The 55438-nt window shown below is 65.4% G+C and carries 60 protein-coding genes (2 of these 60 running past the window's edge); 48 read left to right on the plus strand and 12 right to left on the minus strand.

Annotated elements, in window-relative coordinates; translation table 11 throughout:
* A protein-coding gene (locus L5876_RS02270) for a S8 family serine peptidase (protein ID WP_236954462.1) crosses the window boundary here: on the minus strand, positions 1–496 show its 5' portion. The gene continues 3047 nt to the left of window position 1, outside the view; the window shows 496 of its 3543 coding nt (coding positions 1–496); the start codon lies at positions 494–496; the stop codon falls past the left edge of the window.
* Positions 497–716: 220 nt separating this feature from the next.
* Between L5876_RS02270 and L5876_RS14800 the strand changes: the two genes are divergently transcribed.
* The 3 genes from L5876_RS14800 (at position 717) to L5876_RS02285 (ending at position 4547) form a co-directional block, all read left to right on the plus strand.
* Positions 717–1787 (plus strand): AraC family transcriptional regulator, encoded by a 1071-nt coding sequence (locus L5876_RS14800; RefSeq protein WP_236954463.1) that lies wholly within the window; start codon positions 717–719, stop codon positions 1785–1787.
* Between the two features lie 82 nt (positions 1788–1869).
* Positions 1870–4005 (plus strand): hypothetical protein, encoded by a 2136-nt coding sequence (locus L5876_RS02280; protein ID WP_236954464.1) that lies wholly within the window; start codon positions 1870–1872, stop codon positions 4003–4005.
* Entirely contained in the window at positions 4002–4547 is a 546-nt protein-coding gene (locus L5876_RS02285) for a GNAT family N-acetyltransferase (protein ID WP_236954465.1), read from the plus strand. Before L5876_RS02280 ends, L5876_RS02285 begins: the two co-directional genes overlap by 4 nt.
* Here the strand turns inward: L5876_RS02285 and L5876_RS02290 are convergent.
* Positions 4523–5398 carry a bifunctional 2-polyprenyl-6-hydroxyphenol methylase/3-demethylubiquinol 3-O-methyltransferase UbiG gene (locus tag L5876_RS02290; protein ID WP_236954466.1) on the minus strand — a complete coding sequence of 292 codons (876 nt, stop codon included), beginning with the start codon at positions 5396–5398 and terminating at the stop codon, positions 4523–4525. The genes L5876_RS02285 and L5876_RS02290 overlap by 25 nt on opposite strands.
* A 152-nt stretch (positions 5399–5550) precedes the next feature.
* Here L5876_RS02290 and L5876_RS02295 point away from each other — a divergent pair, with 152 nt between their 5' ends.
* Together L5876_RS02295 and L5876_RS02300 are read left to right on the plus strand one after the other, a co-directional pair.
* Entirely contained in the window at positions 5551–6993 is a 1443-nt protein-coding gene (locus tag L5876_RS02295; protein ID WP_236954467.1) for an MBOAT family protein, read from the plus strand.
* 25 nt (positions 6994–7018) lie between these two features.
* A complete protein-coding gene (locus L5876_RS02300; protein WP_236954468.1) occupies positions 7019–8275 on the plus strand; it encodes a hypothetical protein in 1257 nt (418 codons plus the stop codon).
* 2 nt (positions 8276–8277) lie between these two features.
* Here L5876_RS02300 and L5876_RS02305 read toward each other — a convergent pair whose 3' ends face one another.
* Entirely contained in the window at positions 8278–9228 is a 951-nt protein-coding gene (locus L5876_RS02305; protein ID WP_236954469.1) for a LysR family transcriptional regulator, read from the minus strand.
* Between the two features lie 96 nt (positions 9229–9324).
* On the opposite strand from L5876_RS02305, the gene L5876_RS02310 reads away from it, so the two are divergent.
* Together L5876_RS02310 and L5876_RS02315 are read left to right on the plus strand one after the other, a co-directional pair.
* Positions 9325–9774, plus strand: a complete 450-nt coding sequence (locus tag L5876_RS02310) for a hypothetical protein (RefSeq protein ID WP_236954470.1) — start codon at positions 9325–9327, stop codon at positions 9772–9774.
* 147 nt (positions 9775–9921) lie between these two features.
* Entirely contained in the window at positions 9922–10899 is a 978-nt protein-coding gene (locus L5876_RS02315) for an NADPH:quinone oxidoreductase family protein (protein ID WP_236954471.1), read from the plus strand.
* Between the two features lie 188 nt (positions 10900–11087).
* Here the strand turns inward: L5876_RS02315 and L5876_RS02320 are convergent, their stop codons facing one another.
* Positions 11088–12419, minus strand: coding sequence for a hypothetical protein (locus tag L5876_RS02320; protein ID WP_236954472.1), 1332 nt, complete (start codon positions 12417–12419; stop codon positions 11088–11090).
* 158 nt (positions 12420–12577) lie between these two features.
* Between L5876_RS02320 and L5876_RS02325 the strand changes: the two genes are divergently transcribed.
* Positions 12578–12988: a DUF3574 domain-containing protein gene (locus tag L5876_RS02325; protein ID WP_236954473.1), complete on the plus strand. Its 411-nt coding sequence runs from the start codon at positions 12578–12580 to the stop codon at positions 12986–12988.
* 62 nt (positions 12989–13050) lie between these two features.
* Positions 13051–14136 carry an isoaspartyl peptidase/L-asparaginase family protein gene (locus L5876_RS02330; RefSeq protein ID WP_236954474.1) on the plus strand — a complete coding sequence of 362 codons (1086 nt, stop codon included), beginning with the start codon at positions 13051–13053 and terminating at the stop codon, positions 14134–14136.
* On the opposite strand, the gene L5876_RS02335 is transcribed toward L5876_RS02330, so the two are convergent.
* Positions 14137–14352, minus strand: coding sequence for a hypothetical protein (locus L5876_RS02335; protein ID WP_236954475.1), 216 nt, complete (start codon positions 14350–14352; stop codon positions 14137–14139).
* Between the two features lie 72 nt (positions 14353–14424).
* Between L5876_RS02335 and L5876_RS02340 the strand changes: the two genes are divergently transcribed.
* From L5876_RS02340 to L5876_RS02365, 6 genes are all read left to right on the plus strand, one after another.
* Complete coding sequence (locus L5876_RS02340; protein WP_236954476.1) at positions 14425–14838, plus strand: hypothetical protein; 414 nt, start codon at positions 14425–14427, stop codon at positions 14836–14838.
* A 48-nt stretch (positions 14839–14886) separates the two neighbouring features.
* Positions 14887–16035, plus strand: a complete 1149-nt coding sequence (locus L5876_RS02345) for a homogentisate 1,2-dioxygenase (RefSeq protein ID WP_236954477.1) — start codon at positions 14887–14889, stop codon at positions 16033–16035.
* A gap of 298 nt (positions 16036–16333) precedes the next feature.
* Entirely contained in the window at positions 16334–16966 is a 633-nt protein-coding gene (locus L5876_RS02350) for a carbonic anhydrase (protein ID WP_236954478.1), read from the plus strand.
* A 15-nt stretch (positions 16967–16981) separates the two neighbouring features.
* Positions 16982–17944, plus strand: a complete 963-nt coding sequence (locus L5876_RS02355) for a sodium-dependent bicarbonate transport family permease (protein WP_236954479.1) — start codon at positions 16982–16984, stop codon at positions 17942–17944.
* A gap of 9 nt (positions 17945–17953) precedes the next feature.
* On the plus strand, positions 17954–18289 hold the full coding sequence (locus L5876_RS02360; RefSeq protein WP_236954480.1) for a hypothetical protein: 336 nt from the start codon (positions 17954–17956) through the stop codon (positions 18287–18289).
* Positions 18290–18313: 24 nt separating this feature from the next.
* Positions 18314–19327, plus strand: coding sequence for a fumarylacetoacetate hydrolase family protein (locus L5876_RS02365; protein ID WP_236954481.1), 1014 nt, complete (start codon positions 18314–18316; stop codon positions 19325–19327).
* A gap of 364 nt (positions 19328–19691) precedes the next feature.
* On the opposite strand, the gene hspQ is transcribed toward L5876_RS02365, so the two are convergent.
* Positions 19692–20024: a heat shock protein HspQ gene (gene hspQ / locus L5876_RS02370; RefSeq protein WP_236954482.1), complete on the minus strand. Its 333-nt coding sequence runs from the start codon at positions 20022–20024 to the stop codon at positions 19692–19694.
* A gap of 161 nt (positions 20025–20185) precedes the next feature.
* Between hspQ and L5876_RS02375 the strand changes: the two genes are divergently transcribed.
* The 13 genes from L5876_RS02375 to L5876_RS02435 all read left to right on the plus strand — a co-directional run bounded on the left by L5876_RS02375 (position 20186) and on the right by L5876_RS02435 (position 35437).
* The gene (locus L5876_RS02375; protein WP_236954483.1) at positions 20186–21316 is read left to right on the plus strand and encodes a Ppx/GppA phosphatase family protein; all 1131 of its coding nucleotides are present in this window, start codon (positions 20186–20188) and stop codon (positions 21314–21316) included.
* Positions 21313–22071: an RlmE family RNA methyltransferase gene (locus L5876_RS02380; protein WP_236954484.1), complete on the plus strand. Its 759-nt coding sequence runs from the start codon at positions 21313–21315 to the stop codon at positions 22069–22071. The genes L5876_RS02375 and L5876_RS02380 overlap by 4 nt, the downstream gene beginning before the upstream one ends.
* 784 nt (positions 22072–22855) lie before the next feature.
* On the plus strand, positions 22856–23059 hold the full coding sequence (locus L5876_RS02385; RefSeq protein WP_236954485.1) for a hypothetical protein: 204 nt from the start codon (positions 22856–22858) through the stop codon (positions 23057–23059).
* Positions 23060–23130: 71 nt separating this feature from the next.
* Complete coding sequence (locus L5876_RS14805) at positions 23131–26295, plus strand: type ISP restriction/modification enzyme (protein ID WP_236954486.1); 3165 nt, start codon at positions 23131–23133, stop codon at positions 26293–26295.
* A 466-nt stretch (positions 26296–26761) separates the two neighbouring features.
* Positions 26762–27112, plus strand: a complete 351-nt coding sequence (locus L5876_RS02395; protein ID WP_236954487.1) for an endonuclease domain-containing protein — start codon at positions 26762–26764, stop codon at positions 27110–27112.
* Between the two features lie 554 nt (positions 27113–27666).
* Complete coding sequence (gene guaB / locus L5876_RS02400; protein ID WP_236954488.1) at positions 27667–29139, plus strand: IMP dehydrogenase; 1473 nt, start codon at positions 27667–27669, stop codon at positions 29137–29139.
* Positions 29139–29573, plus strand: a complete 435-nt coding sequence (locus tag L5876_RS02405; RefSeq protein WP_236954489.1) for an MAPEG family protein — start codon at positions 29139–29141, stop codon at positions 29571–29573. The genes guaB and L5876_RS02405 overlap by 1 nt, the downstream gene beginning before the upstream one ends.
* Before the next feature lie 112 nt (positions 29574–29685).
* Entirely contained in the window at positions 29686–30996 is a 1311-nt protein-coding gene (locus tag L5876_RS02410; RefSeq protein ID WP_236954490.1) for an RsmB/NOP family class I SAM-dependent RNA methyltransferase, read from the plus strand.
* A gap of 408 nt (positions 30997–31404) precedes the next feature.
* Entirely contained in the window at positions 31405–32979 is a 1575-nt protein-coding gene (guaA, locus tag L5876_RS02415) for a glutamine-hydrolyzing GMP synthase (protein ID WP_236954491.1), read from the plus strand.
* 14 nt (positions 32980–32993) lie between these two features.
* Entirely contained in the window at positions 32994–34400 is a 1407-nt protein-coding gene (locus L5876_RS02420; RefSeq protein ID WP_236954492.1) for a serine hydrolase, read from the plus strand.
* A gap of 202 nt (positions 34401–34602) precedes the next feature.
* Complete coding sequence (locus tag L5876_RS02425) at positions 34603–34812, plus strand: cold-shock protein (RefSeq protein ID WP_236954493.1); 210 nt, start codon at positions 34603–34605, stop codon at positions 34810–34812.
* A 105-nt stretch (positions 34813–34917) separates the two neighbouring features.
* Positions 34918–35163 (plus strand): hypothetical protein, encoded by a 246-nt coding sequence (locus L5876_RS02430; protein ID WP_236954494.1) that lies wholly within the window; start codon positions 34918–34920, stop codon positions 35161–35163.
* Positions 35164–35227: 64 nt separating this feature from the next.
* Positions 35228–35437 (plus strand): SlyX family protein, encoded by a 210-nt coding sequence (locus L5876_RS02435; protein ID WP_236954495.1) that lies wholly within the window; start codon positions 35228–35230, stop codon positions 35435–35437.
* A 10-nt stretch (positions 35438–35447) separates the two neighbouring features.
* On the opposite strand, the gene L5876_RS02440 is transcribed toward L5876_RS02435, so the two are convergent.
* A complete protein-coding gene (locus tag L5876_RS02440) occupies positions 35448–36389 on the minus strand; it encodes an alpha/beta fold hydrolase (protein WP_236954496.1) in 942 nt (313 codons plus the stop codon).
* Between the two features lie 157 nt (positions 36390–36546).
* On the opposite strand from L5876_RS02440, the gene L5876_RS02445 reads away from it, so the two are divergent.
* Positions 36547–36954 (plus strand): hypothetical protein, encoded by a 408-nt coding sequence (locus tag L5876_RS02445; protein ID WP_236954497.1) that lies wholly within the window; start codon positions 36547–36549, stop codon positions 36952–36954.
* On the opposite strand, the gene L5876_RS02450 is transcribed toward L5876_RS02445, so the two are convergent.
* Together L5876_RS02450 and L5876_RS02455 are read right to left on the minus strand one after the other, a co-directional pair.
* Complete coding sequence (locus tag L5876_RS02450) at positions 36932–37453, minus strand: TetR/AcrR family transcriptional regulator (RefSeq protein ID WP_236954498.1); 522 nt, start codon at positions 37451–37453, stop codon at positions 36932–36934. The genes L5876_RS02445 and L5876_RS02450 overlap by 23 nt on opposite strands.
* Before the next feature lie 73 nt (positions 37454–37526).
* Positions 37527–39044 carry a LytTR family DNA-binding domain-containing protein gene (locus L5876_RS02455; protein WP_236954499.1) on the minus strand — a complete coding sequence of 506 codons (1518 nt, stop codon included), beginning with the start codon at positions 39042–39044 and terminating at the stop codon, positions 37527–37529.
* 133 nt (positions 39045–39177) lie between these two features.
* Here L5876_RS02455 and L5876_RS02460 point away from each other — a divergent pair, with 133 nt between their 5' ends.
* The 6 genes from L5876_RS02460 (at position 39178) to L5876_RS02485 (ending at position 43162) form a co-directional block, all read left to right on the plus strand.
* The gene (locus L5876_RS02460; protein ID WP_236954500.1) at positions 39178–40614 is read left to right on the plus strand and encodes an alpha/beta fold hydrolase; all 1437 of its coding nucleotides are present in this window, start codon (positions 39178–39180) and stop codon (positions 40612–40614) included.
* Positions 40615–40681: 67 nt separating this feature from the next.
* Positions 40682–41314 carry a TetR/AcrR family transcriptional regulator gene (locus L5876_RS02465; protein ID WP_236954501.1) on the plus strand — a complete coding sequence of 211 codons (633 nt, stop codon included), beginning with the start codon at positions 40682–40684 and terminating at the stop codon, positions 41312–41314.
* 1 nt (position 41315) lies between these two features.
* Positions 41316–41759: an SRPBCC family protein gene (locus L5876_RS02470; protein WP_236954502.1), complete on the plus strand. Its 444-nt coding sequence runs from the start codon at positions 41316–41318 to the stop codon at positions 41757–41759.
* A 34-nt stretch (positions 41760–41793) separates the two neighbouring features.
* Complete coding sequence (locus L5876_RS02475) at positions 41794–42273, plus strand: VOC family protein (RefSeq protein WP_236954503.1); 480 nt, start codon at positions 41794–41796, stop codon at positions 42271–42273.
* A gap of 24 nt (positions 42274–42297) precedes the next feature.
* Positions 42298–42669 (plus strand): DUF1428 domain-containing protein, encoded by a 372-nt coding sequence (locus L5876_RS02480; RefSeq protein WP_236954504.1) that lies wholly within the window; start codon positions 42298–42300, stop codon positions 42667–42669.
* Between the two features lie 10 nt (positions 42670–42679).
* Positions 42680–43162 carry a VOC family protein gene (locus L5876_RS02485; RefSeq protein WP_236954505.1) on the plus strand — a complete coding sequence of 161 codons (483 nt, stop codon included), beginning with the start codon at positions 42680–42682 and terminating at the stop codon, positions 43160–43162.
* 6 nt (positions 43163–43168) lie between these two features.
* On the opposite strand, the gene L5876_RS02490 is transcribed toward L5876_RS02485, so the two are convergent.
* Positions 43169–44032, minus strand: a complete 864-nt coding sequence (locus L5876_RS02490) for a LysR substrate-binding domain-containing protein (protein WP_039710678.1) — start codon at positions 44030–44032, stop codon at positions 43169–43171.
* Between the two features lie 203 nt (positions 44033–44235).
* Here L5876_RS02490 and L5876_RS02495 point away from each other — a divergent pair, with 203 nt between their 5' ends.
* Positions 44236–45615 carry an NADP-dependent isocitrate dehydrogenase gene (locus L5876_RS02495; protein WP_370469057.1) on the plus strand — a complete coding sequence of 460 codons (1380 nt, stop codon included), beginning with the start codon at positions 44236–44238 and terminating at the stop codon, positions 45613–45615.
* Here L5876_RS02495 and L5876_RS02500 read toward each other — a convergent pair whose 3' ends face one another.
* On the minus strand, positions 45616–46269 hold the full coding sequence (locus L5876_RS02500; RefSeq protein WP_236954507.1) for a YceI family protein: 654 nt from the start codon (positions 46267–46269) through the stop codon (positions 45616–45618).
* A gap of 129 nt (positions 46270–46398) precedes the next feature.
* On the opposite strand from L5876_RS02500, the gene L5876_RS02505 reads away from it, so the two are divergent.
* From L5876_RS02505 to der, 12 genes are all read left to right on the plus strand, one after another.
* Positions 46399–47061, plus strand: coding sequence for a COG3650 family protein (locus L5876_RS02505; RefSeq protein WP_236954508.1), 663 nt, complete (start codon positions 46399–46401; stop codon positions 47059–47061).
* 101 nt (positions 47062–47162) lie between these two features.
* Positions 47163–47579 (plus strand): hypothetical protein, encoded by a 417-nt coding sequence (locus tag L5876_RS02510; protein WP_236954509.1) that lies wholly within the window; start codon positions 47163–47165, stop codon positions 47577–47579.
* Between the two features lie 2 nt (positions 47580–47581).
* Positions 47582–48118, plus strand: a complete 537-nt coding sequence (locus tag L5876_RS02515; protein ID WP_236954510.1) for an RNA polymerase sigma factor — start codon at positions 47582–47584, stop codon at positions 48116–48118.
* Positions 48108–48413, plus strand: a complete 306-nt coding sequence (locus L5876_RS02520; RefSeq protein WP_236954511.1) for a hypothetical protein — start codon at positions 48108–48110, stop codon at positions 48411–48413. The genes L5876_RS02515 and L5876_RS02520 overlap by 11 nt, the downstream gene beginning before the upstream one ends.
* Positions 48414–48458: 45 nt before the next feature.
* Positions 48459–49016, plus strand: coding sequence for an NnrU family protein (locus L5876_RS02525; protein ID WP_236954512.1), 558 nt, complete (start codon positions 48459–48461; stop codon positions 49014–49016).
* 89 nt (positions 49017–49105) lie between these two features.
* Positions 49106–49486 (plus strand): DUF6249 domain-containing protein, encoded by a 381-nt coding sequence (locus tag L5876_RS02530; RefSeq protein ID WP_236954513.1) that lies wholly within the window; start codon positions 49106–49108, stop codon positions 49484–49486.
* Between the two features lie 26 nt (positions 49487–49512).
* A complete protein-coding gene (locus L5876_RS02535; protein WP_039710652.1) occupies positions 49513–50055 on the plus strand; it encodes a sigma-70 family RNA polymerase sigma factor in 543 nt (180 codons plus the stop codon).
* Complete coding sequence (locus L5876_RS02540) at positions 50052–50393, plus strand: hypothetical protein (protein ID WP_236954514.1); 342 nt, start codon at positions 50052–50054, stop codon at positions 50391–50393. The genes L5876_RS02535 and L5876_RS02540 overlap by 4 nt, the downstream gene beginning before the upstream one ends.
* A gap of 97 nt (positions 50394–50490) precedes the next feature.
* Positions 50491–51318, plus strand: coding sequence for a 3-methyl-2-oxobutanoate hydroxymethyltransferase (gene panB, locus L5876_RS02545; protein WP_236954515.1), 828 nt, complete (start codon positions 50491–50493; stop codon positions 51316–51318).
* A 71-nt stretch (positions 51319–51389) separates the two neighbouring features.
* Positions 51390–52274, plus strand: coding sequence for a tetratricopeptide repeat protein (locus L5876_RS02550; RefSeq protein WP_236954516.1), 885 nt, complete (start codon positions 51390–51392; stop codon positions 52272–52274).
* Between the two features lie 5 nt (positions 52275–52279).
* A complete protein-coding gene (locus L5876_RS02555) occupies positions 52280–53626 on the plus strand; it encodes a PQQ-binding-like beta-propeller repeat protein (RefSeq protein ID WP_236954517.1) in 1347 nt (448 codons plus the stop codon).
* 15 nt (positions 53627–53641) lie between these two features.
* Positions 53642–54985 carry a ribosome biogenesis GTPase Der gene (gene der / locus L5876_RS02560; RefSeq protein ID WP_236954518.1) on the plus strand — a complete coding sequence of 448 codons (1344 nt, stop codon included), beginning with the start codon at positions 53642–53644 and terminating at the stop codon, positions 54983–54985.
* Positions 54986–55342: 357 nt separating this feature from the next.
* Here der and L5876_RS02565 read toward each other — a convergent pair whose 3' ends face one another.
* Positions 55343–55438, minus strand: the end of a protein-coding gene (locus L5876_RS02565) for an SDR family NAD(P)-dependent oxidoreductase (protein ID WP_236954519.1). 624 nt of this gene lie beyond the right edge of the window; the window shows 96 of its 720 coding nt (coding positions 625–720); the start codon falls outside the window, past its right edge; its stop codon occupies positions 55343–55345.

Below are 55438 nucleotides of genomic sequence, written 5' to 3' on the forward strand. Positions count from 1 at the left end.
TCAGGGGCAGCGAAGCGTCCATCATGGTCTCGGTGATGAGGTCCTCGACAATCCGTTCGACGCCGGGTGCACGGGCCATCGCCTCGATCTCGGCGCGATCCAGCGACATCGCGAGCGCCGGCGTATGGCGATAGGACTGGATCAGTCGTGGAGCGTTACGCAGTTCGCCTTCGGCACGATCCTCGGCCAGCGCCGCGATCGCCCGGTCCCGGCGCGATTCAAGACCCTCGAGCGACAGGCCGAGCGCCGCATTCACGGCGGCGTCCTGTGTGGCTCGGATCGCTGCGCTTCGTTCCGCGCGTGCGGACGCGGAAAGGGCTGCAGCCTCAACCGGAATTCCGGGGTCCGACATCATCACGATGACCCGGACGCGCGCACCGGATTCGAGCGCTGCGGCCTGTTCGTCGGACACTTGCACAGGCGCGTCGGCGACGGCGTGGCCTGAAGCAAACAGCAAAGCGGCCGAGACCAGCCCGGCAAACCTCGAAAACGACATGATCGACTCCCCCAGCGCGGACGTAGAGCGGGTAAAAATTTCCAAACCTGCCGTAGAATAGAAAATTCTTTCAGCAAATCAGAAGCTTGCCCGCAACTCCCCGATTGATTTCCGGGCCGGAGTGTAGGAATGCTACGCAAGGATGTGTTATTCAGCCCGTCTCACTTCGGCGGGCGTTCTTGCGCATCCGTCTCAATAATCGGCCGTCTACGGGGGGAGTGTGGCGGACAATTCCGAAAACGCGCGCGCACTCGCCGCGCCCGTCGATGTCGCGGTTTTCGACACGCGTATCGCTGCACCGGACGAGCAATTCGGTCTGTGGCGCGACAGTATCGGCGTGCTGTTCGACATCGATGCCGGACCGGATGCGGGCCGGACCGGCTACCGGGCGCGGCTGGACAGCGCGATGGCGGGCGAGGCGATGATCACGCGGGTGCAGGCGGGCGCCCAGGCCTTCTCACGCAGCACCCTGCGCAGCTACCGCGACGGCATTGAAGGCGTCATGTTTCAGGTCTTCACGCGAGGGAATGTCTCCCGGCGCGACGACGCCAGCACGATCGCAGCCGAGAATGCGTTGATCGGTTTCGATCTGACGCGCGACATGCAGACGGCAAATTCCGACTTCGATCTCGTGTCCGTGATCTTTCCTCGCGATGCGATCGAAAGCCGGCTGGGCAACCTGTCGGATCTGCATCTCGAGGCCGTGGCTTCAGATGGCGCGCTCGCTCAACTGACCGCCGGCTTCCTCGTCAGCCTGCAGCGGATGATCGGCAGAATGGATACCGGGGAAGCCGCAGCCGCCGTCGATGCGGCCGCGGACCTGATCGCGGAATGTTATCGCGGCCAGACGCGCCGCCTCGACACGTCGGAGAGTGTGCGGATCGCGGCCGTTACCCGCGCCAAGTCATTCATCCGCGAACGGATTCTTGCGGGTGAACCGGTCGAGGTTTCGACCGTCTCGCGCGCTCTCGACGTCTCGCGTGCCACACTCTATCGCGCCTTCGAGCCCATCGGCGGCGTCGCCGCCTTCATTCGCGCGGAACGATTGCGCGCCTGTCTCACCGACATTGCGCGCCTGGCGCGAGGCGAGATCGCGGTCACGCTGGGCGAGTTGGCCATGCGGCGCGGATTCGAATCCGACGCCCAGTTCAGCCGGGCCTTCAAGGCCGAGTTCGGCATGACGCCGTCCGAGGCGAGACGCGCGCTGGCGAAGGCCCCCGGATTCGCCGGCGAGATCGGCGAAGCAGACCGGCGCTACGAACTTTGGGTTCGGGCCGTCGGTGCTGCCTGAGACAGGCTTCCTGGACAGGCTCCGGCTTTCCAACCCGCCGCCAATCTCCTATGGCCTTTGAAGAGTGCGGGGGCAGGGCATTGTGAACGACACAGAACCGACAGGCGAGATCGAGGCGGGCATCGAGTCGGCTCCCGATCCGTGGGACACGGCGGATCTGCAGCAGTTTGTCGCCGGGCGCGATGAAGCGGCCATCACGGGCTGGATCGAACGCCGCATAACGGCGGGCGACTGGACCGGCGGATACCCGGCCGCGGCCGCGCTATTGTCCGGCCATCGCTACTACATCGACGCGTCGCGCCTTCTTCGCGGGGCGTTCGAGGCGGGCACAGATCCCTATGACGCGCCGCGCGCCCTGATCCCCTTCTGGTACGGCACCGGCGATGCCAGCCTCGTTGCCGTCGCCGCCACCGACATGACGCTGGCCCTCGACACGATCGACTTCGCCTTCCAGGGCGACGATTTCCACAAGGGCATGGTCCGCTCCGCGCTCGGCGGAATCAGGCTGCTGGCGAATATCGAGGCCGGCCGCTCCGGCCTTGATGACATTCCCGCCGAAGGCATTCACGGCATCGCGCTGGAGGCGCTGTGGAAGCGGATCTGGATGCAGCACGCCTCGCTGCAATTCACGTCCGCACAACGCCTCGCTCTTGCTTATGTCCGGCTCGTGAAACCGGGACCCGCCGACATCATGTCAATCGCCGCGACCTTCTTCGGCTGGCATGGCGGCGCCGCGGCCGGGCTCGACCTTCTCGAAACGATCGAGTTCGAGGGCAGCGCAGAGACCGACCGCCTCGTGCTTGCGCTTGCCATCGCGTTCGAAGCGGGGCTGACGGACCGCTATCGTGCCGCCCGGTCCGCCCTGCAGGACCATCTGGCGGACCCGGCACCCGGCGAAACTCCTCCCGAGGACAGAGCGGCGCGCGAAGCCGAGGCCGAGCGTGCGCAGGCGACGCTCGATCTCTACGCGATCCGCGATGCGCTCGACGCGGGTGATCGCGAGCGCGCGGCGGGCTTGCTCGCGGCGTCCCGGGCGCGCTTCCTCGATGCCCGTTGGTCGGGTGTGTTCGCGCTTCCGGATATCCTGCTCGGCGGACAGGCGGGCCTGAATGCGTCCGTAGAGTTGGCGCGCGACTATCTCGCCGCGGAGAACCCGCCACGCTCCCCGTTCGCGCCGCACATTCTCGCCGACATTTTCGCGAAAGACGGAGATTGGGAGACCGTCTACCGATTGTTCGAGGGCGACGCGGCGGGGATCCGCGCGGCCTATGCCGGGCTGACGCCCGGTCAGCCGGAATACGGCACCGCCGACCCGGCGAGCTGGCCGTCATCGGCCCTGGTGCTGAGCGGCTGGGGGCTGGGCGATGACATCTTCCGGCTCGGCCTGTTGCACCGCCATCTGGGCGCGGGTCATTACACCATGATGCTCGATACGCGCCTCGTTGAAATGGCCCGGCGCGCGCGGCCGGACTGGCACTTCCTCGCGCACACACGCGTCGCGGAAGTGGGGGCCACCGAATTCTGGAACCAGCGGCGCGGCGTGCCGGAGGCCATCGATCCCCTCCGCGTCCCGGCTTGCGCGCTCGACGCTGCCGACCGGCATGGCGCGGTGCTGGTCCAGGAAGACCTGCAAGCCATGCATGCCGCCCGGAAAGGCATTGCGTCGCACAAGTCCGCCACGCCCGTGCTCGAACCCGATCCGGCACGTCTTCGCGCGATGCAGGTCTGGTTGGCCCAGGCCGCTGGCGGCCGGCCATCCATCGGCCTGTGCTGGCGCTCGGGGCTGGCTGGTGCGGCCCGGTCCTCCTCTTTCTTCGGCAATGCCGAAATTGCGCGCCTGATCGGTTCGGCACCTGCGGCCTGGGTGCTGATGCAATATGACTGGGATGCAGGCGAGATCGCGGACATCGAAGCCCGGTCCGGCGTGAAATTCATCGTCCATCCGGACCTCGACTTGCGGGGTGACATCGAAGGCGTCGCGGCACTGGCGCGCGCCTGCGATCTCGTGATGAGCACCGGGGTGTCGACGCGCGAGATTTGCGCGGCTGCGGGCGCCAACGTCTACTCGATTTCCTTCGGCTGGCCCTGGGCGAATGCCTGGCGGCGCGATGACGGGATGCGGGATACGATCTTTCCGTCCATGATGCATTGCGATCCCGATGGCCGCGAAAGCGTGCTGGCGCAGGCCATCAACCGGGCGCGACTGGAGACAGAATGATGAAAGAGCGAGCCGAGATTGCCCTTCGCGAGCTGGAAGATGCCGACGTGACCGAACGCTATCTGGCATGGTTCCGCGATCCGGAGGTCACGAAGTTTCTCGAGTCGCGGGACCTGACGCGCGACGACGTGCTCCGCTTCATCAATGACAGCCGCGGCAAGCGCCGCTTCATCTGGGCGATCTGCGATGCGGACACCGGACTGCACATCGGTAACGTCAAGATCGACGTGAACTGGAAGCATTCGGCGGGCGAGTTGTCGCTCGTGATCGGTGACAAGGATTACTGGGGCCGGGGGGCGGCGACCCGGACGATGCAGCTGGCCACGGAAAAGGCTTTCACCGAACTGGGAATCCGCAAGATCCGGTCAGGCCTCTATGCCGACAATCACGGCTCGCGGAAAATGCTCGAACGGGCCGGATGGCGGCTTGATGCGCTTCAGCGCGACGAATTGCTGCGCGACCGGACACCGGTCGACCGCCTGATCATGTGCGCCTTCAATCCCGGCGAATGGCGGACTCAGCCGCCCGAAGGCCGGGCGTAGACGGTCAGCGCGCGGCCGATCCCGATTTCGGCGCAGGTCCGCCGGAAGGCGATCAGATCGTCGATCGAGCGTTCCATCAGCGCCAGTTCGAATTCGGTCCGAGCCCAATGCGCGCCGCGGCCCTTGGTCCGGTCCGTCATGTAGTTCGCGGCGTCATTGAGCAGGAACAGGTCGACCGGGAACTCGGTGAGGAATTCCGCGATCTCGAACCCGTGCGCCTCGACGACATGGCGCAGCGTTTGTGCGTTGAAATAATTGATGTGGTCGGGAACGCAGACGAAATACTCCGGATCGGCCCGGCCCGTCGCGATGATGTAGTCCTGCAGCCAGGACGTGTCGTTCGGCGTCGAAATCCGCACATAGCCGCCCGGCGCGACCACGCCGCGCAGCCGCGACAGCAAGGCGCACGGGTCGGGGACGTGCTCCAGTACGTGATTGCAGATCACCACGTCATAGCGGTTCGGCCCGTCAATCTCCGCGTCGAGCCAGGCAAAGGCATCGGTCGCGATCACCCTGCCGGCGATCTCGGGGTTGAACTCCTTCGCCGCGTCGGCGGTGAAGTCGACACCTTTGACCTCCCAGCCCTTGCGGTGGAAGTAGGCCAACGTGAAGCCTTCGCCGGCGCCGACCTCGAGCAGGGTGCGCGGCGTACTGCCGACCACGCGTTCGGTTTCGGTTGGCTGTATCAGCTTGTGCCGCAGATCGCGGTCCTCATAGGCATAGGCATAGTGTGAGGACGCGTCTTCCTTGGTGAAATACTTCTGGCTGTAATACTCGGCGAGTTCGGCTTCGCTCGGCACGTTGGCGAGCTGCCAGAATCCCATCTCGTGCTGTTTCAGACGCCCCAGCATGCCGCCCCCTGTTTCTGCCCGCGAACCTAGGCAGGGCCAGCATGCCGCACAAGCCGTCACCGCATCGCTGGCTTGCGGGGCAGGTGTGCCGCTGCTAGCCCTTCATCCGGGGACGGACTTGGCGGCAGCGCCATGCCGGGCGAGGGGCAGGCATGCTATTCAACTCCTTCGAGTTTCTGTTTCTTTTCCTGCCGGCGACCATCCTCGCCTACTACCTGCTGCGGCATTGGGTGGCGCATCACGCGGCCCTGATCGCGCTGACGCTGGCCTCGCTGATCTTCTATTCCTGGTGGGATATCCGCTATCTGCCGCTGCTGCTCGGCTCGGTGGTGGTGAACCATTTCCTCGGACTCGCCATCGGGCGCAACGCGCAGCCCTGGCTCGGGATCGGAATCATCCTCAATCTCGGTGCGCTCGGCCTGTTCAAATATGCCGACTTCTTCGTCGGCAATGTGAACGCCGTGGCCGGAACGGACATGCCGCTGCCCGGTCTCCCGCTGCCGCTGGCGATTTCCTTCTTCACCTTCCAGCAGATCAGCTTCCTCGTGGACGTGGCGCGCAAGCACACCCGGCCCGGCCCCTTCCTCAACCACACCCTCTTCGTGTCCTTCTTCCCGCAGCTGATTGCCGGCCCGATCGTCCGTCACGACCAGATCGCCGACCAGTATGCCGACAAGGACCGCAAGGACGACCTCGCCGAGAATATCGGTGTCGGCCTGTCCATCTTCGCGATGGGTCTCGCGAAGAAGGTGCTCATCGCGGACAATATCGAACCCTTCGCGGCCTCCGCCTTCGGTGCGGCCGCGCGCGGCGACGAACTGGGCATGCTCGAAGCGTGGTCAGGCGCACTGGCCTATTCGCTGCAGATCTTTTTCGACTTCTCGGGCTATTCCGACATGGCGATCGGGCTGGCACGGATGTTCGGCTACCGCCTGCCGGCGAACTTCAACGCGCCCTACCGGGCGACGTCCGTGGTCGATTTCTGGCGCCGCTGGCACATCACGCTGTCGCGTTTTCTGCGCGACTATCTCTACATCCCGCTGGGCGGGAACCGGAAAGGCCCGCAGCGCCGCGCGATCAACCTCATGCTGGTCATGCTGCTCGGCGGTCTCTGGCATGGCGCAGCCTGGACCTTCGTGGTCTGGGGCGGGCTGCATGGCCTCGGTCTCGCCTGGTGCCACATGATCAACCGCATCCGCCCGCAGGGCCTGTTCCCGAAGGCGAAATGGCTCGCCATTCTCTTCACCTTCCTCTTCGTGACCGTGGCCTGGGTCTTCTTCCGCGCAACCAGTTTCGACGCCGCATGGGAAATCCTCTCCGGCATGGCCGGGATGAACGGCATCGGCGCGGGGGTTGGCGACGAGCCCTGGATCGCCATCGTCATCGGTCTCGGCATCGTCTGGCTGATGCCCGACACGATGTCCTACTTCTCCAACTATCTCGACGAGCGCACGCTCGACGGGTCGGAAGGCAGCCTGCAGAAGGGCTGGCGCTGGAAGCCGGGCGTGTGGACCGCGGTTCTGATCGCCTCGATCCTCTTCCTCGCCATCGTTAATTCGTGGACCGCCGCGGAGTTCATCTATTACAACTTCTGACCGCTCCACGCCTCCGGGTAACCGGATGGGGCGCTATGCGCGCACGCTGCTGATCGCGTTTGCGGTCTGGCTCGTCGGCTTTGGCGGATTCACCTTCCTTGTTGACCCCTATGGCCTGATGCCGGGCGTGCAGATCCCCGGCGTCAACGAGCGCCGCACCCGCGCGCATGAGGATGGCTACCGCGTGCGTACCGGCCACCGCCTGCTGGATACGGAGGCCGGCACGATCATCATGGGTTCGTCGCGTGTCGCCGACGGCTATCCGCGCGACATCCCGGACTGGGAAGGCGGGTTCGAAAATCTGGGCATGGCCGGCACCACCGCGTTCGAACTGGCGCGTGCCTCGACACTCGCGGCCGGCAACCCGGACATTCGCTGCGTCATCATCGGCATGGATTTGCGTGAATTCGGCACTGAGCCGAACGCCCACGCGACCTATTGGCTGACGCCGCTGGCCGGCGGGCCGCGCCTGTTCGCGGACATCCGCATGCTGCTCTCGCCGAGCGCCTTTGCCCGGGCGATGCAGACCCTGACCGACAACATCACCGGCGGGTCCGACACGCGCTGGGAACACGCCTATGACGAGGACATTCTGCGAGAGCGCTTCGAGGAGGAAATCTCCAAACGCTATCGCGGATACTCGACCTATTCCTACGATCCGGAACGCATGCGCTTTCTGTTCCGCGGTGTCGATGCGCTTCTCGCCGAGGGCAAGCAGGTCGTCTTCATCATCCACCCCGTTCATGTCTGGCAGGAAGAGGCGGGCTATCGCGCCGGCGTGAATGACGAGGAATACGCGCTGCGCCGCGATGCCGGCCGGCATCTCGCGGCGCGGCCTCAGATCGAGGCGGAACGTCCCTGTTTCGAAGGTCCGGCGCTTCAGGTCTGGGATTTCGGCGGCTATCAGCCGGTCTCGCTGACCGCGCCGCCGGACTGGGACGGGGAGGGGCCGAACCCCTGGTATTACGTGCCTGCGCACTATCGCCCGGCGCTCGGGCAGGCCGTGCTCGACCGCCTGCGGGGCCGCGACCGCGAGCCCCCCGTCAGCGCCGACATGTTCGGCTATCGGCTGACGCCTGAAACGCTGGATGACGTGCTGGCGGCTCGCGAAGCCCGGCGCGAGGCCTGGCTCGCCTCGGGCGATGAGTGGATGGAGTACGTCTCGGGCGAATTCGACGCACTCGACGAGAATCCGCCGCCGCCCGAACGCGATGCCCGGCACTATCTCAACCGCGACAACTGGAACCAGCTCGAGCGCGATGTGCGCCGCCACGGCGGCTAGGCTCAGGCGACGACCGTTTCGCGTTGCCGCATCGGCAGGTTTTCCAGCACGCAGCTCGCGCCGCCATGCTCGAAATAGCCGCGGTCCATCTCCACCATGGTGACGAGGTGGTCATACGCTGCGCGAATCCGCGCGCTGCGGCGTACGTCCTCGTGCACGACCAGCCACAGATCGAGCTCCGTGTCCCAGTCGGGCAGGACGCGTTCGATACCCGGCCGGGCACGGGCCATGCGGTGCGTCGCGACGCCGATGCCATAGCCCGCGGCAATGCCGGCGATGACGGCATTCGGGCTGTTGGCTTCCAGCGCCACCCGGTCGGGCGTGATCGGCAGGTCGCCGATCGTCTCCGGCCAGGCGAAGGGGGCGGTGATGTTCCACATCACGGCCGCATGCCCGGCCAGGTCTTCGGGGCGCTTCGGACGGCCATGGATGTCGAGATATCTCCGCTCGGCATAGAAGCCGGCCTTCACCGTCGCCACGCGGCGCCCGATCAGGCTCTGCTGGTTGCCGGGTCCGCCCCATCTGAGCGCAATGTCGGCCTGCCGCTGGGCGAGGTTGGCCGAAGCGTTGTCGATATTGATCACGACCTGGATATTCGGATGGTCATCCGAAAAGGGCTTCAGCGCCTTCGGCAGCCAGTCGGCCCCGGCGCCTTCCGAGGCCGTCACGACGATCGGGCCGGACAGGGAATTGTCCTGGCTGATCGCGGCGCGGGCGATGGCCGCCGCCTCGTCCTGCATTCGCCGTGCGTGTTCCAGCACGACGAGGCCGAAGGCCGTCGGGTGGAGATTGCCGTCCTCGCGCTCGAAGATCGCCGCGCCGAGCCGGGATTCCAGCGCCTGGATCCTTCGGCCGACCGTGGGCTGGCTGATGCCGAGCACGCGTGCGGCCTGTGTGTAACTGCCGGCTTCGGCAATACCGATCACGACAGGAAGGTCTGACCATTCAATCATACGTTTTTGTATGAATATGGTGCGGAACTGTCAATTCCATTCAACGATGAACCACCCAAGATGTGAGGCTCGGTTGGAACCAATGGAGGACCTCCCATGTCCCGCATCTTCTCGATTTCCGCTCTCGCCGCGCTGGCGCTCGCCGGCACCGCATCGGCACAGGACGCCGCTCCGCAATTCGCGCTTCAGACCACGACCGACGGCGTGATCGCCCTGTCGGCCCGCGCCTTTGCCGAGGGTGATTATGACCGCGCCGCCGAACTGGCGAACCAGATGGCGTCGCGCCCGATCTCTCCGTCGCGCCGCTCGGCCGCCTACGCCAATCTGTGCGCTGCGCAGTCCATGCTGGGCAATCACGATGCTGCCATCGCAGCCTGCGAAGCCGCCAATGGCTACCGCGTCAGCTGGGAAGCCCAGACCAATTACGGCGCCGCCCTCTACAATGCCGGCCGTCCGGCCGACGCCGCCGCGGCCTTCGCCTATGCCGGTCAGATCGCGCCGAACGAGGGCGTCGTTCAGGCCAATCTCGCGCTGACCGCTCGATAAGCTCCCGGTCCCGGCGGGCCGTTTCAAGCGGTTTCCCGATGGGGCTACAACTGAAGGGCCGGAGTGGTAGCGCTCCGGCCCTTTTCTTTTGCCTGCCTGCCCCGCTATCGTCATACCCGACATTCGAAGCACTCAAGGGATTCACCGATGAAAGCCGTCCTCTGCCGCGACTTCGCGCCTTACTCCGGTCTCAAGGTCGAGGAGGTCGACGATCCCGTCGCAGGCGAGGGCATGGTCATCGTCGACGTGAAGGCGGCCGGGGTGAATTTCCCGGACATCCTCCTGGTCGAGGGCAAATACCAGATGAAGCCGCCGCTGCCCTTCATTCCGGGCGGCGAATGCGCCGGCGTGATCTCCGAGGTCGGTCCGGGCGTCAAAGGCTTCAAGCCGGGTGACCGCGTGATCGCCGCGACCATGCTGAATGCCTTCGCCGAAAAGGCGGCGGCGCATGTCTCCGCCATCGCTCCGATGCCCGCCTCGATGCCGTTCGAGGAAGGCGCGGCGCTGATCACCACTTATGCGACCACCATCCACGCCCTGAAACAGCGCGGCGAGCTGAAGGCCGGGGAAACCCTGCTCGTGCTCGGCGCGGGCGGCGGTGTCGGCACGGCCGCCGTGCAGCTGGGCAAGGCGATGGGCGCGACCGTGATTGCCGCTGCGCGCGGCGCGGAAAAGCTGGCCGCCGCGAAGGAAGCCGGCGCGGACATGACGATCGACTATGACGCCGAAGACCTGAAGGCCCGCTGCAAGGAGCTGACGGACGGCAAGGGGATCGACGTCGTCTATGACGCCGTTGGCGGGGCGTATTCCGAACCGGCCATGCGCGCCATGGGCTGGGGCGGACGTTTCCTGGTGATCGGCTTTGCCGCCGGCGACATCCCGAAAATGCCGCTCAATCTCGCGCTTCTGAACAGCCGCGACATTCGCGGCGTCTTCTGGGGCGCATGGGCGGCGCGCGACCCCAAGGGCAACGGCGCCAACATGGCCGAGCTTTTCGCGCTCTACGAGCAGGGCAAGATCAAGCCGATGGTCTCGCACACATTCACGCTGGAAGACGTCACCAAGGCGTTCGACGCGCTGATGAACCGCGAGGTGCGCGGCAAGGCCGTTCTGGTGACGGGGTAATCAGTAAGACGCTCCCCGGTTTCGCGAAGCGAAGACCGAGCGGTGATTCCCCTCGCCCCCTTTAGGGGGAGAGGGTGGCGCGCAGCGCCGGGTGAGGGGGAAAGCCGCTTCCCGCGCTTACGGAGCAGAGCCCCTCAACCGCCCATCGGGCACCTTCTCCCCTTCAGAAAGGGGAGAAGGGAATACGCCTACATCCCCGCGTCGCTCTTGAACCGGTTGCGGTACAAGAGGATTTCACGCTTGTCGCGGCGGATCTGATCCTCGATCCCCTTGTCGATCCCGGACGTGTGGAAGCGCAGCCATTCGCCCGAATAGAATCGGCCTTCAACGAGGCCGGCCGGGTCGGCGAAGACCGGGAAAATCAGCAGCCAGGCCACCACGCCGAACCATGTCCCGACGCCTGCGGCGAGCCACAGGAAATCGGCGGCGGACAGGCCGGCGAACAGCCAGGACAGGATCAGGATCGCACCGCCGATTGCCGCGAGCAGGGCGAAGCTGCCCCATTTGTAGAGGTCGGAGTTCCGCCGGATCTGGAACAGGATATTCCGGATGCCGTGCTCGTTGAGGAAGGTCCGCCAGATCATCCAGTGAAAGCACAGCGTCCAGCTGACCGCGGCAGTGATCGTCTCCGCCTCGTTCGTCCGGTCCTTCTCCGCATTCTGGGCTTCCTTCAACGCTTCGGCGCGGATCGTGTTGATCCGGTTCAGCCGCGTTTCGATATAGCCGTTGAAATTCATCGTGTTTCGGATTTGCTGGTTCTTGTAGCTGACGAAGTAGGAAAACACCGTCACCGCAAACCCCGCTGCGAGTATCGCCAGCGAGGCGAGGATCAGCGGATCGTCGATCAGGCTGGATAGCGCGATGGCCTCCGCTCCGGTCGCCTCCACCGCGTTCGCGGTGCGGATATAGACGAAGAGCAGCGGCAGGAAGCTGAGCGTCAGGAAGAGCGGGATGACCCGCAGGAACATCACCGACGTGTTGTGATTGGTGGTGCGGCGCATTCGCGTCAGCGTGCCGACGAAATAGCGGTCCTCGGCGGCGATCTGCTTTTCCGTGTTCGACTTCGGTGTCGCGTCGGAGGCCACGCCCGGCGTCCGCTCGTTATTGCCGTAGATGCCTTCGATATATTCCGCCTCGCTCTCCTCGTAGAAGACCGAATTCTGATTGGTCAGATTGATCGGGAAGGCGAAGAAGCGGCGCGCCTTGTCGGCGTAGAGCTTCGCCACGTTCAGATCGACATCGCGCGGTTTCAGCGACAAGATTCGCGGTCGCGGGAAGGCCTTGAAGAACAGCGTGCGTTCGTCGTCGGAATGCTTGCCGGCGGCAATTTCGGCGAAGGCACCGGTTTCGTCGGTGATCAGTTCGGCGGTCTCGGCGTCGTCTTCGGGGAGCGTGTCGGGATCGACATGCGGATCGGAGCCCGCCGCCGCCCGCGCTGCCGCGGCGCTCGAGACGCGCTTGCCCCCGGTCGCCGCGCTGCGGCCGCCTCGTCCGATCATCCGCATCAAGCCCTTGAACACGCTTGTCTCCTCCCGATTTGATGAAGGTTAACACGCGAACAAGGCAGGACACAGGCGGAACCCGCATCACGCGAATTCCCTGAAGCATCTGTGCCCGTCTTGCACTGCGGTGCCGATGGGTGAAGATCGCTTCTGTTGTCGAGGGGGGAGGCAGCCGGATGATCGAAATCGGTTTGAGTGCAATGATGTTGCTGACGGCATCGGACCCGTCTGTGATTCCCGTATTGACCTGCCCTGAAGGCTTCGACACGGCCACACGTGCCGAAATGTACGTTGGCCGGGCTTCGGGAACGACCCAGACCGGCGAACCGGCATGGGACGTTTTTGTTCGCGATGAGGTTCGGGCCCGGTTTGGCGAGGGCTTCACAATTCTCGACAGCGATGGCGGCTGGCTGGACCAGGACGGCCGCGAACTTCGCGAGCGAGCCAAGGTCATCATCAGGGTCTATCCCGGCGGCATGACCGCAGAGGATCTCGAACGGTTTGACGAACTGGCGAGCGTCTATCGGGAGCGCTTCCGGCAGGAGAGCGTCATGACCTTGCTGCAACCGGTCTGTGTCCGATTCTGACTTCGGCTTGCGCCACCGGCTGGCTTGATCGCAATGTGCACGCAACAAAGGGGAGAAACCTGATGCGGATATTCGCGCTCGCGCTCGCGCTTGCACTCGGACTGTCGGTTCCGGCGGTGGCTCAGGCCCAGAATGACGATCGCCCGGACTGGGCCATCGTCATCCATGGAGGGGCCGGGGTAATCGAACGCGAATCGATGACGCCGGAGACCGAGGCGGCCTACCGCGCCGCGATGGAGGCCGCCGTGACGCGCGGGCGCGACGTTCTGGAAGCGGGAGGGTCTTCGCTCGATGCCGTCGAGGCCGTGATCCAGGGCCTGGAAGACGATGCCATGTTCAATTCCGGACGCGGCGCGGTCTTCACCGCCGCCGGGCGTAACGAGCTCGATGCCTCGATCATGGACGGCGCGACGATGAATGCCGGCGCGGTCGCGGGCGTCACCAACGTCCGCCACCCGATCTCGCTCGCCCGTGCGGTGATGGAAAACTCCCTTCACGTCATGTTGCAGGGCGAGGGGGCGGAAACCTTCGCCGAGGAACAGGGGCTGGAACTCGTCGAGCCGGCATATTTCTTCACCGAACGCCGCTGGCAGGCGCTGGAGCGCGCGCTCGAAGGTCTCGGCCTGCCGATCCCGGATCGCCCCCAGGGCGCGCCGGAACCCGAAGAGGTCGACCACACCCTGCTGGAACGCGACGCGCTCGAACACCGTTTCGGCACGGTTGGCGTGGTGGCGATGGACGTGAACGGCCACATCGCGGCCGGAACCTCCACCGGCGGGACGACCGCCAAACGCTGGGGCCGGGTCGGCGATTCCCCGGTGATCGGCGCGGGCACCTATGCCGATGCGCGCTGCGGCGTCTCCGCAACCGGCACGGGCGAATACTTCATCCGCTTGTCGGTCGCCGCCCGCATCTGCATGGAAGTGGAGATGGGGGATCGCGGCGCTGAAGAGATTGAAAACGCGGGACAGGCCGCCGCCGATCTCGTCATCCACGGCGCGCTGACCGATATGGGCGGCGATGGCGGGGTGATCGTGCTGACCAGCGATGGCCGGCCGGGCTGGAGCTTCAACACGGCGGGCATGTACCGCGCCAGCCAGGTCGCGGGAGAAGACCCGGTCATCGCGATCTACGGGGACGAAGGCTGATCAGCGCTTGGCGATCCGGCTGCCGGTGCTGAAGGCGGCACCCATGACGAGTGCGAAGATCAGCCCCCACAGCAAGCTGCCGAAGAGCAGCCAGCCGATCACGAAACCGGTTACGAGTCCGCTTGCATCGAGCGGCGTGAATTCCAGTCCGCTTTTCAGATTGTCCGGGTTTTCGTCTGTCATGCGGGTCGTCCAGCGTGTGTCGATTGCGAACATGATCGCGTGTCTCATGCCGTCCCGGCAGAGGAATAGTAATGCGCGGTTTCCCTCCCGTGAAGCTGTCCCGGAATGACCTTCCATCGACATTCGCCCGTCACGGCCGGCGCGCTCTATTTCGCGCTCGTCTTCGCGGCGGGCTTCGTATTGGGCGCGATCCGGACTCTGTTGCTGGCTCCGCGCATCGGCGACCTTGCCGCTGTTGCAATCGAACTTCCCGTCATGCTGGCTGTAGCATGGATCGCCTGTGGTACGGTGCTGCGTTGGGTTAAGCCGGGGCAGGGGATTGCGGCGCGCGCCGTCATGGGGGTCAGCGCCTTTGCCCTGCTGATGGCGGCCGAACTGGCCCTGTCGCTTGCTCTCGGCACTCCCTCGATCGCCGCATGGTTCTCGGGCCTGACGTCCGCCGCAGGATTGCTCGGCCTCGCCGGTCAGGTCGCCTTCGCCATCTTCCCGATGATCCGGCAGCGTCCCGCTTCCAATTAGTTACAAATGTAACTATATTCGCCGGCAATCAGCCGAAGGAGTCGCGTCATGGGCAATCGCAAGTGGATTTCCGCCTCCCGGATCGAGGGCAATGCCTCGCGTCAGGCGCATGCCGACATGCCGGAAGGCACCTATGAGCGCGAGATGTCGAAGGAGGGCTTTTTCGGCCCGGCCGCCTTCCTGCACCACAAGAATCCGCCGACCGGCTGGGTCGATTTCGATGGCCCGCTGAAGCCGCGCGCCTTCGACCTGACGAAGCTGAACGCCGCCGAGACCAGCCCGTGGGCTTCGCACCCGGTGCTCTACAACAAGGCGACGGATGTCCGCTTCTGGAAGCTGGCCGAGCCGATGACGGCGCTCGCCCGCAACGGCGATGGCGACCAGCTGCTCTTCATCCATGCCGGCCGCGCCGATCTTTACTGCGACTTCGGTCATCTCGCGGTGGAGCCGGGCGACTATGTCTACCTGCCGCGCGGCACGATGTGGCGCTTTGTGCCGTCAGAGCCGCTCGCCGTCCTGATGATCGAGGCGACGAACACCCACTACACCCTGCCGGACAAGGGTCTGGTCGGACCGCACGCCATCTTCGACCCGGCCATGCTCGATGCGCCGGAGATGGATGAGGCCTTCCGCGCCCAGCAGTCTGACCAGAACCACGAATGGACGGTGGAAGTGAAAAAGCGCCGCGAGATCAGCCGCATCCGCTATCCCTTCAACCCGCTCGATGCGGTGGGCTGGCATGGCGAGCTGTCGCCGGTGCGCCTCAATGTGCGCCATATCCGCCCGCTGATGAGCCACCGCTATCACCTGCCGCCGAGCGCGCACACGACCTTCCTGTCGGACCGCTTCGTCGTTTGCACCTTTGCGCCGCGCCCGTTCGAGACCGATCCCGGCGCGCTGAAAGTGCCCTTCTTCCATAACAATGACGACTACGACGAAGTGTTGTTCTACCACGCCGGCGACTTCTTCAGCCGCGACAATATCGATGCCGGGATGATGACCTTCCACCCGTCGGGCTTCACCCACGGGCCGCACCCCAAGGCGCTGAAGAACATGCTGAAACAGTCCAAGGAAGCGACCGACGAATACGCCGTGATGATCGACACCCGCGACCCGCTCGACGTGGGCGAGGGCGCCGCGGCGGTCGAGAACCACGACTACGTCAATTCCTGGAAACCGAAGGCCGCGGCGGAGTAGACCGGGCAAGCTTTCTGCTTGTGCGACCCGGTTTTGGCTTCGCCAAGCCGCGGGACGTTAGAAATCTGAGCGCTTCGCAGAATCCATTCCGACGCTTCCCGGAACCGGCGCAGCCGGTATCCGGGATCCAGCTTTCATGGCTTCCGGCCCCGGTCTTCGCCTGCGGCGAAACCGGGGAGCGGCGGTGAGGGGTACAGACCGGGGGGCCGAATGCTGAAATCGCTTCACGGCGTTGAAACCCGCTTCTACCCGGCGTATCCCATCGCGCAATAGAACCGTCAGACGAGGTCCCCCGCCCGTGATTCCCGAGAAGCTCGAATCCGGTTTCCGCCGTTTCCGCGAGGAGCTCTATCCGCGTCACCGGCGCACCTACGAGCAGCTGGCCGACAAGGGCCAGCGTCCGCACACGCTGGTCATCGGGTGCAGCGACAGCCGGGTCGATCCCGCCGCGATCTTCGATGCCGGTCCGGGTGAGCTTTTCGTTGTGCGCAATGTCGCCAACCTGGTCCCGCCCTTCGAGACCGATGGCGGGTTTCACGGCGTCTCCGCGGCGGTCGAGTTCGCGGTGACGGCGCTCGAAGTCGCCAACATCCTCGTCATGGGCCACCGCCAGTGCGGCGGCGTCCATGCCTGCGCCGCCGGCGCCCCGAAGGATGGCAGCCTCTTCGTCGGCCACTGGGTCAGCGCGCTGGATCCGGCCCTCGCTGAAAGCCGCGCCGAACTGGGCACGCATGCCCCGGTCGAGGCGATCGCCGACGACCTCGAATTGCGCGCCATCCGCCATTCCATCGAGCGTCTGAGGACCTACCCCTTCGTCGCGGAGGCGGTTGCCGACGGCCGGTTGAGGCTGCACGGCGCGCGCTTCGGCGTGGCCGATGGCCGCCTCGAATGGATGGAAGACGACGGGTCGTTCAGCGTTTTCGAGGACTAGGGAAAGGGCGTCAGCGTGGATGTGTTCGACCTCGCGGCGGCCAATCTGATCTCGCCGCCCATCCTGTTCTTCCTGCTCGGCCTCATGGCGGCGCTCGTCCGCTCTGACCTCGCCATACCCGAGGCCGTCGCCAAGGGCATCTCGATCTATCTGGTCATGGCGATCGGCTTCAAGGGCGGGGCGGAAATGGCCGCCAGCCCGCTTGTCGCGGCCGCGCTGGCCATCGTTGCCGGTATCGTTCTGTCCGCCGCCTTGCCCTTCATCAGCTTCGGCGCGCTGCGCGCCACCAGCCGCCTGCCGCGCGTCGATGCCGCGGCGATTGCCGCGCATTACGGCTCGATCTCGATCGTCACCTTCATTGCCGCGTCCGATGCCGGCATGGCGATGGGACTGGCGGCGGCCGGTTTCATGGTCGCGGTCGCCGCGGCGATGGAAGCCCCGGCGATCTTCTCCGGCCTGGCGCTCGCCGGCCGGCGCGAAGGCGAGGGCGGCGGCACCATGATCCGCGAGATTGCCTTCAACGGCTCCATCGTCCTTCTCATCGGCGCCTTCGCCATCGGCTGGGCGACGGGCGAGCGCGGCATGGCGATGGTCCAGCCCTTCTTCGGCGACATCTTCCGCGGCGTGCTGTGCCTCTTCCTGCTCGACATGGGGCTGGTTGCCGGCCGCGGCCTCCGCCGCAGTGCCGGCAAGCTCGACTGGCGCGTCCTCGTGCACGGCCTCTACATGCCGTTGATTGGCGCCGCCCTCGGGCTCGGCCTCGCGGCCCTGATCGGCCTTGAACCCGGCAGCGCGGCGCTCCTGATGACGCTCGCGGCCAGCGCCTCCTACATCGCCGTGCCTGCCGCCATGCGTCTGGCCCTGCCGGAAGCCGATCCGTCGGTCTCGCTCACCCTGTCGCTGGGGATCACCTTCCCCTTCAATCTTGTCTTCGGCATCCCGATCTATTTCGCAGCGGCGCAGTGGGCGCTCGGCTAGGAGGCCGCCATGCAGACCACGCTCAAGAAACGCCTGGAAATCGTGATCGAGGCTCCCGTCATCGACCGGCTCCGCCGCGTGCTCGATGACAAGGGGGTCAGCGGCTATACCATCATCCCCGCCGTCGCGGGGCGCGGCCGGCATGGCCGCTGGAACCGCGAGGGCGAGATCAGCGATACCGGGCGCATGATGGTGCTGTTCGCCATCATCGACCCGTCCGAACTCGACGACATGCTCGCCGCCGTCTATGCCGTCCTTTCACGCCAGATCGGTATCGTCTCGGTCAGCGACGTCCAGGTCGTCCGCGACGATCATTTCCGCCGCACAAGCCGTGCGGACACTTAGAAGCAAACCAGCAGGAACCGCCTCATGAAACTCGCCACGCTCAGGAATGGCACCCGCGATGGCCGCCTCGTCGTCGTCTCGAAGGATCTCGCGACCTGTGTCGACGCCTCGACCGTCGCGCCGACGCTGCAGGCCGCGCTCGACGACTGGGAGAATTGCGAAGGCGCCCTGCGCGACCTGTCCTGGCAGCTGACCGAGGGCAACGTCCCCGTCGAACGATTCCACGAACGCGAGGCGATGTCGCCCCTGCCGCGCGCCTATCAGTGGGCGGATGGCTCGGCCTACGTCAATCACGTCGAACTAGTGCGCAAGGCCCGCGGCGCGGAAATGCCGGACAGCTTCTGGACCGATCCGCTGATCTACCAGGGCGGCTCCGACGCCTTCCTGGGTCCGCGCGACCCGATCCCGCTGGGCGACGAGGCCTGGGGCTGCGATTTCGAGGGCGAGGTCGCCGTCATCACCGGCGACGCCCCGATGGGCGTGAAGGCCGACCAGGCGAAGGATGCCATACGCCTGATCATGATCGTCAACGACGTCTCGCTGCGCGGCCTGATCCCGGCTGAGCTGGGCAAGGGCTTCGGCTTCTTCCAGTCGAAGCCGCCGAGCGCCTTCTCGCCGGTCGCCGTGACGCCGGACGAGCTGGGCGATGCCTGGGACGGCGGCAAGGTGCACCTGCCGCTGCATTCCTGGCTCAATGGCGAGAAATTCGGCGAGCCGCGCTGCGAGGTCGACATGACGTTCGATTTCCCGCGCCTGATCGAGCATGTCGCCAAGACGCGCCCGATCACCGCCGGGTCGATCATCGGCTCCGGCACGGTCTCCAACAAGATGGACGGCGGCCCCGGCAAGCCGGTATCGGAGGGCGGTGTCGGCTATTCCTGCATCGCGGAAATCCGCATGATCGAGACGATCGAGGACGGCAAGCCGAAGACCGATTTCATGCGCTTCGGCGACACGATCCGCATCGAGATGCTGGACGGCACCGGCCATTCCGTCTTCGGCGCCATCGAACAGACGGTGGTGAAGTACGAGGGGTGATGTCGTTGGCTGGATGACTGCCAGCGGAATAGTGCGTTGAAAACACCCCTCCCTCCCCTTGATGGGGAGGGACGCGAGCGACACCCGACAGGGTGACGGGAGCGGGGTGGGGTGAGCGTTCAAATCCCAACTGACGTTTCCCGGACGGCGAAGCCGGTCCGGGACCCAGAATTATTCTTGTCTGTGCGGGCCCCGGTCTTCGTCTTCCCCGCGAATGCGGGGACTCCGAAACCGGGGAGCGTCAGGATTGGCGATTTGAGAACCGGGTTTCCCGCGATCCCCGCATTCGCGGGGACAGGCATTGGGAACCCGAAGCTCGCCGCACGCGTCAGGTCCCCGTTTTCACGGGGACCCCATGATTGGCCTAATGCCCCTTCGGACCGGCCTTGGGCAGGTAGCGCTCGCCGTCGAACCGGTCGAACTGTGCCTTGGCATCGGGATGCCCGACCGGACCGTGTTCGGCGTCGGGCAGCAGATTCTGCTCCGAGACATAGGCCGTGTAGTAGCTGTCCTCGTTCTCGGCATAGACATGATAGAAGGGCTGGTCCTTCCGCGGACGGATTTCCTCCGGGATGGCCAGCCACCATTCCTCGCTGTTCGCGAACACCGGATCGACGTCGAAAATGACGCCCCGGAACGGAAACAGCCGGTGGCGGACCACCGCGCCAATGGCGAATTTTGCTTCTTTTTCGGTCATCTTGCCCACCGTAATGCTGGGAGCGTGTCCCTCGCTCACGCATACGCAGCTTGATGATCGCTGGATGCGCACTATCCTGACACTCAAGGCAAAGTTCGGGCCGGATTGCGCTGGGCGCGCCACAATCATGGCGCTGCCGCGCTTCGGCGGAAGGAAAGACCATGGCGCAGGAGCCGCTCCGCGCCGAACGGCCACGCCGTCCGCAACAGGACGGAGGTGCGCCCGACGGGCAAAAAAGGAATACCGGAAGGGGGCGTGGCCCCGGACCGGCCTATGCCGCGATCGATCTCGGCACGAATAACTGCCGCATGCTGATCGCGCGCAAGACGCCGGGCGGTTTCCGCATCATCGACGCCTTCTCGCGCATCGTCCGCCTCGGCGAGGGGCTGAACGATTCCGGTGCCCTGTCCGACGCCGCCAGCGAGCGCGTCATGGAAGCGCTGAAGGTCTGCGCGGAAAAGATGGAACGCCGCGAGGTGGTCAAGGCGCGCTGCATCGCCACCCAGGCCTGCCGCACCGCCACCAACGGCCCGCAGCTGATGGCCCGCATCCGCGACGAGCTGAAGCTGGATTTCGACATCATCACCCCCGAGGAGGAGGCGCGCCTGGCCGTGCTCGGCTGCCTCGACCTGATGGACGACCGCTTCGACGCCGCGCTGGTCGTCGATATTGGCGGCGGCTCGACCGAGCTGTGCTGGGTCGATCTCGCCGAATGGCGCGCCCGCGGCGGCTATGCCAGCGGCGGCCGCCCGCCGGTGCGCACCTGGTCGTCTGCACCCGTCGGCGTCGTCACGCTGTCGGAGCGCTTCCCGGAGCCGGACGAAAATCGCGCCGAATGGTATCAGGCCATGAAGGCCTACGCCGCGGACCTGCTGAAAGTGCCCAAGGGCGCCAAACGCCTGCGCCCCCTGTTCGAGGAGGGGCGCGCCCATCTTGTCGGCACGTCGGGCACGATCACGTCGGTCGCCAGCGTCCACCTCCGCCTGCCGCGCTACGAGCGCGCCAGGGTCGACGGGCTGTGGATGAGCGCGGCGGAAACCCGCGCCGCCTGCGACCGCCTGTCGGGCATGGATCTCGATGGCCGCGCGGGCGAGCCCTCGATCGGCCGGGAACGCGCCGAACTGGTCCTCGCCGGTTGCGCCATCCTCGAAGCCGTGATGGATGCTTGGCCGGCGGACCGCTTGCGGGTCGGGGACCGGGGCTTGCGCGAAGGCCTCCTCCTCAACCTGATGCGCAAGCCGCGCCGCCGCCGGCGCAAACCGCGCCGCGCGAAGAAGGATGCCGCCGAATGAGCGACGAGACCGACAATCCCGAAGGCGGGCCCAACGGCAGCGACGACCCGGTCAACCAGCCCAAGCGCCGCTGGAAGAAGGCCGTCACCAAGGGCGGCGACCCGCGTGCCAGCAAGCAGTTTCACACGCGGGTGAAGACCGCCCGCAAGCGCTCGAACTCGTCCACCCTCTGGCTCCAGCGCCAGTTGAACGACCCCTATGTGACCAAGGCGAAACAGGAAGGCTATCGTTCGCGCGCGGCCTACAAGCTGTCCGAACTCGACGACCGCTTCCACCTCATCCCGAAGGGCGGCAAGATCGTCGATCTCGGGGCCGCGCCGGGCGGCTGGGTCCAGGTCGCGCTCAATCGCGGCGCGGAGCATGTCATCGGCATCGACCTGCTCGAGATGGAACAAATCCCCGGCGCCGACCTCTTCGTGCTCGACTTCACAGAGCCCGGCGCCCCGGACATCGTGAAGCAACGCCTCGGCGGCCCGGCCGACGCGGTCTTCTCCGACCTCGCGCCGTGGACGACCGGCCACCGTTCGACCGATCACCTCCGCATCGTCGCCCTCGTGGAACTCGCCGCGCAATTCGCCCTCGAAACGCTGAAGCCCGGCGGGCATTTCGTCGCCAAGGTCTTCCAGGGCGGGACGGAGGACAGTCTCCTCGCCCAGCTCAAGCCGCGCTTCGAGAAGGTCCGCCACGCCAAACCGCCCTCCAGCCGCTCCGACAGCGCCGAGACCTTCCTCCTCGCGATGGGGTTTAAGGGGTAAGACGCGGTGGCCCGTAAGGGCCACGAAACGCTCCGGTGGAGCGTTTCGAGCGTCGAACGCCCCGGCAGGGGCCGGGCCAGGGTGGGGCTATGCAAGACCGGTTTCCTCCCCCGTTTACGGGGGAGGGGGACCACGAAGTGGTGGAGGGGGCTTCACGACGCTTCCCGGTTTCGGGGTCCCCGCATTCGCGGGAAGACGAAGACCGGGGTCTGCCCGTCATCCCGATGAAAATCGGGATCCAGATCAAGCGTGGCTCTGGATTCCGGCGTTCGCCGGAATGACGAAAGTGTAGGCTGAGCAACACCTTACATCCATTCCCGGACTCAAGACCTGACTCACCTGAATCAGTGTCTGAACCGGCCGGCCCGAGTGTGCCGCCCCGAACTTGAATCAAACTCTGAACTCGCCGCGCGACTTGAATCAGCGTCTCAAGGCCTGCGAATTCGAATCGCGGATCAGGGGCTTGGCGGGAGAGACTGAATCACCAGCGCACTTCCGGACGGACAACCGCCCTCCCTCCCCTTGAGGGGGAGGGACGCGAGCGGGCTTCGCAGAAGTCCGGGAGCGGGGTGGGGTGAGGATTTGGATCCTTCTGACGTTTCCCGGACGGCGAAGCCGGTCCGGGATCCATGTTTCATAATTTCTGGACCCCGGTCTTCGCTGCGCGAAACCGGGGAACGTCAGGATTGGCGTTCTGTTGAGCTTGTGTATTCCCCGCGAAGGCGGGAATCCAGACACCGCCCCGGACCTTCATCCGCCTGTGCAATCGGTCTAGACTGGTGCGATGACACACAAGCCCGACACACCGGCCGAAGCGCTGGCCCTGACGCCGGATGAAGTCAGCCGCTTGCTGTCCGAAGGATGGACGCCGGACGACATCGAGGACGCCCTCGCCGGGTTGGCGTTCATCGAGGCCGAAAGGAACTCACCCGATCCCCGTGCTGCAGAAACCCGCGCACTCTTCGAGGCCAGCCCGGAACGCCGCTGACACCGCTCCCGCTTCCCTTCCATCCCCCACAAGCTAAGGTCACACCGACGGAATCGCGGGGGAGGTGAGGCGTGGGCATCGTCGCGGAGTATTTCGACGAGATCAGCAGGGTCTATGCGAGCGGCGTTGCGAAAGAGCATGGCTACCGCCCGGCGCTGGAACGCCTGTTCAACCGGCTGAGCGACGACATCCAGGCGATCAACGAACCCGGCCGGTCAGAGGTCGGCGCGCCGGACTTCATCTTCTATGACCGGAACCATGTCGCCGTCGGCTTTTGCGAAGCCAAGGACATCGACAAGGGGCTGGAAACGCTGAGTGGCTACAGCGTCGAGCAGAAGCAGCGTTATCTGAAAGGCTTCCCGAACCTTCTCTATACCAACTCGCTGGACTTCGAATTCTACCGCGAAGGCGAGCTGATCCGGAAAATCAGCATCGGTGATCTCCTGATGGGGCTGGTCCCCAAGCCCGATGCGTTCGACGCGCTGGAAAACCAGCTGCGCGATTTCATCGCTTCCACCCCGCGCACGATCACGAGTTCGCGGCGGCTGGCGGAGTTCATGGCCGCCAAGGCGGCCATCATCAAGGACGTGATGGGCCGCGCGTTGGTGAAAGACCTTGAAGGCGAGGGCAGCGAGCTGACCGCGCAATACAAGGCCTTCAAACAGCATTTGATCCACGACATCACGGCGTCGGATTTCGCCGATATCTACGCCGAGACGATCGCCTACGGCATGTTCGGCGCGCGCCTGCATGATCCCACGCTGGACACGTTCAGCCGGGAAGAGGCGCTGACCCTGCTGCCGAAGTCGAACCCCTTCCTGCGCAGCCTCTTCGTCTTCATCGCCGGGCCGGACCTTGATGACCGCATCGCGTGGATCATCGACGATCTGGCGAAGATTTTCCTGGCGGCGAACCTGCCGGAAATCATGGCCGATTTCGGCAAGCTGACGGGGCAGAACGACCCCTTCCTGCACTTCTACGAAACCTTCCTCGCGGCCTATAACCCGGCCAAGCGCAAGGCCCGCGGCGTCTGGTATACGCCCGAGCCCGTGGTGAATTTCATTGTCCGCGCGGTGGACGAGGTGTTGCAGACCGAATTCGGCCTGCCCGAAGGCCTCGCCGATACCTCGAAGATCACCATCGACTGGGAAACCGGACAGACCGACAAGAAGGGCAAGAGGATCACCGAGAAGAAGGAGGTTCACCGGGTCCAGATTCTCGATCCCGCCACCGGCACGGGCACCTTCCTCGCCGAGGTCATCAAGCAGATTGCGCCCCGGGTGAAGGGCGTCGCGCCCGGTATGTGGCCGCAATATATCGAGAACGAGCTGATCCCGCGCCTGCACGGCTTCGAGCTTCTGATGGCGTCCTACGCCATGTGCCACATGAAGCTGGACATGATCCTGACCGAACTGGGCTATCAGCCGACGAAGGAGCCGCCGCGCCTGTCGGTCTGGCTGACCAACTCACTGGAGGAAGGCGAGCCCGCCAACCAGACCCTGCCCTTCGCGCAATGGCTGTCGAACGAGACCAAGGGGGCCAACACGATCAAGCGCGACAAGCCGATCATGTGCGTGATCGGCAACCCGCCTTATCTCGGCGAAGGCGGCAAGTCCGAAGGCTGGATTGGCGGCCTGATGGACGACTACAAGAAGGAGCCAGGCGGGAAGGAGCGTTTGAAAGAACGCAATCCCAAATGGCTCAACGACCTCTATGTGAAATTCATCCGCTTGTCGTCGCACCTGATCGAGAAGAATGGTGAAGGGGTGCTCGGCTTCATCACCAATCACGGCTATCTCGACAACCCGACCTTCCGGGGGATGCGCTGGCACCTCCTCAAGACCTTCGACAAGATCTGGGTGCTCGACCTCCACGGGAATGCCAAGAAAAAGGAAGTCGCCCCGGATGGATCGGCGGACAAGAATGTTTTCGATATCCAGCAGGGCGTGGCGATTATCATTGCGGTGAAAACGGGCGAAAATGTCGAGGACAAGCCCGCCGAAGTCTTGCATGGAGACTTATGGGGCACGCGAAACGGCAAGTATCACGCATTGCGCAATACGGACCTGAGCGCAGCGGTGTTTGAATCGCTGCCACTTCCCGCGCCGCATTATGTGATGACGAGGCGCGACTACGCGCTTGAGGCAACCTATCGCGATGGCTTTGGGGTGCAGGAACTGATGCCGGTCAATTCTGTCGGCATCGTCACCGCGCGCGATGCGCTGACCATCGACATGGACAAGAGTGAGCTCTGGCGGCGGGTGCTGGATTTTGCCGCGCTGCCCGTGGAAGAAGCGCGCACCAAATACCAACTCGGCAAGGATGTGCAGGACTGGCAGGTCGGCTGGGCGCAGGCCGATGTGAAGAAGAATTTATCCGAAGATCGCATTGTTCCGATTGCCTACCGCCCTTTCGATACACGCTGGACCTTTTACACCGGCACTTCGCGTGGCTTTATCTGCCGTCCGCGCGATGAGGTGATGAGAAACCTCGCTGGAACCGAAAATCTAGCCGTTTGTATTCCGGGCCAAACGAAGGATGGAATCGGCGGAATCGCTGTGCAGTCCATTGCGGGCCACAAAGCGTTCGGCGCTTACGATATAAATAGTCTCTTCCCCCTCTACCTCTACCCTGAGGAAGACTCGCTCGACCAGACGCGCCGGGTGAACTTCGATCCGAAGCTTTACAAGCGCATTCGCGAACTCGCGACGCACCCCGAGCATGGCAAGCCCGACGAGGTGGCCGTGTTCGATTACATCTATGGCGTGCTGCACAGCCCGGACTATCGCGAGACCTTCGCCGAATTCCTGAAGATCGACTTCCCGCGCATCCCGTGGCCAGCGAGCCCGGACGTGTTCTGGCATGTCCAGGAAAAGGGCGAGCAACTGCGCCGCCTGCACCTGATGGAACCGGCCGTGATCGGCGACACGCCCTATCCGTTTGAAGGGTCGGGCGGCAACGTGGTCGTCAAGCCTGAATTCGACGCCGCCGAAGGCGGCACCGGCACGGTCTGGATCAACACCGATCAGGGCTTCCGGGGCGTCCCCGAAATCGCCTGGAATTTCCATATCGGCGGGTACCAGCCGGCGCAGAAATGGCTGAAGGACCGCAAGGGCCGCACGCTCAGCTATGCTGACGTCCAGCACTATCAGCGCATCATCAAGATCCTGTCCGAAACCGACCGGATCATGAAGGAGATCAAGCTGCCGATCGAGGGGGCGGGTGAGGGCAACTGACGCCCTCCCTTCCCTTGAGGGGGAGCGGGGTGGGGTGAGCGTGAAGTGAATTTCACCGGGGTTCCCGCGAAAGCGGGAACCCGAGGCTTGGTGAAAACTTCAGGTCCCCATTGTCATGGGGACCCCATGAAACACCCCCACCCGCCGGCCGAACCTGCGGTCCGGCCGCCTGCCCTCCCCGCAAGGGGGAGGGCGAAGGGTATGCGTTTCATCCGCTCGGAAGGGCAACCTCTTCCCTCCCCTTGAGGGGGAGGGACGCGAGCGGCACCCGTCAGGGTGACGGGAGCGGGGTGGGGTGATTGTTTATCTCATGACCCCCACCCGCCGGCCGAACCTGCGGTCCGGCCGCCTGCCCTCCCCGCAAGGGGGAGGGCGACGGGTCTGAGTTCCATTCGCTCGGAAGGGCAACCTCTCCCCTCCCCGCAAGGGGGAGGGCAAAAGCATGCAGGCAGGATAGTCTTGTGCGATGAGCCGCGACCGTGCCCGCCAGCTACGCAACAACGCCACCGATACGGAACAGTGGCTTTGGCTGCATATCCGGCACTGGCGCAAGGAGGGCTTTCCGGTGCGCCGGCAGGTGCCGATCGGTCCTTACATTGCGGATTTTGCCTGCCACACCTGCAGGGTCGTGATCGAGCTTGATGGCGGTCAACACAACACGCCTGAGGCGCGCAGCGCGGATGCAGAACGCAGTGCCTGGCTCGAATCGCGCGGCTACAAGGTGCTCCGGTTCTGGAATTCCGACATCCGGAACAATCTGCCCGAAGTGCTCGAAGCCATCCGTCAGGTCCTCGAAGAACGCCATCCCGGACCATGACGCTCTCCCTCCTCTTGAGGGCGAGGGCGAAAGGTCTGCGTTCCATCCGCTCGGAAGGGCAACCTCTTCCCTCCCCTTGAGGGGGAGGGACGCGAGCGGCACCCGTCAGGGTGACGGGAGCGGGGTGGGGTGATACCGGCCTTGCAGACCCCCACCCGCCGGCCGAACCTGCGGCCCGGCCGCCCGCCCTCCCCGCAAGGGGGAGGGCGAATTCGCAACCGGGTAACGCGGGCCAAAAACCACCAAGACGTTCCCGAAGATCACGAAGACCTTTTCCAGGACGGCGAAAATGCCGGAAAACGCCGCGATCATCGTCGATCATGCGGGGCGTGTCCCCGCCGCTATCCCCGCCCCAAAAGGGCGATTCCGGGGCGTTTCGGCGGAAGCCGCGAAAATCATCGTCATCTTCAAAACCATCTTCCGCGATCTTCTCATCTTCACTTGTCCCCGCCCGCCGCCGCAGACCCGCCCTGCGCCGCAAGCCGTCCCGCCCCCTTGCCCTCATTCGCAATCCCCTCTAAAGCGCGCCCGCAAGCAGCAGTGGAGGATCTCTGATGGAGATTCGCGAAGGGCTGACCTTCGATGACGTGCTCTTGCAGCCCGGACAATCGAGCGTCCTGCCGGCCGATGCCGATGTGCGAACCCGCATCGCCGGCGAAATCGACCTGAACATTCCGATCCTGTCGGCGGCGATGGACACCGTCACCGAAGCGCCGCTGGCCATCGCCATGGCGCAGGCGGGCGGGCTGGGCGTCATCCACCGCAACCTGACCGTCGAGCAGCAGGCCGAGGAAGTGCGCCGCGTGAAGCGCTTCGAGAGCGGCATGGTGGTCAATCCCGTGACCATCAATCCCGGCGCGACCCTGGCCGAGCTGAAGGATCTGATGGCGCACCACAAGGTCTCCGGCATTCCCGTCGTGGAAGGCGGGGGCGGCGGCGCGCCCGGCAAGCTGGTCGGCATCATCACCAACCGCGACGTGCGCTTTGCCGACGACCCGAACGAGAAGGTCGCCAATTTGATGACCCGCGAGGTCGTCACGGTTCTGGAAGGCGAGGGCGAGGACGCCGCCCGCCGCCTGCTGCACAAGCACCGGATCGAGCGCCTGCTGGTCGTCGACGGCGAGAATCGCTGCCTCGGCCTCATTACCGTGAAGGACATGGAGAAGGCCCAGTCGCACCCGATGGCGGCCAAGGACGCGCAGGGACGCCTGCGCGTTGCCGCGGCGACCACGGTGGGCGATTCTGGCTTCGAACGCGCCGAGGCGCTGATCGAGGCGGGCTGCGACGTGATCGTGATCGACACGGCGCACGGCCATTCCGTGTCCGTGCCCGAACAGGTGGAGCGCATCAAGCGCCTGTCGAACACGGCCCGCATCGTGGCGGGCAATGTCGCGACCTATGACGCGACGCGCTCGCTGATCGATGCCGGGGCGGACTGTGTGAAGGTGGGGATCGGGCCGGGCTCGATCTGCACCACGCGCATCGTCGCGGGCGTCGGCGTGCCCCAGCTGACCGCCATCATGGAGGCGCGCCGCGCCGCCGAGGGCAGTGGCGCCAGCATCATCGCCGACGGCGGCATCAAGTATTCCGGCGACATGGCCAAGGCGCTCGCCGCCGGGGCCGACGCCGTCATGCTGGGCTCGATCCTGGCCGGCACCGAGGAAAGCCCGGGCGAGGTCTTCCTCTTCCAGGGCCGCTCCTACAAGGCCTATCGCGGCATGGGTAGCGTCGGCGCGATGGCGCGCGGCAGTGCCGACCGCTACTTCCAGAAGGAAGTCACCGACCGCATGAAGCTGGTCCCCGAGGGTGTCGAGGGCCAGATCGCCTACAAGGGTCCGGCCGGGCCGATCCTGCACCAGATGGTCGGCGGGCTGCGCGCCGCCATGGGCTATACCGGCGCGGCGACCTTGCGCGATTTCCGCGAACGCGCGACCTTTGTGCGCATCACCAATGCGGGCCTGAAGGAGAGCCACGTCCATGACGTGACGATCACGCGAGAGGCCCCCAACTATCCGAGCGCCAGCTGATGGCCTTTCCCGCCGCGCATCTCAGCCTGTTCTACGCCATGATTGCGCAAGCCGCGATCGTCATCATCCTGCTGTTTTCCCTCGGGATCGGCCGCTATCTGGCGGCCTCCAAGGGCCGGGCGAAGCGCGGGCCGGACGGCAAGCTCGTCTTCCCGGAAAAGCTGGTCCAGCTGTCGGACTGCGTGAACAACCAGTTCCAGGTGCCCTCGCTCTTCTTCGTGGCGGCGCTCGTGGCGCTGCAGGTCGGCGCGGCGGGCCCGGTCTTCGCGATCCTCGCCTGGGTCTTCGTGGCCTTCCGTGCGCTGCACGCCATCATCTTCGTCACGACCAACACCATCCTGCACCGCTTCCTCGCCTTCGTGGCCGGCGCGCTGACCGTGCTGGTCATGTGGGCGCTTATCCTCACCCATCTCCTCACCCTGCCGGCGGCCTGATGCGTCAGTTCGTTTTTCACCCCACCCTGACCCTCCCCTCAAGGGGAGGGGATTGGCGCGGCGTTTCCGCCCCTTCCCCCTGTGGGAAAAGCCGGGGTGGGGGGCATTTCTGATGCGCGAAGCCGGACGCATCGCCGCCGCGATCGAGGTGCTGACCTCGATCGAGGCGCACCACCGCCCGGCCAAGACGGCGGTCAAGGAATGGGGCGCCGCGCACCGCTTCGCCGGTTCCGGCGACCGCGCATGGATTGGCGGTCTGGTGCTCGACACGCTGCGCAAGCGCGCTTCCGTCGCGCATCTGATGCAGGACGAGACGCCGCGTGCCCTCGTGCTGGGTACGATGGTCCATGCCTGGGGGATGAGCGGCGCGGACATGACCGCCCTGTTTGGCGGCGACGAACACGCCCCGGACCTGCCCACCGAGGCCGAACTGGAGGGCTTCGCCCGCACCCTGACCGGCGCTCCGGCGCATGTGCAGGGCGATTATCCAGGCTGGCTCGCGACATCGCTGGAGCGTGCCTTCGGGCGTGACGCGGCGGAAGAGGGCGCGGCGCTCGCGTCGCGCGCACCGGTCGATCTGCGCGTCAATGCGCTGAAGGCCGAGACCGACAAGGCGCTGGCCGCCGTGCAGTCGAAAATCCCGACCGCCGAACCGAGCGCGCTTGTCGCCCACGCCATCCGCATTCCGCAGACCGACCCGCGCGGCAAGAACGCGCCCGCCGAATCCATTCCGGCCTATGGCAAGGGCTGGGTCGAGGTTCAGGACGCCGGCAGCCAGATCGCCGGCCTCGCCGCGGCGGTGGAACCGGGCGCGCAAATCCTTGATTTCTGCGCCGGCGCGGGCGGCAAGACGCTCGAGCTTGCCGCGATGACCGGCAATACCGGCCAGGTCTATGCCTGGGACCATGACTGGCGCCGCCTGCGCGCGATCTGGCCGCGCCTGAAACGCGCCGGCGCGCGCAATGTCCAGGTCAAGGACGGGCCGGAAGCCGAAGCGCTCGCCGACCTCGAGGGGAAGATGGACGTCGTCTTCATCGACGCGCCCTGCACCGGGGCGGGGACGTGGCGGCGGCGGCCGGACTCGAAATGGCGGCTGAAGCCCGAAGCGCTCGCCCGCCGCATCGAACAGCAGGACGAAGTGCTCGACCGCGCCAGCCGCTATGTGCGGCCTGGCGGGCGGCTCGTCTATGTTACCTGTTCCTTCCTGCCGGAGGAAAACTCCGACCGGGTCGAGGCCTTCCTGACGCGCGATGGCGGCTTCGAACAGGGCTCGACGCTCGCCGCGCTGAAAGCCTCCGGAGGCCTCGCCCCGGGCGCGGAGGACGTGCTCGCGAAGTGCGAGGACGATAGCGGCGCCATCCTCCTCAGCCCGCGCCGCTCGGACACGGACGGCTTCTTCATCTCGGTGATGGAGCGGAGATAAGTTCCGTCATTCCGGCGAACGCCGGAATCCAGAGCGCGGGTGAAACTGGACCCCGGCTTCCGCCGGGGTGACGAGGTTGGTCATTCACCAAACCTGAATTCCCGGACGGGCGACTGCGCGATCCGGGACCTCGAACCAGCGAGGGTCAGAGGCGCCGCGAACAACGCGCGGCGACCGGGCTCCGCCATTGTTCCGGCAACGGTCGGGGTCTCCGCTTCCGCGGGGAATTCATTGTTTGGATTTGATTGACGCCCCCCGGTTTCGCGTCAGCGAAGACCGGGGCCCATACTCCGCTCGAATTATCTGGATCCCGGATCGCGCATATGCGCGTCCGGGAAACATCAAAACATTGAGGACTCAACCACACCCCCGACTCGCCTTTCGCGGTGACTCGCGCTATCGGGCGGCATGACCGAGATCAACGCCTCCGAATCCCACGAAAAAGCCCTCGTTATCGACTTCGGCAGCCAGGTGACGCAGCTGATCGCGCGCCGCCTGCGCGAGAGCGGTGTCTACTGCGAAGTGCACCCCTTCAACCGCGCCAATGAAGCTTTCATCCGGGACTACAACCCCCAGGCCGTCATACTGTCCGGCTCGCCCCACTCGACGCATTGGGAGAACTCCCCGCGCGCCGACGGTGTGGTGTTCGAGCTCGGCGTTCCCGTCCTCGGCATCTGCTATGGCGAACAGACGATGTGCGCCCAGCTGGGCGGTAGGGTCGAGGCCAGCGACGAGCGCGAATTCGGCCGCGCCGACATCACCTTCGTGGCGGACAGCCCGCTGTTTGAAGGCCTCGGCACGATCGGCCACGAGGAACGCGTGTGGATGAGCCATGGCGACCGCGTCACGGCGCTGCCCGCGGGCTTCCACGTCATCGCGAAAACCAACAGCGCGCCCTTCGCCGCCATCGCGAACGAGGAAAAGCGCTTCTACGCGGTGCAATTCCACCCGGAAGTGACGAACACGCCGCGCGGCAGCGAGATACTGAAGAACTTCACCCACCGGATTGCGGGCCTCAAGGGCGACTGGACGATGGCCGCCTTCAAGGACGAGGCGATCGCCAAGATCCGCGAACAGGTCGGCAAGGGCAGGGTGATCTGCGGCCTGTCGGGCGGCGTCGACTCCGCTGTCGCCGCCGTCCTCATTCACGAGGCGATCGGTGATCAGCTGACCTGCGTCTTCGTCGACACCGGACTGATGCGCATGAACGAGGCGCACGAGGTTGTCACCCTGTTCAGGGACAGCTTCAATATTCCGCTGGTACATGCTGACGAAGGTGAACTTTTCCTCACTGCGCTTGACGGCATCGACGACCCGGAAACCAAGCGCAAGACGATCGGCAAGCTCTTCATCGACGTGTTCGAAAAGCACGCGAAAGAGGCCGGCGGCGCCGACTTCCTGGCCCAGGGCACGCTCTATCCCGACGTGATCGAGTCCGTCAGCTTCGATGGCGGACCCTCGGTGACGATCAAGAGCCACCACAATGTCGGCGGCTTGCCCGCGCGGATGAACATGAAGCTCGTCGAACCGCTGCGCGAACTCTTCAAGGACGAGGTGCGTGCGCTCGGCCGCGAGCTCGGCCTGCCCGACGCCTTCGTCGGCCGTCACCCCTTCCCGGGTCCGGGGCTCGCCATCCGGATTCCGGGCGCCGTTTCGAAGGAGAAGGCGGACATCCTGAGGAAGGCCGACGCGATCTATATCGAGGAAATCCGCAAGGCCGGCCTCTACGACCAGATCTGGCAGGCCTTTGCCGTGCTGCTGCCGGTGCGCACCGTCGGCGTGATGGGCGACGAGCGGACCTATGACGCCGTTCTCGGGCTCCGCGCCGTCACCTCGGTCGACGGCATGACGGCGGACTATTTCCCCTTCGACCACGACTTCCTGGGGCGCACCGCCACGCGCATCATCAACGAGGTGCGCGGCGTCAACCGCGTCGTCTATGACGTGACGTCCAAGCCGCCCGGGACCATTGAGTGGGAGTAGGACACCGGACCGCGATGACGGCTAATCGCCGCCTGGTTCTGGTCATCGCGACCGCGCCCTGGCTGCTCGCGATGGCTGAGCCGCCGCCACAGTTCGATGGCGCCATGCTGCTCGTCCCGGCGGTTGAGGTGACGACGGACGAGGCGCGGCCGACGCTTGATGAGCGGATGGACCGTTATGGCGTCTCCGCAGTCAGTCTCGTTCGAATCGAGAATTTCGAGATCGTCGAAAGCGGCGTCTACGGCCAGCTGTCGGCTGACGCACCGGCACCCGTCACGCTGGAGACAGTGTTCCAGGCGGCATCCATCAGTAAGCCAGTGACGGCTTTCGCCGTACTTTCCCTGTGGGAGGAAGAGGCGATCGATCTCGACCGGCCGGTCAATGATTACCTCAGCCGGTGGCAGGCGCCTGACGCGGCGAATGGCACGCCTGTAACGATCCGGCAGCTGCTCTCACACACATCGGGGTTGGGACCGCAATCCTATCCGGGGCTCGAGCGGGGAACATCGCCGCCCACGCTGGCACAGATCCTCGAGGGCGCGCCCGAAGCCTATTGCGATCCTGTCGAGCCCGTCGTCGATCCGGGCGCATACAACTATTCCGGTGGCGGCTATATGCTGCTTCAAGCATTGGTCGAGGACGTCACCGGCCAGGCGTTCGAAGCCGCGATGCGGGAGAGGGTCTTCGCGCCCGCGGACATGAACCAGTCGACTTTTGCCGTTCGCACGGACGAGACGGGTGTCGCGCGCGGCCATGGCTGGTCAGGCGAGCCGATCGAGTTCGGCTGGGCGGAGTACCCCCAATCGGCCGCCGCGGGGCTCTGGTCGACCCCGGGGGACCTCGCTCTTTTGCTCGTCTCCTATGGCCGCGCCTATCGCGGCGAAGCGGACCAGGTGCTGACGCAGCGCGCGGCGCGAGAGATGGCAGTCGCGATCACCGACGGGATGGGCCTGGGTTTCGGGGTTCACGGGGCGAGCGAGGACTTGCGCCTCTCCCACGCCGGGTGGACGCTCGGCTACCGTTCCCATTTCGTATTCTATCCCGAGACCGGCGATGGCCTCGTTGTGATGACGAACGGCCAGGCCGGGAACTATCTGATCGACGACCTGATGCGCACCTATGGCCGCGCCTATGGGTGGGCGGGGTCTGGCGAAGCCGTCGAGATCGAGCCTGCAGCGTGGCATAGTGACCGGCTCGCTTCGCTGGAAGGCCGTTACCGCATGACGCCGGCTGGTTTCGAAATTGAACTGACGCGCAGCGGCAGTGGGTTCGAACTGGTCACGCCGCGCGGCTCTCGCTACCGGGCCGTTCCCGCCGGAACCGACCACCTGCTGGTGACCGAAACCGGCGACCGGATCGATATCGACTGGAGCACGGGACGGCTCAGGCTCTGGGGCATGTCCACCGCTCCGGCCGGCTAGCTGTTCAGCGCGCGCCGACCACCCCCCTTGTTTCCGCCACAATTCCGGTCCATACGCTGCTTCACGAACTTGTTTGCCGAACGATTCCGGCGCGCGGTTTCGCGCCCCTGACTGACTTCCTTCCAAATTCGTCTCTTCAGGATCCACCGGCACACGGCCGGCCCGGACCTGTCACTGCGTGATCGATTGAAAGGAAATCGTCATGGCTAATGGTACCGTCAAATTCTTCAACACCACCAAGGGCTTCGGCTTCATCCAGCCGGAAGACGGCTCGACGGACGTTTTCGTCCACGCCACCGCGCTCGAGCGTGCGGGCATCCGTTCGCTGAACGAAGGCGACAAGGTGAGCTTCGACGTCGTTCCGGACCGCAAGTCTGGCAAGAACGCCGCCGACAATCTCCAGAAGCTCTAAGCGCTTCAAGATCTGGCGCGCGGTCGTCCGCCGCGCCGGATGAGATCGGGAAGGGCCGGACGCAAGTCCGGCCCTTTCTGTTTCCGCATTCAGGGAAATTGTAACATGACCAAGCACAACACAGCCGGCGCGTTCAAGGCGCCGCGTCCGAGCGCCCATTCGCGCGCCCAGGCCACCGACATTGCGGTGAAGACGATCCTCGAAGAGGAATCCGCCAAGCGCCAGTCGCTGATGCGCCAGCAGCGCGCGGCGCGTCTCGCCCGCGATGCCGAGACCGTCATCGTGCCCGACGCGCCGAAGACGAAGAAGCCGCGCGCCTCGCGCAAGAAGGCTGGCTCCACCGGCTCTTGACCGGCAGGCGGGGACAGGGCATGGCCGGTTTCCGACCTGACCTGCGACCCGCCCGGACCTGTTCATGAGCGACAAACCGACCCGTCTCGACGCCCTCGAGGCTCATCTCGCGGAACAGCAGCGCGTGATCGAAGACTTGAGCGATGTCGTCGCGCGTCAGCAGCGCGAGATCGACCGGCTGACCAAGGCGCTGGAACATTCCCACGCCCGCCTCGGCGCACTCGAAGACAACATGCCCGCCCCGCCCGCGAGCGAGAAACCGCCGCACTGGTAGGCTGGCGGGCCTATTCGACCTGTTCTTCCATAAAGGCCCGGACCTCTTCGCGGATCCGGTGATGCCGTCCGAGCAGAAGATGTCCCCCCGTTTCGAGGGCAACGAGCCGGGAGTCGGGCAATTCCCGGTCGAGCCGTTCGGCAATTCCGAACGGGTTCAGCCCGTCATCCCGCGCGTGAATGATCAGCGCCGGGGCATTGACTTCGGACAGCGCATAGCGCGCGTCGGGGTCGATCGCGGCGGCTTCATTCCTGACCCCTTCCAGTCTTTGCGTGACAGGCAGAAATGCCGACACCATCGCATCGGCGAATTCCTGGTCGGCCGGTGACAGGCCCTGTTTGAGATCCTCGCGTATGTCGAACAGCCCTTCTAGGGCATGCGGCGCAAGCTTCCGGACGAGCCAGATCGGGAAATCGGAACTGAACAGCACCGAGTAGACCCAGGCTGGAACGGGCAGGCCCTGGTCGCCGGCCTCGTAGGGCGAGAAAGGTGCCGACGAGACCAGGATCAGGGCGCTCACGCGGTCAGGATGGCGCTCCGCGAGTTGCAGGGCGGGTGGAACACCGCCCGAAACGGCCAGAACGGCAACCCGGTCCGGCCCCTCGGCATCGAGCAGGGCAGCGAGGGCATCGGCCTGCGCCGCCGTAGACGCGTCCGCCGGTAGCGGCGAACGGAGATACCCGAAGCGCGATGGCGCAATCCAGCGATAGCCGGGAGGCAGGAAAGCTTCTGCAAACAAGGCGCCCTGATCGTGGCCGCCGCCGGCACCATGCAACACAAGAACCGGCAAGCCCGCTCCGCCGGTCGCGCGTTCGACGGGTCCCAAAGATGTTGGAATGACCGCGCTGCGACCGTCGAGGGCCGTCCGAATGCCGTGCATGTCGCGATCAAATGCTCGCCAGATGGCAACCGCGCCTAGCAACGCCATTCCGGCCAGAACGAGCAGTATCATGTGTCGTGTTGCCATGCTGAACCGCCACGGCTCCGGCGCAATCGCCGAAGCGAGTTTAGCTCATTCCCCCTTGTCGAACCATCGGGACGATCGCCGCTTGTAGCGCTTGCTACATTCCGCTAGCGTCGCCTGTAGCATCCGCTACAGGAGTCCTGCCATGTCCGCTTCCTCAAGCCGGGGTCCCGGCCTTGATCTCCGTCAGTCCCTGATTGCCATCGCCATGGGAGTCGCGCTCTGGTTTCTCGGCGCGCTGATCATCGGCTGGATCGCTCCGCTCGGGGCGTTCGAGGGCTCGGGAAGGGCGCTGACCTATGCGCTTCTCATTCCCGGCACCTTGCCCTTCGTCCTCCTGATCAAGCTGCTGGCCGGCCTGCGCGGTGATCAGGTCTTCGCCGGCGCTGCGGTGGCGACCGGCGCGGCGATCGCGCTCGACGGCCTGGCGATCCCCTATCTCCCGGGCGTCTATGGCGGTGCGCCGCTTGACGATGCCGGCGCGGTGATCCTGTGGGGCGGGGCGGTGGCGATTGCGCTCGGCGCTCTGCTCAACCGGCCGCAATCCGGCTGACGTCTTCAAGCCCGAGCGCCTTGAGCAGCACCATGCCTTCCAGCGTCGCGAACAGGCTTGCTGCGTCGCGCTCGCGACGGCCGGGCGAGCTGTCGAGATGCGCCGCGCCCCAGGCATGAAAGTCACGCCCGATGGCTTCGCCCGCGGCGCGGCAGGCCTTGTCGCCGTTCGCCGACCGGCTCGCGATTTCGAGCCAGACCCGCATATAGGGCCAGCCCGCCTCGTCGAGCAGGACCGGCGCGAGATGCGCCAACATGGCCTCGTAGGGCAGCGGCGTGTCCGGGGCAAAGGCATCGAGCGCGCCGGAAAACCGCGCCGCGATCCGCTCCAGCGTCGCGGCGACCAATTCGTCCTTGTCGCGGAAATAATAGAGCAGCATGCGGTCGCTGGTCCCGGCCGCCTTGGCCAGCGCGCGCAGACTCGACGCACCAATTCCCTTCGCCAGCATGTGGTCGGCGAGGCGGTCAATGAGGGCGTCGCGGCGGTTGTCGGCAGTCATGTCCGATGGCGTGCCACGATTGGCGGCGCGGGGGAAGGCTGGGCACGTGTGTTCAACGCGGGTCACCCCGCCGTCACGGGGCGCCCGCGACAACGCCGAGCGCCTGGCGCACGGCCGGCAGGATGCGGCGGCTGACCGGAATGACCGCTCCGGTCGACAGGGTCAGGAGGCCGGTGCCGCTCGCCTCGCGCTCCAGCGCCGTGACGAACAGCGTGTTCACGACATGGCTGCGGTGCACGCGCAGGAAGGTCGCTGGCAGGGTTTCTTCCAGAGCGCCGAGACTGCCGCCATGCAACAGGGTGCGGCCGTCCTCGGTATGAATCTCGACATAGTCGCCCGCCCCGGACAGGTGGCTGATCCGCGCGGTCGAGACCTTTTCCATTCGCCCCGGTGCGGTGATCGCGATGTCGCTCGGGCTGGTGCGCTCCCGCGCGAGGTCGAGCGCGGTTTCGAGTTTTCGGGCGCGCGCCTCCTCGGCAAGCCGTTGGCGGCGTTCGCGTGAAAAGGACACGGCCTGGATCGCGAACAGGGCGCACAGGAAGGCGGCCACGAGCAGATAGAAATGCCGGTCGAGGAATTGCGACTCGGCGAAGCGGAAAACCAGGAGCAAGGCGGCGAGCGCCGCCATCCACAGCGCGGCCGGCTTGTGACCTCGCCATAGCCCCCAACCGGAAAGCGCGACGCCCGCCGCCGCCGGGATCAATACGGCGAGCGCGGTCTTGAAATCGAACCCGCCCGCCAGAAGCACGGCCGCCAGCGTGATCGCGCCAACCGCGCCGACATAGATGAGGCGTGCCCGCGTAGCGAGCCGGGCCGCCTTCAGTGCGACAAGCGCGCTGAGCGCCGTTCCGAACAGACTCGCGAAGACCACAAGGCCGACGAGCCGCCAGTCATGCCAGTGATAGGGGTAGGACCAGAGGCCCCGCAGCGTCTCGGTCGCCAGCTGGGCCGCGGCCAGGAGGCTCATCACGGCCAGCAGGGCGGAGGCCCACCGATCCTCGCCGCGAAGCGCCAGGATGCCGAAGGACGCGAGACCGAGAACGAATATCCCGAGCGTCACAAGGGCCGGCCAGTATGCCCGAAGAAGGTATCGCGCCGGGTCACCGAAGGGGCCCACCGCCACCCATTGCAGCGGGTTTCTGAGATGGACGAGCCCGCGCTGCGTCGACATCTGCAGCACGACCGTGTTCTCGCCCGGCGTCACGATGTCCCGTGGCAGGAAGATCACCGCGTCGATCCTGCCGGGGATTTCCGCAGCGCGCGACACGCCGGGCGTGCCGTTCGACCCGATGCGTTGGCCATTGACCCAGGCTGAAGCGGTCATCTTGCCCGAAAGGTAGAGGCCGAGCGGATCACCCGAGGCAATCAACTCGTCGGACAGGTCGATGGTGAGTTCCACCCACAGCGCGCGGCCCTGCGGGTCGACCTCGTCGAGCGGCACGGACTCGCAGCTTGGCCGGTCGAAGTCGGGCGGGACGGTCTGGTCGGCCTCCACCGGGCATAGGCGCACCGTCTGGCGGTAGTCTGCAGCCTGCGCGAAGGCCGGCGGCGCAAGCAGCGCGAAGACGAGGAAAAGGACGAGAAACCGCATACCGGATTTCTAGCGCCACTCGCCAGATCTGTCCCGCCGCTGAACGACCCGAGCCTGCCGTTTACCGATTGCCGCGTGGTTCCATCCGGAGGCCGGGCAAGGTTCGGGGCTCAACACACACCGGAGCCATCCCATGTCTCGACCGATCCTCATGCTGATCGCCATCCTGCTTTTCCTGCCCTCCGCCTTCGCACAGGAAACCGAAATCAGTTTCACGACCGGCAGCGGCGAAACCGTCACCGCCTATGAAGGCCGGTTCGAAGTGCCGGAAAACCGCACCGATCCGGACAGCCGCATGTTGTCGCTGGCCTATGTCCGGTTTCCGGCGACCGGAGACAATCCGGGATCGCCGATCGTCTACCTGTCCGGCGGGCCGGGCGGATCAGGGATCGGAACGGCGCGCGGCCGCCGCTTCCCGCTTTTCATGGCCATGCGCGAATTCGGCGACGTGATCGCCTTTGACCAGCGCGGCACGGGCGCATCGAACGACATCGAACGCTGCGTCTCCTCGCAGTCGGTCCCCGACGCCGAGGCGATCGAGGATGCCGAATACGCGGCATTGTACCGCGACGCGGCGGAGGAATGCCGCATCTTCTGGGAAGGGCAGGGCGTCGACCTGCGCGGCTACACGACCGTGGAAAGCGCTCGGGACCTCTCCGATCTGCGCCGCCATCTGGGGGCTGATCAGGTGACGCTCTGGGGCATTTCCTACGGCACGCACCTCGCCCTGGCGACGATCCGGGAATTGCCGGGCGAAATCGACCGGGCGATCCTCGCCAGCGTCGAGGGGCTCGACCAGACGGTGAAACTGCCGTCCCGGACCGATGCCTATTTCGCGCGCCTGCAGGCCGCCGTGAACACCCAGCCGGAGGCCGCGGCAGCCTATCCGGACATCGCCGGCCTGATGCGCCGGGTTCAGGCGCGGCTCGAAGCGGAACCGGTCCTGCTCGATGTGCCGCTCGAAGACGGTACGACCGCCCCCTTCCTTCTGCAGCGGCGCCTGATGCAGCAGGCCGCCTCGATGCTGATCGCCGATCCGGAAAGCGCCGCCTTCCTGCTCGCGATTTATGCCACGGTGGACCAGGGCGAGTACGGGCCGACGCTGGCTCTGCTTCAGCGCATCCACACACCGAACGAGACGATTGGCCTGTCGGCCATGTCGACGGCGATGGATCTGTCGTCCGGCATCTCGGATGAACGCCTGGCCCGGTTCGAGGCGGAAGCGGAAACCGGCCTGGTCGGCCTCTACCTCAACGCGCCCATGCCGCAGATCCGCGGCGTCTGGGACGGGTTCGATCTGGGTGACGAATTCCGCCAGCCGCCCGTTTCGGACGTTCCGGTCCTGGTCCTGACCGGCACGCTCGATGGCCGGACCTATCCCGATGTCCAGGCCGAGGCCGTCTCCGGCCTGACGAATGTCACGCACGTCACTGTCGTCAATGCCGGGCACAATCTGTTCATGACGACGCCCGAAGTGGGCGAGGCGATGGCCCGCTTCATGCGCGGCGAACCGGCGGCAGCCGACACGATCACGGTCGACCTGCCGGACTTCACGTCTCTGCCTTTCTGACCTTCATGCGGCCTTCCTTGACAAACATACCAACCGGTCGGTATGTATGCGTCCAAGGGAGGCCGCCTTGGCTCAGTCGTCATCCACCGTTCGAAAGCCGTCCGCGCGAGACAAGCTGCTCGACGCCGCGATCCTGCTGATCCGGCAGAACGGTTTCGCCGCGACGAGCGTGGACGATCTGTGCAAGACGGCGGGTGTCACCAAGGGCGCCTTCTTCCACCACTTTGAGAGCAAGGATGCGCTGGGTGCTGCGGCCGCGAGGCACTGGGGCGAGACGACGTCAGGCCTGTTCGCCTCCGCGCCCTATCATGATCCGGAAGACCCGCTGGACCGGGTGCTCGCCTATATCGACTTCCGCCGCGAGCTGATCGCCGGCGAGATTCCCGAATACACCTGTTATGCCGGCACGCTGGTGCAGGAGGCCTATGGCGCGTCGGTCGATATCCGCGATGCCTGCGCATCCGCGATTTTCGAACACGCGAAGACGCTGGAAGCCGACATTGCGGCGGCGGCGGAGCGTTACGGTGTCGAGGTCGACGCGCCCAGCCTCGCCCGCCACACCCAGGCCGTGCTGCAGGGCGGCTTTATCCTGTCCAAGGCCGCCGGCAACGACAGCCCCGTCCGCGAAAGCATCGACCACCTGAAGCGCTACGTCGAATTTCTGTTCGGACGACGGGCTTCGCCATCGAAGGAGACCTGACATGCCAGGCACCGCCCGTTTCCACCGCGTCCTCGCGGCCAAACCTGAGAAAGTCTATCGCGCCTTTACCGAAGCCGACGCAATGGCGAGCTGGATTCCGCCGCACGGCTTCGTGTGCACCGTTCACGAACTGGATGCGCGGCCCGGCGGCACGCACCGCGCTTCCTTCCGGAATTTCACCACCGGTCAAAGCCACTCCTTCGGCGGTGAATACCTCGAAGCCGTTCCTGGTGAACGCCTCGTCTACACCGATCGCTTCGATGATCCACGGCTTCCGGGCGAGATGACCGTTACCGTCGTGATGAGGCCGGTGGCGGTTGGGACCGAGCTGACGATCGAACAGAGCGGTTTGCCGGACGTGATCCCGGTCGAGGCCTGCGTCCTCGGCTGGCAGCAATCGCTGCAGAAACTCGCCAGCCTCGTCGAACCGGACATCAATCAATAACCGCCCCGTCGATCAGCACCGAGGAAGATCGAAAATGACCGAAGTGATCAATTGCCTGTGGTTCGACCACGGCGAGGCCCGCAAGGCCGCCGAATTCTACGCCGCGACGTTTCCCGACAGCCATGTCGATCGGGTCAACACCGCGCCCGCCAGCTTCCCCGGCGGCGAAGCCGGGGCGGAACTGACGGTCGAGCTCACCGTGCTCGGCCGCAAGTTTGTCGGCCTCAATGGAGGTCCGGTCTTCACGCCGAACGAGGCTGTCAGCTTCATGGTGCTCACCGAGGACCAGGAAGAGACCGACCGCTATTGGGACGCCATTGTTTCAAATGGCGGTCAGGAAAGCGCGTGCGGATGGTGCAAGGACCGCTGGGGCCATTCCTGGCAGATCACGCCGCGCCAGCTGCTCGATCTCACGACCCACGCCGACACGGCAAAGGCAAGGCGCGCCTTCGAGGCGATGATGACAATGCGCAAGATCGACATCGCGGCGGTGCTCGCCGCGGCGGGCGACTGACCACACCCATCGGGAGGAAAGACCATGACCTATTTCGACGGCTTCGTGATCGCTGTGCCGAGCGGCAAGAAGGATGAATTCGTCCGCCACGCCGAAGTGATCGACCCGCTCTTCATCGAGCTCGGCGCCCTTCGCGTGCACGAGTGCTGGGGCGACGACGTGCCCGACGGCAAGATGACCGATTTCCGCCGCGCGGTTCAAGCGAAGGAAGACGAGACCGTCGTCTTCGCCTTCGTGGAATGGCCGGACAAGGCCACGCGTGACGCCGGCTTCAAGAAGATGGAGTCGATGATGCACACCGACGACCGCTTCAATCCGGAAAAGAACCCGATGCCCTTCGACGGCAAACGGATGATTTTCGGCGGATTCCAGTCTGTCTATCAGATCGCGAAATAGGATAATCGACATGAACGAAGCACACAGGAAAGCCGCGGAAATGGGCGTCAGCACGCTGACCCCGCACCTCGTCTGCAAGGGCGCGGCGGACGCGATGGATTTCTACGCCAAGGCACTGGCCGCGAAGGAACTGGCGCGGATGAAAGGGCCGAATGGTGGGATCATGCATGGCTGCATGCAGATCAATGGCGGCACGATCATGCTGGTGGACGCCAATCCGGAATGGGGCATGCTCGGCCCGGACGGGCTCGGCGGCACACCGGTCACGATGCATCTGATCGTCGATGACGCCGACGCCTGGCAGAAACGGGCGATCGAGGCGGGTGCGACCGAAACCATGCCGGTGGCCGACATGTTCTGGGGCGACCGCTACGGTATGGTGAAGGATCCCTGGGGTCACAACTGGGCCTTCGCGACACCGCAAAAGGATCTGAACGAGGCCGAGATCCTCGAGGCGATGAAGACGGCGGCCAATGAGGGCTGCCAGACCTGACGGCGTTCACGCCACGCCGTGTTCGAGGTCCCGCACGATCGCTTCGCGCAGCCGCTGGGCGGCGGGGGGAATCTGCGGTGCCTCGATCAGCGCCATCTCCGTGTCGTGCAGATCGGGCAGACCGAGCGTCTCGTCGTTGAGGACAGACAGGTCGGCCGGGACCATGTCCTTCGGCAGTACGGTGAAGCCAAGTCCGGCCCTGACCGCCGCATGCGCCCCGGCGAGCGACGTGCAGCTGTACGCGACGCGCCAGGCGCGGCCCGCCGTATCGAGTGCGCTGGTGGCGCGGCTGCGATAGACGCAGGGCGAGGGCGACACGACGAGGGGCAGCGGATCGGGCAGGGCGTCCGCATGTTCCCGGCCGACCCAGACCAGAGGTTCGCGCCAGATCCGAAGCCCGTCGACACCCGTTCCCGGCTCCCGCTTTACAAGGGCGAGATCGAGCCCGCCGGCATTGAATTGCTCGATCAGCTTCAGCGTCAGGTCGCAGGTCACTTCGAGCGTCACATGCGGGTATTCCCGCGCGAAACGCGCCAGCACACCAGGCAGGTGCGTTGTCGCGAAGTCTTCCGGCGCACCCAGCCGCACTGCGCCGGTCACTTCGCGCTTGTCGAACCGGGCCGCGAGTTCGTCGTGCAGCGACAGGATGCGCCGCGCCTGCTCCAGCAGCGCTTCGCCGTCATTGGTCAATGTGACGTGGCGCGGGCTCCGGTTGAGCAGCTTCACACCCAGCCGGTCTTCAAGCCGCTGGATTTGCAGCGACACCGCGGATTGCCCGCGATGAAGGCGTTCCGCGGCGGCGGAGAAGCCGCCGCATTCCACGACGGTGACGAAGGCGCGAAGCAGGTCGGGGCTGAGCGAGGCGGGCATGATGGCATTATTGCGTGTCGCAATAGCAATCTCAATAACAATCAATTTCCAAAATCAGATGCACGGCTCTAGGGCGGGGGCAACCAGCCAGGGAGCCCCTCATGAACATTCGCGTGAATCCGGAGAGCCTCAACCAGTCCCGCCGCACCGGCGGCCCCGCCGCGGTTACGGTGGCTTTCGGCGACGGCATCGGTCCGGAGATCATGAAGGCGAGCCTCGCGGTGCTCATAGCGGGTGGCGCACAGATCGAGATCGAGCCGATCGATATCGGCGAACGCGTCTACAAGTCCGGTCACTCGGCGGGCATCACGCCGGACGCGTGGGACAGCCTTCGCCGCACAAAGGTGTTCTACAAGGCGCCGATCACTACGCCCCAGGGCGGCGGCTTCAAGAGCCTCAATGTCACCATCCGCAAGTCGCTCGGCCTGTTCGCGAACGTGCGTCCCTGCGTCGCCTACGCGCCCTTCGTGAAGACCGACCATCCGGGCATGGACGTGGTCATCGTCCGCGAGAACGAGGAAGATCTCTATGCCGGGATCGAGCACCGTCAGACCGACGAGGTCTATCAGTGCCTGAAACTCGTCTCGCGCCCGGGCTGCGAGAAGATCGTGCGCTATGCCTTCGACTATGCGCGCGCCTATGGCCGCCAGAAGGTCACCTGCTTCGTGAAGGACAATATCATGAAGCTGACAGACGGCCTGTTCCGGAAGGTTTTCGACGAGGTTGCAGCCGAATATCCGGATATCGAGGCCGACCACGCCATTATCGATATCGGGGCCGCGCGCCTGGCCGCAAAGCCGGAGCGCTTCGACGTAATCGTCACGCCGAACCTCTATGGCGACATCGTCAGCGATATCGCCGCCGAAGTGGCCGGCTCGGTCGGTCTCGGCGCTTCGGCGAATATCGGCGCGCAATGCGCCATGTTCGAGGCGATCCACGGCTCCGCGCCGGACATTGCGGGTCAGGACGTCGCCAATCCGTCGGGCCTTCTCATGGCGGGTGTGATGATGCTGGTGCATCTCGGGCAGACCGAGGCGGCCGAGCGCATTCACAATGCCTGGCTCTGCGCGCTCGAGGACGGGGTCGGCACGCCGGACATCGCCGCTGAGGATGCCGCGGTCGGCACGCAGCAATTCGCCCGCGAGGTGATTGCCCGTCTCGGCCAGCGTCCGAAGACGCTCGCCCCGGTCAGCTATGAGCCGGACGCCCGCCCGATCGAAGTCTGGACGCCGCAGCCGAAGCCGAAGGCGCTCAAGCGTCTCGTTGGCATCGATGTCTTCGTGCATTCGAACGAGGAACCGGACGCGCTCGCCGGCCGTCTGCAAGCCTGTCTCAACCCGCTGACCGAGTTGAAGATGATCACCAATCGCGGCGTGAAGGTGTGGCCGGACCCGATGCCGGAAACCTTCTGCACCGATCACTGGCGCTGCCGCATCGAGGCGAAGCCGGAAAAGGCGCTCAACAAGGCGATGCTCGTCGAAATCCTGCGCAACATGGTGCTCGACGGGGTCGACTTCGTGAAGACCGAACACCTCTATGAGTTCGACGGCGAGCGCGGCTACTCGCTCGGCCAGGGGCAGTAGTCAGTCGGCTTGCGGGGCCGTCCACGCCGGTCCGGTCAGCTCGGTCTCGATCGTGATGTGGACGGTGTCGCTCAAGCCCGGCATGGCTTCGGACGGCGTGCCGAAGCCCATGCCGAAGGCGGTGCGGCTGATCTCGGCCGTGGCGGAAAAGCCGATCCGCGCATTCGGGTCGTAGATGTGACCGACCCAGCCGCCATTGTAGCGCGCGGCCAGCGTCACCGGCTGCGTCACGCCATGAAGCGTCAGCTCGCCATGGATGTTGGCCGTGGTTTCGCCGGTCATTTCGATGCCGGTCGAGACAAAGCGGATGTCCGGATAGGTCTCGGCATCAAACCATTCCGGTCCGAGCAGCATGTCGCGGAAGCCTTCCGGCGGTGAGGGCAGCTGAAGTGAGCGCACCGGGATCGTGACCTCCAGTGTCGCCGCGGCCGGATCGGACGGGTCGAGGTCCGTTAGAATGCTGACCTCACCAAAGCTGGCCGTGTAGTTCGAAAAGCCGAGATGATCGACGCGGAAGAAGACCGTCGTGTGGGAGGCGTCCTCCCGGTAAGGCCCCGCCGGCAGTTCCGAAGGCGAGCCCGCGACACGTATCTCCTGCGCTACGGCGGCGCCTGCGGCAAGAACGCTGAGAATGACGGCGGCGGCGAGACGCATCGTGGACTCCTTGCAAGCGAAAGTAGCGAAACGTCTCATCCTTGCGAGACGAGGTAAACGGAGAATCTCTGAACGCACTGTCGTCTGCTGCGTTGAATGTTAAGCTGATCGCGACACCGGGAGATCCACATGCGCCTTATGATCGCCGTCGCCATTGTCGCTTTGGCGGCCTGTTCCGCGCCCGAAAGGACCGATGCCCAGACAGGGAGCGGAAGCGAAGCGCGTTCGCCGATCAACGCTCCCGCCTGGATCCGGGTGGTCGGTGTGGCGGAGGGCGATGTCCTCAACATCCGGGCCCGGCCTGACGCGTCGTCGGAGATCGTCGGCACCTTCATCCCGAACCAGGGCCGGATCGAAGTGGTCGAGACCCGTTCCGTCGATGGCCAGCACTGGGGACTGGTCTCGACGGGTGAGCAGGGCGGCTGGATCAATCTCGCGTACGCCGAAGCGACCGAGATGGCGATGATCGGCGAGAGTCCGGTTCCCGCGGGCACGGTCTGCGCCGGAACCGAACCCTTCTGGTCGCTCGATCTCGGCGACGATGAAGCCGTGTGGTCGAGCTTCGATGCCGAGGACGAAACTTTCACCATCACCGAGTCGGAAGCGGCATCCGGGCGTTTCCTGCCCTGGATGTTTGGGCTGCAGGGTTTCGGCCTCGCGATTGTGACGCCGGGCCAGTGCTCCGACGGCATGAGTGACATCCCCTACGCCTGGACCGTCTCGGTGATCGGTCACGACGAAACCGGGCATGTCCTCTACCAAGGCTGCTGCCGCCTGCAGACGGATCGCTGAATTTTTGGGAACCGCTGCATCCGTTCCGGGCTGCGGCGGCCACTAAGGGGCGAATGACGCGAGCGGAACGGCCGCCTCGCAAATCGATCGGGGGACCCGACATGGATTTCGCTGACCTGTTCCGCTCTTACTGGTGGCTGCTGTTTCCGCTCGCCTTCTTCCTGGCACAGGGCTGGTCCAGCTTCATGCGCTACAAGCGCACCAAGGCGAAGATCGAGCTGTTGAAGACCTACGCCGCTGCCGGCAAGGAACCGCCGGCCGATCTCGTCGCCAGCATCGACAAGGACACCGACCGCGACGACCGTCACGACTGGACGAGCAATGGTGAAAGCGAAGGCAGTGGCGGGGGAAGCGCCTTCCTGGTCTTCCTGTTCGCCGGTCTGGCAGGCGTGTTCGCCTACGCCGGCTGGTCGGGCCTGATCGGCGATGTGCGCGAGGAATTCTACTTCATCGCGATGATCCTCGGCGTGCTGGCGCTGGCCTTTTTCGCCAGCGCGATCTTCCGCCGCCGGAAGTGACCATGACGTCCGGACGTCCGGACGCAGTGCTGGTGGCGGCCGCCCGGAAGGGGTCGGACGCCGCCTTCACGGCGCTGGTGACACGGCATCAACAGGGTCTGCGAGGTTTTCTGCGCCGACTCTGCCGAAACCACGCCCTCGCGGATGATATCGCGCAGGAGGCGTTCGTGGCGGCCTGGACGTCTCTGGGCAGTCTGAAGGATGCCTCCCGCTTTCGAAGCTGGCTCTACGGTCTTGGCTGGCGCCTCGCCGCAAACCGGTTCCGATCGGAGGACCGCCGCAGGACACGTGAGGAAGCCTATGTCGCGGAGCAGGCCGATGTGCCGGGGCTGTCGCCGGAAGACCGGATGGCGCTGGAACAGGCAATGTCGGAATTGCCGCCGGATCAGCGCGCCGCCGTCGCGCTTTGCCTGTCGGGCGGCTTCTCGCATACTGAGGCTGCGGAAACGCTTGGCCTGCCGGTCGGCACCGTGAAGTCGCACGTCGCACGCGGGCGCGCGAAACTGCTCGAAGCGCTGGGAGAGACCCATGACGAATGACGACAGGCTCGCAGCCTTCCTCGCCGCCGACGATGCTCCGGCAAACGATCCGGCATTCGTGACCGGCGTTGCCGAAGCTGTTGCAAAGCGCAGACTGCGCGTTGCACTCGCCCTGTCTGGCGCGCTGGCCGTCGCCTTGGGGGCGGTGACCTGGGCCGTGGCCCCGGCGATGGACGATCTCGGCGGCGTGCTGACGACACCCGGCCTGCCGATCGCGGCGCTGGTCGTCGCACTCGGCGCTTTCGGTCCGCAAATCATCCGCGGCATTACGAGGCTCGCGCCGACTCGGTCATAATCGCAGACAAGCCGGCCGGAGGGGGCCGGGCAGGGGGAGGTGCGCATGACGCTGTTGATCGTCGGACTGGTCCTGTTTCTTGGAATTCACTCGGTGCGGATCGTACCCGGCCTCAGGGTCGGCATGGTGAAAGGCTTCGGGGAGGGCGGTTACAAGCTGCTCTATTCCCTGCTGTCGATTGCCGGCTTCGTCCTGATCGTCTGGGGCAAGATCCAGGCGCACCCGTCGGAGATGGTCTGGGACCCGCCGGTCTGGTCTCGTACGGTCGCGCTGATTGCCGTGCCGCTGTCGCTGATCTTGCTGGTCTCGACCTATACGCCCGGCCATATCCGCCACACCGTGCGTCACCCGATGATGCTCGCCGTCTTCATCTGGTCCGGGGCACACCTGCTCGCCAATGGCGAACTGGCCTCGATCGTCCTGTTCGGCAGTTTCTTCGTCTGGTCCTTCCTGGTCCTGATCCCGGCCTTCATCCGGGGCGGGGCCCCTTCGACTCCGCCGGGCTGGGGCGGGGACGTCACGGCCGTGGTGATTGGCGGACTGATCGCCGCGGCGCTGGCCCGCTTCCACCTCTACCTGTTCGGCGTTGCCGTCATCGGCTGAAACCGCTGCATCCGAATTGCGCGGTCGCAGCATCTTGTCTGTGAACGGCACCTTGGGGGTGGCCGGTCGAGACCTGAAAGGAACACGTCATGGATGAAACGCTTATCCCGATCACCCTGTTTTTGATGCCGGTCTTCATCGTCGGCATCGTGATGTATTTCGGCAGCCGCAATCGCGCGGCTGTGCTGGAAACGGTTCGCGCTGCGGCGCAGGCCGGCCAGCAACTGAGCCCGGAAACGATCCGGGCGCTCGGCATGCCGCGCCGGAACAAGGGCGGTGATGTCCGCTGGGGCATCATCCTTCTCGCGATCGCGATCGCGTTTTCGATCCTCGGCTGGACGATCAACGCTGCGACTGACGAACCGGAAGCGTTCCAGATCATGCTGGGTGTGGCGTCCTTCCCGGGCCTCGTGGGTCTCGCCCTCATTGCGATGGGCGTATTCATGAAGTCCAGGAACGACGAAGACTGATCGCATTCACCTTTCAGGAGGGACGGGTGAAAGCTTCGGATGAAGAACTGGTCGCGCTGGTCGTGGCCGCCAGGGACACAGTCGCCTTCGGCGAACTCGTCCGGCGCCACCAGGGCCTTGTCCGATCCATGCTCGCCCGCATGTGCGGCAACCGGGCACTTGCCGAAGATCTGGCGCAGGAGGCCTTTATCCGGGCCTTCCGCAAGATCGGAAGCTTCACCGGAGCCGGGAGTTTCAAGGCCTGGCTCTGCCGCATCGCCTACAACGAATTCCTGATGTCGGCGCGCAAGCGCAAGGCGACGGAGAAGGCCATGGACCGGTTCAAACAGGATGTCGACGACACCGAAGCCCCGCGTGACATGGGTTCCGTCGTCGATCTCGACCGGGCGCTGGCGACGTTGAAGGAAGACGAACGCGCCGCCGTGGTGTTGTGTTACGCTTCCGGCCTGTCGCATTCGGAAGCAGCGGAGATGTTGAACATGCCGCTGGGTACTGTGAAATCGCATGTGAACCGGGGCCGGGAAAAGCTCAAGGCCTGGTTCGAGAAGTCGGAGGCATTGGTATCATGACCATCGAAGATGCATTCGACGCGCGTCTGAAGGCGGCCTTCGCCGACGCGCAGGACGATTACGAGCAGGACGCCGAATCCGCCGACGCCTTTGTGAAGCGCGTGCAGAACAAGATCGTCCGGCCCGATCGCCGCCGCATCCTCATCCTCGGCGCGGCAGGCTCGACCGGATCTGCCATCGCGGGTACGCAGCTGGAATCCTTCTTCTCCGGCGTCGACATCCCCGCCGACGGCATTCTGGCTTCCGTGGCCGGGTTCGCGACCCCGGAAACGATGGCAGCCGGCGTGCTGGCCATCATGATCTCCGGCTTCGCCTTCATCATACCCAAGCGTATCTGAGGCGCTTCGCCGCCCGCCCCTTTTCGCAGTGCAGCATCTGCCCTAGTGTCCGCCGCTCCGGTCCAGCATTTTTGGCCAGCAACGGAGCGGCGTTTCCATGTCAGCCCAGAACCGTATCAAGCGCATCGGCGTTCCGGACATTCGCGCCCGCAAGGGCGGCGAACCCCTGGTCTGCCTCACGGCATACGATTTTCCGATGGCACGCCTGCTCGACCCGCACTGCGACGTGCTGCTGGTCGGGGATTCGCTGGGCATGGTCGTGCACGGGCTCGACACCACGATCGGCGTCACGCTCGACATGATGATCCTGCACGGCAAGGCGGTGATGCGCGCTTCGAAACAGGCGCTCGTCGTGATCGATTTGCCCTTCGGCACCTACGAAGCCTCGCCCGAACAGGCCTTTGCCAGCGCCGCGCGCGTGCTCGCCGAGACCGGCGCGCAGGCGGTGAAGATCGAAAGCGGCGTCTATGCCGGCGATACGATCCGCTTCCTGACCGAGCGCGGCATCCCGGTGATGGGCCATATCGGTCTCAAGCCGCAGGCTGCGCTCAACGAGGGCGGGTTCAAGGCGCGGGGTCGCTCGAAGACGGAATGGGACCGCGTGATCGCCGAGGCCAAGGCCGCCGACGAAGCGGGGGCCTTCGCCATCGTGATCGAGGGTGTGGACGAGGAACTCGCACGCGAAATCACGGCGCAAGTCTCTGTTCCGACAATCGGAATTGGCGCGTCGCCAGCCTGTGACGGCCAGATTCTGGTCACCCAGGATCTGCTCGGCCTGTTCGACTGGGCCCCGAAATTCGTCAAACGTTACGCCTCGCTGGGCGAGACGGTCTCCGACGCCGTCGGCCGGTGGGCCGCCGATGTCCGCTCGCGTGAATTTCCGGCGGCTGAACAGACCTACCGGATCAAGCCGAACGACCGCTAACGCCGGTTGCCGCCATTCCCCGCTGCGGCTAGGGTCCGCGCCCATATTTGGAATAGCGTGACGAGGGCCGCGTGGCGGACATTTTCGAACAGGAAGTCGACGAGGAACTGCGCAAGGATCGGTATAATGCCCTCCTGCGCCGATACGGTCCCTGGGTGCTGGGGGTTGCCATCGTCATCATCGTCGGTGTCGGCGGCTGGCAGGCATGGGAAAGCTGGTCGAAGAACCAGCGCGATGCCGCATCCGATACCTATGTGTCCGCGGCGCGTCTCGTGGAGAACGAGCGTTTCGACGAGGCCGGTGTCGCGCTCGAACAGATCGCCGAAAATGGTCCGGACGGCTATGCCACGCTCGCTCTGATGCAACAGGGCGCCATCGCGCTGGAGCAGGGCGACAATGATGCGGCGCGCCGCCTCTTCGAACAGGCCGCCGCGCGCTCGCCCGAGCCGCTGGTGCGCGATCTCGCAACGCTGAAGGCCGCGCTCGCCGGGTTCGAAACCTACTCCACCGACGACCTGGCCAACCGACTGGGGCGCATTGCCTCCGGTGACAACGCGATGCGCTATCTCGCGACCGAACTGATCGCGTCGAAGGCAATGAGTGAAGGCGACTATGACCGGGCGCGCCGCGAATACGACAGCATCGTCTTCGCGCTCGATGCGCCGGATGGTGTGCGGGTTCGTGCCTCCGCGGCGTTGGCGCTCCTGAACCGTCTCGATCCGCAGGGTGCGGCGGAAGACGAGGAATTCGCCGGCGAAATCACGCTCGACGAGAATGTCGCAGGCGATGAAACGGGAACCGAAACCGGCGAGTTCACGCTCGGCGACGGCACCGAACCGGCCGCGGACGAAGACGCTCTGGACATCACCCTGCCGGAGGCCACGCTCGGCAATGCCGACAACGTGACCCCGGGCAGTGAAGACGATACAGCCGGCAGCGGCGAAGACGAGGAATAGGATTCATGATCGCGATGCGTTCGCTTTTCGCTGCCACGGCGGCTGCCATCCTTCTGACGGGCTGCTCGTCGGTGTCGAGCTTCAACCCGTTCGGCCCCCGCGACGATCGCGACCCGAGCGCGCCGCCCGAGGAGGACCGGATTTCCATCCTTCAGTTCGAGCAGCAGCTCGAAATCGCAGAGGATTCGGCGCCGGTTTCGCTGCCGACCGCCTATGTGAACACGGTCTGGCCGCAGGCGGACGGCTATCCGACCCACAATCTCCAGCACACCCAGGCGACAGGCAGCCTGTCGGTGCTGTGGCGCCGCAATTTCGGTGACGGCTCCGCCCGCAGCCGCCGCATCAATGCACGCCCGGTCGTTGCCGATGGCCGCATCTATGCGATCGACGCCAGCGGTACGGTCGTGGCGATGGACGCCGAAACCGGCGATGTCGCGTGGCGCCGCGAACTGCGCTCCGAGAGCCGCCGCGACCGCATGTCCTTCGGTGGCGGGATCGGTTTCGATTCCGGCCGCATCTACGCCCATTCGGGCTTCCGCTTCCTCGTTGCGCTTGACGCTGCCACCGGCAACGAGATCTGGCGCACCGAGGCCGACACGCCCTTCCAGTCCGCCCCGACCATCAATGGCGGCCGGGTCTATGTTGCGACCGATGACAACCAGCTCTACGCCTTCGACACCGACAACGGCGAATACATCTGGGCCCACCAGGGCATCATCGAAACCGCGCGCCTGCTGACCGGCGCCAGCCCGGCGGTTCTCGGCGACGTGGTCGTGGCGCCGTATTCATCCGGCGAAGTGGTCGCCATCCGGGTTCAGAACGGCACGCCGATCTGGTCGGATTCGCTGACGCGCGCCGGCGGCCTGACGCCGATCTCCGCGATCAATGACGTGGCGGGCAGCCCGGTCATGACCGAGGACCACGTATACGCGCTCAGCCATTCCGGCACGCTGGTTTCGCTCGACATGCGTTCGGGAGAGCGTCAGTGGACGCTTCCCGCCGGCGGACTCAACGCGCCGTGGATCGCGGGCAACTACCTCTTCCTCGTTACCGTCGAAGGCGAAGTGATCTGCGTCGACCGCATTGCGGGCGAAGTGAAATGGATCACCCGCCTGCGCGTGTTCGAGAACGAGAATCGCCGCCGCGACCGGATCGCTTGGGTCGGTCCGGTCATGGCCGGCGGGCGTCTCTTCCTGACGTCCTCCAATGGCTCGTCCGTCATCATCGACGCCACGGATGGCTCGATCATCCGCAGCTTCGACCTCAATGACGACGTTTACGTCGCCCCCATCATCGCGAACGAGACGATCTACATCGTCACCGATGAAGGGCGACTGATCGCCCTCCGCTAGACAGGCACGCAAGATATGGCCATCCCGAAGATCGCGGTGATCGGCCGGCCGAATGTCGGCAAGTCGACCCTGTTCAATCGGCTGGCCGGCAAGCCGCTGGCCATTGTCGACGACCGTCCCGGCGTCACCCGCGACCGGCGCGAAGCGCGCGGCCGGCTGGGCGATCTCGAAATGCTGCTGGTCGATACCGCCGGCTGGGACACCGAAGGTGTCGGCCAGATGGAAACGGAGATGCGCGACCAGTCCGAAAGCGCCGTGCAGCGCGCCGACATCTGCCTCTTCGTGATCGATGCCCGGGAAGGGATCACCGCGCTCGACCGCGACTTCGCCGACATCGTGCGCCGCTCCGGAAAGCCGGTCGTGCTGCTGGCCAACAAGGCCGAGGGCAAGGCCGGCGACGCCGGGATCGCAGAGGCCTATGGTCTCGGTCTTGGTGAGCCGATCCCGATTTCCGCCTCGCACGGCGAGGGGATGGCCGACCTGCAGGTCGCCATCATCCAGGGGCTCGGCGATTTCGACTATTCCGATGAGGACGAGGACGAGAACGCACCGCTGCGCATTGCCGTGATCGGCCGACCGAATGCCGGCAAGTCGACCCTGATCAATGCCCTCATCGGCGAGAAGCGCCTGATCACCGGTCCCGAGGCTGGCATCACGCGCGACGCCATCGCGGTCGATTTCCTGTGGGACGGCAAGCGGGTCCGTTTCCACGATACGGCGGGCCTCAGAAAGCGCGGCAAGGTCGCCGACCGCCTCGAGCGGATGAGTGCGGCGGATACGCTGCGCGCGGTGAAATTCGCCGAAGTGGTGCTGCTCGTGATCGATGTCGAACACCCGCTGGAAAAGCAGGACCTCCACCTCGCCGACATGGTGCTTCGCGAGGGTCGCGCGCTCGCCGTCGTCGTCGCCAAGATGGACAAGGTCGTCGCCCGCGAAGCGGTGATGAAGGACTTGCAGATCGAGTTCGAACGCCTCCTGCCGCAGGCCAAGGGATCGCCGCTGATCCCGGTCTCGGCGCTCAAGGGCAAGGGCCTCGACAAGATCATGCCCGCAGTCGCGAAACTGCACCATGACTGGAATGCCAAGGTGAAGACGCGCGATCTCAATGACTGGCTGCAGGACATGATCGCGCGCCACCCGCCGCCCGCGGTCAATGGCCGCCGGATGAAGCCGAAATACATGGCGCAGACCAAGTCGCGCCCGCCGACCTTCGTCCTGATGTGCTCACGCGCCGCAGCGATGCCGGAAGCCTACAAACGCTATCTGATCGGCGGTCTGCGCGAGGCGTTCGACCTGCCAGGCGTGCCGATCCGCCTGATCGTCAAGGGCGGCAAGAACCCTTACGTGGATAAAGATTGAGGGTGTTTCCCTCCCCTTGAAGGGGAGGGACGCGAGCGGCTGGCGTCAGCAAGACGGGAGCGGGGTGGGGTGAGCTTGTCTTTTACCCGGGGTTCCCGCGAAAGCGGGAATCTGAAGCCGGGCGCCAACTTCAAGTCCCCATTTTCATGGGGACCCCAGAACCATCTTGATTGACGTCTCCCGGACGGCGAAGCCGGTCCGGGATCCATGTCTCATTACTTCTGGACCCCGGTCTTCGCTGCGCGAAACCGGGGAGCGTCGGAAAAAAAATAGTGAAATGGCTCCCACCCCGGTCGGCTGGCTGACGCTCAGCCTCCCGGCCCTCTCCTCAAGGGGGAGGGCCGGGAGAGGACGGCGCTACTTCTCGTCCGGGAAGCTCACCCATTTCGCATGCCGCTTCGATGACGGCAGGCAGAGCGCGGAGATCGCGGGAGCGACCTCTTCCGGGGCGGG

This window comes from Hyphobacterium sp. SN044 (assembly GCF_021864465.1).
Lineage (GTDB): Bacteria > Pseudomonadota > Alphaproteobacteria > Caulobacterales > Maricaulaceae > Hyphobacterium.

Excerpts from the sequence above, each read along its gene's own strand:
- L5876_RS02285 (WP_236954465.1), top strand. The coding sequence starts at position 4,002 with ATGATGAAAGAGCGAGCCGAGATTGCCCTTCGCGAGCTGGAAGATGCC.
- L5876_RS02290 (WP_236954466.1), bottom strand. The coding sequence starts at position 5,398 with ATGCTGGGGCGTCTGAAACAGCACGAGATGGGATTCTGGCAGCTCGCC.
- L5876_RS02295 (WP_236954467.1), top strand. The coding sequence starts at position 5,551 with ATGCTATTCAACTCCTTCGAGTTTCTGTTTCTTTTCCTGCCGGCGACC.
- L5876_RS02300 (WP_236954468.1), top strand. The coding sequence starts at position 7,019 with ATGGGGCGCTATGCGCGCACGCTGCTGATCGCGTTTGCGGTCTGGCTC.
- L5876_RS02305 (WP_236954469.1), bottom strand. The coding sequence starts at position 9,228 with ATGATTGAATGGTCAGACCTTCCTGTCGTGATCGGTATTGCCGAAGCC.
- L5876_RS02310 (WP_236954470.1), top strand. The coding sequence starts at position 9,325 with ATGTCCCGCATCTTCTCGATTTCCGCTCTCGCCGCGCTGGCGCTCGCC.
- L5876_RS02315 (WP_236954471.1), top strand. The coding sequence starts at position 9,922 with ATGAAAGCCGTCCTCTGCCGCGACTTCGCGCCTTACTCCGGTCTCAAG.
- L5876_RS02325 (WP_236954473.1), top strand. The coding sequence starts at position 12,578 with ATGATCGAAATCGGTTTGAGTGCAATGATGTTGCTGACGGCATCGGAC.
- L5876_RS02330 (WP_236954474.1), top strand. The coding sequence starts at position 13,051 with ATGCGGATATTCGCGCTCGCGCTCGCGCTTGCACTCGGACTGTCGGTT.
- L5876_RS02335 (WP_236954475.1), bottom strand. The coding sequence starts at position 14,352 with ATGTTCGCAATCGACACACGCTGGACGACCCGCATGACAGACGAAAAC.
- L5876_RS02340 (WP_236954476.1), top strand. The coding sequence starts at position 14,425 with ATGACCTTCCATCGACATTCGCCCGTCACGGCCGGCGCGCTCTATTTC.
- L5876_RS02345 (WP_236954477.1), top strand. The coding sequence starts at position 14,887 with ATGGGCAATCGCAAGTGGATTTCCGCCTCCCGGATCGAGGGCAATGCC.
- L5876_RS02360 (WP_236954480.1), top strand. The coding sequence starts at position 17,954 with ATGCAGACCACGCTCAAGAAACGCCTGGAAATCGTGATCGAGGCTCCC.
- L5876_RS02365 (WP_236954481.1), top strand. The coding sequence starts at position 18,314 with ATGAAACTCGCCACGCTCAGGAATGGCACCCGCGATGGCCGCCTCGTC.
- hspQ (WP_236954482.1), bottom strand. The coding sequence starts at position 20,024 with ATGACCGAAAAAGAAGCAAAATTCGCCATTGGCGCGGTGGTCCGCCAC.
- L5876_RS02375 (WP_236954483.1), top strand. The coding sequence starts at position 20,186 with ATGGCGCAGGAGCCGCTCCGCGCCGAACGGCCACGCCGTCCGCAACAG.
- L5876_RS02380 (WP_236954484.1), top strand. The coding sequence starts at position 21,313 with ATGAGCGACGAGACCGACAATCCCGAAGGCGGGCCCAACGGCAGCGAC.
- L5876_RS02385 (WP_236954485.1), top strand. The coding sequence starts at position 22,856 with ATGACACACAAGCCCGACACACCGGCCGAAGCGCTGGCCCTGACGCCG.
- L5876_RS02395 (WP_236954487.1), top strand. The coding sequence starts at position 26,762 with ATGAGCCGCGACCGTGCCCGCCAGCTACGCAACAACGCCACCGATACG.
- guaB (WP_236954488.1), top strand. The coding sequence starts at position 27,667 with ATGGAGATTCGCGAAGGGCTGACCTTCGATGACGTGCTCTTGCAGCCC.
- L5876_RS02405 (WP_236954489.1), top strand. The coding sequence starts at position 29,139 with ATGGCCTTTCCCGCCGCGCATCTCAGCCTGTTCTACGCCATGATTGCG.
- L5876_RS02410 (WP_236954490.1), top strand. The coding sequence starts at position 29,686 with ATGCGCGAAGCCGGACGCATCGCCGCCGCGATCGAGGTGCTGACCTCG.
- guaA (WP_236954491.1), top strand. The coding sequence starts at position 31,405 with ATGACCGAGATCAACGCCTCCGAATCCCACGAAAAAGCCCTCGTTATC.
- L5876_RS02420 (WP_236954492.1), top strand. The coding sequence starts at position 32,994 with ATGACGGCTAATCGCCGCCTGGTTCTGGTCATCGCGACCGCGCCCTGG.
- L5876_RS02425 (WP_236954493.1), top strand. The coding sequence starts at position 34,603 with ATGGCTAATGGTACCGTCAAATTCTTCAACACCACCAAGGGCTTCGGC.
- L5876_RS02430 (WP_236954494.1), top strand. The coding sequence starts at position 34,918 with ATGACCAAGCACAACACAGCCGGCGCGTTCAAGGCGCCGCGTCCGAGC.
- L5876_RS02435 (WP_236954495.1), top strand. The coding sequence starts at position 35,228 with ATGAGCGACAAACCGACCCGTCTCGACGCCCTCGAGGCTCATCTCGCG.
- L5876_RS02440 (WP_236954496.1), bottom strand. The coding sequence starts at position 36,389 with ATGATACTGCTCGTTCTGGCCGGAATGGCGTTGCTAGGCGCGGTTGCC.
- L5876_RS02445 (WP_236954497.1), top strand. The coding sequence starts at position 36,547 with ATGTCCGCTTCCTCAAGCCGGGGTCCCGGCCTTGATCTCCGTCAGTCC.
- L5876_RS02450 (WP_236954498.1), bottom strand. The coding sequence starts at position 37,453 with ATGACTGCCGACAACCGCCGCGACGCCCTCATTGACCGCCTCGCCGAC.
- L5876_RS02455 (WP_236954499.1), bottom strand. The coding sequence starts at position 39,044 with ATGCGGTTTCTCGTCCTTTTCCTCGTCTTCGCGCTGCTTGCGCCGCCG.
- L5876_RS02460 (WP_236954500.1), top strand. The coding sequence starts at position 39,178 with ATGTCTCGACCGATCCTCATGCTGATCGCCATCCTGCTTTTCCTGCCC.
- L5876_RS02470 (WP_236954502.1), top strand. The coding sequence starts at position 41,316 with ATGCCAGGCACCGCCCGTTTCCACCGCGTCCTCGCGGCCAAACCTGAG.
- L5876_RS02475 (WP_236954503.1), top strand. The coding sequence starts at position 41,794 with ATGACCGAAGTGATCAATTGCCTGTGGTTCGACCACGGCGAGGCCCGC.
- L5876_RS02480 (WP_236954504.1), top strand. The coding sequence starts at position 42,298 with ATGACCTATTTCGACGGCTTCGTGATCGCTGTGCCGAGCGGCAAGAAG.
- L5876_RS02485 (WP_236954505.1), top strand. The coding sequence starts at position 42,680 with ATGAACGAAGCACACAGGAAAGCCGCGGAAATGGGCGTCAGCACGCTG.
- L5876_RS02490 (WP_039710678.1), bottom strand. The coding sequence starts at position 44,032 with ATGCCCGCCTCGCTCAGCCCCGACCTGCTTCGCGCCTTCGTCACCGTC.
- L5876_RS02495 (WP_370469057.1), top strand. The coding sequence starts at position 44,236 with ATGAAGGCGAGCCTCGCGGTGCTCATAGCGGGTGGCGCACAGATCGAG.
- L5876_RS02500 (WP_236954507.1), bottom strand. The coding sequence starts at position 46,269 with ATGCGTCTCGCCGCCGCCGTCATTCTCAGCGTTCTTGCCGCAGGCGCC.
- L5876_RS02505 (WP_236954508.1), top strand. The coding sequence starts at position 46,399 with ATGCGCCTTATGATCGCCGTCGCCATTGTCGCTTTGGCGGCCTGTTCC.
- L5876_RS02510 (WP_236954509.1), top strand. The coding sequence starts at position 47,163 with ATGGATTTCGCTGACCTGTTCCGCTCTTACTGGTGGCTGCTGTTTCCG.
- L5876_RS02515 (WP_236954510.1), top strand. The coding sequence starts at position 47,582 with ATGACGTCCGGACGTCCGGACGCAGTGCTGGTGGCGGCCGCCCGGAAG.
- L5876_RS02520 (WP_236954511.1), top strand. The coding sequence starts at position 48,108 with ATGACGAATGACGACAGGCTCGCAGCCTTCCTCGCCGCCGACGATGCT.
- L5876_RS02525 (WP_236954512.1), top strand. The coding sequence starts at position 48,459 with ATGACGCTGTTGATCGTCGGACTGGTCCTGTTTCTTGGAATTCACTCG.
- L5876_RS02530 (WP_236954513.1), top strand. The coding sequence starts at position 49,106 with ATGGATGAAACGCTTATCCCGATCACCCTGTTTTTGATGCCGGTCTTC.
- L5876_RS02540 (WP_236954514.1), top strand. The coding sequence starts at position 50,052 with ATGACCATCGAAGATGCATTCGACGCGCGTCTGAAGGCGGCCTTCGCC.
- panB (WP_236954515.1), top strand. The coding sequence starts at position 50,491 with ATGTCAGCCCAGAACCGTATCAAGCGCATCGGCGTTCCGGACATTCGC.
- L5876_RS02555 (WP_236954517.1), top strand. The coding sequence starts at position 52,280 with ATGATCGCGATGCGTTCGCTTTTCGCTGCCACGGCGGCTGCCATCCTT.
- der (WP_236954518.1), top strand. The coding sequence starts at position 53,642 with ATGGCCATCCCGAAGATCGCGGTGATCGGCCGGCCGAATGTCGGCAAG.